Annotated in this window: 49 protein-coding genes and 1 pseudogene (1 of these 50 running past the window's edge); 17 read left to right on the top strand and 33 right to left on the bottom strand. The window is 41.5% G+C overall.

Going from position 1 to position 57,671, the window contains the following annotated elements; genetic code table 11:
• Positions 1 to 58 precede the first annotated feature (58 nt).
• Positions 59 to 742: a response regulator transcription factor gene (locus ACM0OW_RS01970; RefSeq protein WP_414548341.1), complete on the top strand. Its 684-nt coding sequence runs from the start codon at positions 59 to 61 to the stop codon at positions 740 to 742.
• Positions 743 to 834: 92 nt separating this feature from the next.
• On the opposite strand, the gene ACM0OW_RS01975 is transcribed toward ACM0OW_RS01970, so the two are convergent.
• The 4 genes from ACM0OW_RS01975 to murC form a co-directional block, all read right to left on the bottom strand.
• Entirely contained in the window at positions 835 to 1,311 is a 477-nt protein-coding gene (locus ACM0OW_RS01975; RefSeq protein WP_414548342.1) for a low molecular weight protein-tyrosine-phosphatase, read from the bottom strand.
• A gap of 78 nt (positions 1,312 to 1,389) precedes the next feature.
• Positions 1,390 to 1,737 (bottom strand): YbaB/EbfC family nucleoid-associated protein, encoded by a 348-nt coding sequence (locus ACM0OW_RS01980; protein WP_414548343.1) that lies wholly within the window; start codon positions 1,735 to 1,737, stop codon positions 1,390 to 1,392.
• 230 nt (positions 1,738 to 1,967) lie between these two features.
• Positions 1,968 to 2,990, bottom strand: coding sequence for a UDP-N-acetylmuramate dehydrogenase (gene murB / locus ACM0OW_RS01985; RefSeq protein WP_414548344.1), 1,023 nt, complete (start codon positions 2,988 to 2,990; stop codon positions 1,968 to 1,970).
• A 106-nt stretch (positions 2,991 to 3,096) separates the two neighbouring features.
• Positions 3,097 to 4,584: a UDP-N-acetylmuramate--L-alanine ligase gene (murC, locus tag ACM0OW_RS01990; protein WP_414548345.1), complete on the bottom strand. Its 1,488-nt coding sequence runs from the start codon at positions 4,582 to 4,584 to the stop codon at positions 3,097 to 3,099.
• Positions 4,585 to 4,983: 399 nt separating this feature from the next.
• On the opposite strand from murC, the gene nadD reads away from it, so the two are divergent.
• Together nadD and ACM0OW_RS02000 are read left to right on the top strand one after the other, a co-directional pair.
• Positions 4,984 to 5,610 (top strand): nicotinate (nicotinamide) nucleotide adenylyltransferase, encoded by a 627-nt coding sequence (gene nadD, locus ACM0OW_RS01995; protein ID WP_414548346.1) that lies wholly within the window; start codon positions 4,984 to 4,986, stop codon positions 5,608 to 5,610.
• A 117-nt stretch (positions 5,611 to 5,727) separates the two neighbouring features.
• Positions 5,728 to 6,741 (top strand): type I glyceraldehyde-3-phosphate dehydrogenase, encoded by a 1,014-nt coding sequence (locus ACM0OW_RS02000; protein ID WP_414548347.1) that lies wholly within the window; start codon positions 5,728 to 5,730, stop codon positions 6,739 to 6,741.
• A gap of 197 nt (positions 6,742 to 6,938) precedes the next feature.
• Here ACM0OW_RS02000 and thiL read toward each other — a convergent pair whose 3' ends face one another.
• Entirely contained in the window at positions 6,939 to 7,952 is a 1,014-nt protein-coding gene (gene thiL / locus ACM0OW_RS02005; protein WP_414548348.1) for a thiamine-phosphate kinase, read from the bottom strand.
• Between the two features lie 108 nt (positions 7,953 to 8,060).
• On the bottom strand, positions 8,061 to 9,188 hold the full coding sequence (locus ACM0OW_RS02010) for a peptidylprolyl isomerase (protein WP_414548439.1): 1,128 nt from the start codon (positions 9,186 to 9,188) through the stop codon (positions 8,061 to 8,063).
• A 229-nt stretch (positions 9,189 to 9,417) separates the two neighbouring features.
• Here ACM0OW_RS02010 and efp point away from each other — a divergent pair, with 229 nt between their 5' ends.
• From efp to ACM0OW_RS02025, 3 genes and pseudogenes are all read left to right on the top strand, one after another.
• Positions 9,418 to 9,975 (top strand): elongation factor P, encoded by a 558-nt coding sequence (efp, locus tag ACM0OW_RS02015; protein WP_414548349.1) that lies wholly within the window; start codon positions 9,418 to 9,420, stop codon positions 9,973 to 9,975.
• 108 nt (positions 9,976 to 10,083) lie between these two features.
• Positions 10,084 to 10,563, top strand: a complete 480-nt coding sequence (gene accB, locus ACM0OW_RS02020) for an acetyl-CoA carboxylase biotin carboxyl carrier protein (RefSeq protein ID WP_414548350.1) — start codon at positions 10,084 to 10,086, stop codon at positions 10,561 to 10,563.
• A gap of 67 nt (positions 10,564 to 10,630) precedes the next feature.
• Positions 10,631 to 10,825 (top strand): annotated as a pseudogene (locus tag ACM0OW_RS02025) (transcriptional regulator); the annotation flags it as partial.
• Positions 10,826 to 10,899: 74 nt separating this feature from the next.
• On the opposite strand, the gene ACM0OW_RS02030 reads toward ACM0OW_RS02025, so the two are convergent.
• Positions 10,900 to 11,505, bottom strand: coding sequence for a GerMN domain-containing protein (locus ACM0OW_RS02030; protein ID WP_414548351.1), 606 nt, complete (start codon positions 11,503 to 11,505; stop codon positions 10,900 to 10,902).
• A gap of 576 nt (positions 11,506 to 12,081) precedes the next feature.
• Here ACM0OW_RS02030 and ACM0OW_RS02035 point away from each other — a divergent pair.
• Positions 12,082 to 13,119 (top strand): hypothetical protein, encoded by a 1,038-nt coding sequence (locus ACM0OW_RS02035; RefSeq protein ID WP_414548352.1) that lies wholly within the window; start codon positions 12,082 to 12,084, stop codon positions 13,117 to 13,119.
• Between the two features lie 58 nt (positions 13,120 to 13,177).
• Here ACM0OW_RS02035 and ACM0OW_RS02040 read toward each other — a convergent pair whose 3' ends face one another.
• On the bottom strand, positions 13,178 to 13,513 hold the full coding sequence (locus tag ACM0OW_RS02040; RefSeq protein WP_414548353.1) for a XisI protein: 336 nt from the start codon (positions 13,511 to 13,513) through the stop codon (positions 13,178 to 13,180).
• Positions 13,514 to 13,615: 102 nt separating this feature from the next.
• On the bottom strand, positions 13,616 to 15,424 hold the full coding sequence (locus ACM0OW_RS02045; protein ID WP_414548354.1) for a proline--tRNA ligase: 1,809 nt from the start codon (positions 15,422 to 15,424) through the stop codon (positions 13,616 to 13,618).
• 80 nt (positions 15,425 to 15,504) lie between these two features.
• On the opposite strand from ACM0OW_RS02045, the gene ACM0OW_RS02050 reads away from it, so the two are divergent.
• Positions 15,505 to 16,896 (top strand): 1-acyl-sn-glycerol-3-phosphate acyltransferase, encoded by a 1,392-nt coding sequence (locus ACM0OW_RS02050; protein ID WP_414548355.1) that lies wholly within the window; start codon positions 15,505 to 15,507, stop codon positions 16,894 to 16,896.
• 59 nt (positions 16,897 to 16,955) lie between these two features.
• Here the strand turns inward: ACM0OW_RS02050 and ACM0OW_RS02055 are convergent, their stop codons facing one another.
• Positions 16,956 to 17,576: a hypothetical protein gene (locus ACM0OW_RS02055; RefSeq protein WP_414548356.1), complete on the bottom strand. Its 621-nt coding sequence runs from the start codon at positions 17,574 to 17,576 to the stop codon at positions 16,956 to 16,958.
• A 178-nt stretch (positions 17,577 to 17,754) separates the two neighbouring features.
• Between ACM0OW_RS02055 and ACM0OW_RS02060 the strand changes: the two genes are divergently transcribed.
• Positions 17,755 to 18,327, top strand: a complete 573-nt coding sequence (locus ACM0OW_RS02060) for a pentapeptide repeat-containing protein (RefSeq protein ID WP_414548357.1) — start codon at positions 17,755 to 17,757, stop codon at positions 18,325 to 18,327.
• Positions 18,328 to 18,487: 160 nt separating this feature from the next.
• On the opposite strand, the gene ACM0OW_RS02065 is transcribed toward ACM0OW_RS02060, so the two are convergent.
• The 5 genes from ACM0OW_RS02065 to ACM0OW_RS02085 all read right to left on the bottom strand — a co-directional run bounded on the left by ACM0OW_RS02065 (position 18,488) and on the right by ACM0OW_RS02085 (position 21,486).
• Positions 18,488 to 18,847, bottom strand: a complete 360-nt coding sequence (locus ACM0OW_RS02065) for a hypothetical protein (protein ID WP_414548358.1) — start codon at positions 18,845 to 18,847, stop codon at positions 18,488 to 18,490.
• A 72-nt stretch (positions 18,848 to 18,919) separates the two neighbouring features.
• Positions 18,920 to 19,126 carry a hypothetical protein gene (locus tag ACM0OW_RS02070; protein ID WP_414548359.1) on the bottom strand — a complete coding sequence of 69 codons (207 nt, stop codon included), beginning with the start codon at positions 19,124 to 19,126 and terminating at the stop codon, positions 18,920 to 18,922.
• Between the two features lie 98 nt (positions 19,127 to 19,224).
• Positions 19,225 to 19,476 carry a phosphoribosyl-AMP cyclohydrolase gene (locus tag ACM0OW_RS02075; protein ID WP_414548360.1) on the bottom strand — a complete coding sequence of 84 codons (252 nt, stop codon included), beginning with the start codon at positions 19,474 to 19,476 and terminating at the stop codon, positions 19,225 to 19,227.
• Between the two features lie 201 nt (positions 19,477 to 19,677).
• The gene (folE, locus tag ACM0OW_RS02080) at positions 19,678 to 20,328 is read right to left on the bottom strand and encodes a GTP cyclohydrolase I FolE (protein ID WP_414548361.1); all 651 of its coding nucleotides are present in this window, start codon (positions 20,326 to 20,328) and stop codon (positions 19,678 to 19,680) included.
• A 117-nt stretch (positions 20,329 to 20,445) separates the two neighbouring features.
• Complete coding sequence (locus tag ACM0OW_RS02085) at positions 20,446 to 21,486, bottom strand: CobW family GTP-binding protein (protein WP_414548362.1); 1,041 nt, start codon at positions 21,484 to 21,486, stop codon at positions 20,446 to 20,448.
• A gap of 602 nt (positions 21,487 to 22,088) precedes the next feature.
• On the opposite strand from ACM0OW_RS02085, the gene ACM0OW_RS02090 reads away from it, so the two are divergent.
• Together ACM0OW_RS02090 and ACM0OW_RS02095 are read left to right on the top strand one after the other, a co-directional pair.
• Positions 22,089 to 23,096, top strand: coding sequence for a mechanosensitive ion channel family protein (locus ACM0OW_RS02090; RefSeq protein WP_414548363.1), 1,008 nt, complete (start codon positions 22,089 to 22,091; stop codon positions 23,094 to 23,096).
• Positions 23,093 to 24,433: a DUF2254 domain-containing protein gene (locus tag ACM0OW_RS02095; protein ID WP_414548364.1), complete on the top strand. Its 1,341-nt coding sequence runs from the start codon at positions 23,093 to 23,095 to the stop codon at positions 24,431 to 24,433. The genes ACM0OW_RS02090 and ACM0OW_RS02095 overlap by 4 nt, the downstream gene beginning before the upstream one ends.
• 105 nt (positions 24,434 to 24,538) lie before the next feature.
• Here ACM0OW_RS02095 and bioB read toward each other — a convergent pair whose 3' ends face one another.
• Positions 24,539 to 25,549: a biotin synthase BioB gene (gene bioB, locus ACM0OW_RS02100; protein WP_414548365.1), complete on the bottom strand. Its 1,011-nt coding sequence runs from the start codon at positions 25,547 to 25,549 to the stop codon at positions 24,539 to 24,541.
• A gap of 123 nt (positions 25,550 to 25,672) precedes the next feature.
• On the opposite strand from bioB, the gene ACM0OW_RS02105 reads away from it, so the two are divergent.
• The gene (locus ACM0OW_RS02105; protein ID WP_414548366.1) at positions 25,673 to 26,248 is read left to right on the top strand and encodes a GNAT family N-acetyltransferase; all 576 of its coding nucleotides are present in this window, start codon (positions 25,673 to 25,675) and stop codon (positions 26,246 to 26,248) included.
• Between the two features lie 105 nt (positions 26,249 to 26,353).
• On the opposite strand, the gene ACM0OW_RS02110 is transcribed toward ACM0OW_RS02105, so the two are convergent.
• Positions 26,354 to 29,245, bottom strand: coding sequence for a glycerol-3-phosphate acyltransferase (locus tag ACM0OW_RS02110; RefSeq protein ID WP_414548367.1), 2,892 nt, complete (start codon positions 29,243 to 29,245; stop codon positions 26,354 to 26,356).
• A gap of 129 nt (positions 29,246 to 29,374) precedes the next feature.
• Positions 29,375 to 29,515: a hypothetical protein gene (locus ACM0OW_RS02115; protein ID WP_006198081.1), complete on the bottom strand. Its 141-nt coding sequence runs from the start codon at positions 29,513 to 29,515 to the stop codon at positions 29,375 to 29,377.
• 256 nt (positions 29,516 to 29,771) lie between these two features.
• On the opposite strand from ACM0OW_RS02115, the gene ACM0OW_RS02120 reads away from it, so the two are divergent.
• Positions 29,772 to 30,734, top strand: a complete 963-nt coding sequence (locus ACM0OW_RS02120; RefSeq protein ID WP_414548368.1) for an SGNH/GDSL hydrolase family protein — start codon at positions 29,772 to 29,774, stop codon at positions 30,732 to 30,734.
• Between the two features lie 170 nt (positions 30,735 to 30,904).
• On the opposite strand, the gene ACM0OW_RS02125 is transcribed toward ACM0OW_RS02120, so the two are convergent.
• From ACM0OW_RS02125 to der, 8 genes are all read right to left on the bottom strand, one after another.
• Entirely contained in the window at positions 30,905 to 31,927 is a 1,023-nt protein-coding gene (locus ACM0OW_RS02125; protein WP_414548369.1) for a tetratricopeptide repeat protein, read from the bottom strand.
• 441 nt (positions 31,928 to 32,368) lie between these two features.
• Positions 32,369 to 35,044, bottom strand: a complete 2,676-nt coding sequence (locus tag ACM0OW_RS02130; RefSeq protein WP_414548370.1) for a DEAD/DEAH box helicase — start codon at positions 35,042 to 35,044, stop codon at positions 32,369 to 32,371.
• Positions 35,045 to 35,209: 165 nt separating this feature from the next.
• Positions 35,210 to 36,022 carry a pyrroline-5-carboxylate reductase gene (gene proC / locus ACM0OW_RS02135; protein ID WP_414548371.1) on the bottom strand — a complete coding sequence of 271 codons (813 nt, stop codon included), beginning with the start codon at positions 36,020 to 36,022 and terminating at the stop codon, positions 35,210 to 35,212.
• Positions 36,023 to 36,196: 174 nt separating this feature from the next.
• Positions 36,197 to 36,799 carry a cell division protein SepF gene (locus tag ACM0OW_RS02140; protein WP_414548372.1) on the bottom strand — a complete coding sequence of 201 codons (603 nt, stop codon included), beginning with the start codon at positions 36,797 to 36,799 and terminating at the stop codon, positions 36,197 to 36,199.
• A 577-nt stretch (positions 36,800 to 37,376) separates the two neighbouring features.
• Positions 37,377 to 38,045, bottom strand: a complete 669-nt coding sequence (locus tag ACM0OW_RS02145; RefSeq protein ID WP_414548373.1) for a YggS family pyridoxal phosphate-dependent enzyme — start codon at positions 38,043 to 38,045, stop codon at positions 37,377 to 37,379.
• On the bottom strand, positions 38,042 to 38,320 hold the full coding sequence (gene pipX, locus ACM0OW_RS02150; RefSeq protein ID WP_414548374.1) for a transcriptional coactivator PipX: 279 nt from the start codon (positions 38,318 to 38,320) through the stop codon (positions 38,042 to 38,044). The genes ACM0OW_RS02145 and pipX overlap by 4 nt, the downstream gene beginning before the upstream one ends.
• Before the next feature lie 296 nt (positions 38,321 to 38,616).
• Positions 38,617 to 39,543 carry an energy-coupling factor transporter transmembrane component T family protein gene (locus tag ACM0OW_RS02155; protein WP_414548375.1) on the bottom strand — a complete coding sequence of 309 codons (927 nt, stop codon included), beginning with the start codon at positions 39,541 to 39,543 and terminating at the stop codon, positions 38,617 to 38,619.
• A gap of 224 nt (positions 39,544 to 39,767) precedes the next feature.
• Positions 39,768 to 41,132 carry a ribosome biogenesis GTPase Der gene (gene der / locus ACM0OW_RS02160; protein WP_414548376.1) on the bottom strand — a complete coding sequence of 455 codons (1,365 nt, stop codon included), beginning with the start codon at positions 41,130 to 41,132 and terminating at the stop codon, positions 39,768 to 39,770.
• Positions 41,133 to 41,369: 237 nt separating this feature from the next.
• On the opposite strand from der, the gene ACM0OW_RS02165 reads away from it, so the two are divergent.
• Positions 41,370 to 42,095, top strand: a complete 726-nt coding sequence (locus ACM0OW_RS02165; protein WP_414548377.1) for a cytochrome b/b6 domain-containing protein — start codon at positions 41,370 to 41,372, stop codon at positions 42,093 to 42,095.
• 105 nt (positions 42,096 to 42,200) lie between these two features.
• On the opposite strand, the gene ACM0OW_RS02170 is transcribed toward ACM0OW_RS02165, so the two are convergent.
• The 3 genes from ACM0OW_RS02170 to ACM0OW_RS02180 all read right to left on the bottom strand — a co-directional run bounded on the left by ACM0OW_RS02170 (position 42,201) and on the right by ACM0OW_RS02180 (position 49,578).
• Entirely contained in the window at positions 42,201 to 43,310 is a 1,110-nt protein-coding gene (locus tag ACM0OW_RS02170) for a hypothetical protein (RefSeq protein WP_414548378.1), read from the bottom strand.
• Between the two features lie 142 nt (positions 43,311 to 43,452).
• The gene (locus ACM0OW_RS02175; protein ID WP_414548379.1) at positions 43,453 to 46,857 is read right to left on the bottom strand and encodes a molecular chaperone; all 3,405 of its coding nucleotides are present in this window, start codon (positions 46,855 to 46,857) and stop codon (positions 43,453 to 43,455) included.
• 171 nt (positions 46,858 to 47,028) lie between these two features.
• On the bottom strand, positions 47,029 to 49,578 hold the full coding sequence (locus ACM0OW_RS02180) for a proteasome protein (RefSeq protein ID WP_414548380.1): 2,550 nt from the start codon (positions 49,576 to 49,578) through the stop codon (positions 47,029 to 47,031).
• A gap of 485 nt (positions 49,579 to 50,063) precedes the next feature.
• Between ACM0OW_RS02180 and ACM0OW_RS02185 the strand changes: the two genes are divergently transcribed.
• On the top strand, positions 50,064 to 50,555 hold the full coding sequence (locus tag ACM0OW_RS02185) for an orange carotenoid protein N-terminal domain-containing protein (RefSeq protein ID WP_414548440.1): 492 nt from the start codon (positions 50,064 to 50,066) through the stop codon (positions 50,553 to 50,555).
• 1,484 nt (positions 50,556 to 52,039) lie between these two features.
• Here the strand turns inward: ACM0OW_RS02185 and ftsH3 are convergent.
• From ftsH3 to ACM0OW_RS02205, 4 genes are all read right to left on the bottom strand, one after another.
• Positions 52,040 to 53,878: an ATP-dependent zinc metalloprotease FtsH3 gene (gene ftsH3 / locus ACM0OW_RS02190; protein WP_414548381.1), complete on the bottom strand. Its 1,839-nt coding sequence runs from the start codon at positions 53,876 to 53,878 to the stop codon at positions 52,040 to 52,042.
• Positions 53,879 to 53,995: 117 nt separating this feature from the next.
• Positions 53,996 to 54,769, bottom strand: coding sequence for an aminotransferase class IV (locus ACM0OW_RS02195; RefSeq protein ID WP_414548441.1), 774 nt, complete (start codon positions 54,767 to 54,769; stop codon positions 53,996 to 53,998).
• Positions 54,770 to 54,852: 83 nt separating this feature from the next.
• Complete coding sequence (locus ACM0OW_RS02200; RefSeq protein WP_414548382.1) at positions 54,853 to 55,638, bottom strand: hypothetical protein; 786 nt, start codon at positions 55,636 to 55,638, stop codon at positions 54,853 to 54,855.
• A gap of 167 nt (positions 55,639 to 55,805) precedes the next feature.
• Positions 55,806 to 56,105 (bottom strand): 30S ribosomal protein PSRP-3, encoded by a 300-nt coding sequence (locus ACM0OW_RS02205; protein ID WP_089092518.1) that lies wholly within the window; start codon positions 56,103 to 56,105, stop codon positions 55,806 to 55,808.
• 189 nt (positions 56,106 to 56,294) lie between these two features.
• On the opposite strand from ACM0OW_RS02205, the gene ACM0OW_RS02210 reads away from it, so the two are divergent.
• Together ACM0OW_RS02210 and ACM0OW_RS02215 are read left to right on the top strand one after the other, a co-directional pair.
• Complete coding sequence (locus ACM0OW_RS02210; protein ID WP_414548383.1) at positions 56,295 to 57,104, top strand: TIGR01548 family HAD-type hydrolase; 810 nt, start codon at positions 56,295 to 56,297, stop codon at positions 57,102 to 57,104.
• 147 nt (positions 57,105 to 57,251) lie between these two features.
• Positions 57,252 to 57,671 carry the 5' portion of an alpha-amylase gene (locus tag ACM0OW_RS02215; RefSeq protein WP_414548442.1) on the top strand. It continues 1,038 nt past the right edge of the window, so the window shows 420 of its 1,458 coding nt (coding positions 1-420); it begins with the start codon at positions 57,252 to 57,254; the stop codon falls past the right edge of the window.

Here is a 57,671-nt window from a genome sequence, read left to right on the forward strand (position 1 = left end):
CTGTTGTAGCTCGTATAAATAAATTTCTGAGTAAAAAAATGCTAGGGGTGTATTGTCCATGCCCTTGACTATTCTTGTTGTAGATGATGACCTGGGAACTCGTCTCTCTATTAGTGATTATCTGGAACTGTCTGGTTACTCTGTGGTGACAGCTAATGACGGTCAAGAAGCCTTGGTAATGGTAGATAATTACCATCCTGATTTGATCGTCACTGATATCATTATGCCACGAATGAACGGCTATGAACTGGTACGTCGAGTCCGCCAGCAACCAGCATTTAGGTTATTACCTGTAATCTTATTAACAGCACGCACCAAGACCCAGGAAAGAATTTTGGGCTACCAGTCGGGTTGCGATTTATACTTACCTAAGCCTTTTGAACTAGAGGAGTTAGCAGCAGCAATTCGTAATCTTTTAGAGCGATCGCAAATTATTCAATCTGAGTACCGCTTTTCTCATAAAGAGAATTTGGGCAGCTTCGTACCTACAAAAGAGGTAGAAAACCCAAATTCTTCATCAACTAATATTCGGCAATCCCAGTTGTTAGCATCCTTGACATCTAGAGAACAAGAAGTTTTAGAACTGTTGACTCATGGTTTTTCTAATGCTGATATGGGACATCAACTGCACTTGAGTCCAAGAACAGTAGAAAAGTATGTAAGCAGTTTATTAAGAAAAACTGCTACCAGTAACCGAGCCGAACTGGTGCGTTTTGCTATTAAACATGGGCTAGTGGAATAGCGTTTACTCCCCACTCCTGTAAGGGCGGGTTTACGAAGGATTTCGATGAACCACAGACCGACTGTTTAAACCCGTCCCTACCCACTCAGCACTCAGCACTCTCCTCTAACGTGTTGGAGTAGACCTTCACAAGCATCCAGAAGTAAATCTATAACCTGATTAAAACCCTCTACTCCACCGTAGTAAGGGTCTGGAACTTCTTTAAGAGTGTGGCGAGAGCAAAAACCACACATCAGGTGAACTTTGTGGTGATACTGCCCAGTTAAATCAAGAGCAAGGATATTATCATAATTCTCTAGATCCATCGCCAAGATCATATCAAAGTTCTGAAAGTCTAATTTTTGCAGTTGCCGAGCCTGACCAAGCAGTTTAATTCCCAACTTTGCACTAGCAGCAGCACTCATGCGTCTGTCGGGTGGGCTACCTATGTGATAACTAGATGTACCAGCAGATTCACAGAGGATGCTATCGCTCAAGCCAGCCTGCTCAATGAGATGATTCATAATGTTTTCTGCTGATGGTGAACGACAGATGTTCCCCAGACAGACAAACAGCAACTTGTAAGGCATAAATATTTTACAGGTCAAAAGTCCACAGTCATCAGTCTAATAGTTTATGACTAATGACTAATGACTAATGACTAATGACTAAAATCCAGGTAGTTCCAAACCGCTAGTCAAGTCTTCCATACGTTCCCGCATTGTTGCAGTGGACTTGGTGTAGGCATCTTTCATCGCCACGGTCACGAGGTCAGAAAGTAACTCTGCGCCTTGTGCTAGAGCTTCTGGGGCAATTTCTACCCGCTTGGGTTCTTGGTTGCCACTGACAATCACCTTAACTAATCCACCACCGGATTCTCCCTGGATTTCCATTTGCTCCAATTCTTCTTGAAGCAGTTTAGCGCCTTCTTGAACTTGCTGCGCCTTTTTAAAAGCGTCCGCGAGTTCTCTCATTTTTCCCAAACCAAAACCGAATCCCTGTCCTTTTCCTGTCATAACTGATTGTTCGCGTATGCGTTGAATAACAAATCACATTCAATTATAGATGCGCTCGGTGATTTGCCTATTTTATTCCCAATAATTAATGCTGCGTATCAAGAAGAGGAAAGGGGGCAGGGGAAAGGGTTCAGGGGAAAAAACAACGGTTGTTCAGCAGAATAAGTATAAACTAATTTCCAACTCACCCCGGCTTCCTGCTCTCCTCTTCCCTGCCTCTTCCCCCTACCTTAACCAGCCGCTAGAAACTCACCGATCATTTTTACTTCTGGCTGTAAGCAAATCGACCAATGTTCTTTGACTTGCTGCTGGATATGACGAATCAGAGCGAAAATATCGCTGGCCTTAGCCCCGCCACGATTGACAATAAAGTTGGCGTGTAGTAGTGCTACTTGCGCCCCACCAATTTGGTAGCCTTTTAAACCTGTTTGTTCAATTAACCACCCAGCCGCATAAGGTGTAGGGTTGCGGAACACGCTGCCACAGCTAGGGAAATTGTAGGGCTGGGTACTTAGTCGATGTTGTTTGTGTTGCTTGGTTACTGCCAGAACTATTGCTGGGTCAGTACCTGGTTGGAGTTGAAAGGTGGCTTGGGTAACAATGCGTTGGCTACCCTTTTCTGTGGAAGATTCGCTACTTTGGAGTGAAGAAGAGCGATAGCTGTAACCTATCTGGGCAGGGGTCAGAGTTTCTAAGGTTCCATCAGGAGAAAGTACCTCGGCGCTAACTAACATATCTGCGATACAGCTATTATGCGCCCCAGCATTCATGACTACAGCACCCCCAACAGTTCCAGGGATACCAACAGCCCATTCTAATCCTTGCCAACCTAATTTAGCTGCTTCCCATGCCAAGGTGGGAATTGATTCTCCCGCCGCTACAGTTAATTGACCTGTTTGGGGGTCAAAGTAGCTATGGCGCAGATGACGAGTAGAAATTACTAAACCTGGTAAACCGCGATCGCTTACTAACAGGTTAGAACCTGCACCTAATGTTGTTACAGGTAATCCATGTTCTTTCGCATATTCAACACTAGCTTGCAATGCTTCTAAATTCCGAGGGGCAACGTACCATTCCGCAGCTCCCCCAACTCTATAAGAAGTAAATGCAGATAAGGAGGCTTGGGCTTTGATAGCACAATCTGTACCTTTTAAGTAAATTATTTTACTATCACTTGAATCTTCTGTTTCCTGCTTCTGTGTAGTTGAAGCAAAAATTGTGCAGACATTTCCAGCTGCCTGGGAAATTTTCATCTTTACGTAAATTTGTGAAATTTTTACTTTTAACTGCCGTAAAAATACAGCAATAATATCAATCGATAGAATCGTTCCTAGAGGGAAACTGCAATATTTCCCACATCTAGGATGTAGCCGTAGCAGGTTCGCAAAGTATATTAATTACTTCAGGAATTACCTGATTTAAATTCCCAGCACCTAGAAATAGTGCTAAATCCCCAGGACGTAGGGTTTGCCGCAAGAACTCACTCATTAAAGGCAGATTAGGTTGATAAAGTACTTTGGGGTGAAATTTGGCTATTTCTGCTGCTAGTTGTTCACCGCTAATTTGCCCTAAATCGGGTTCGCCGGCACTATAAATATCAGTCAGCACCACTACATCAGCATGAGTAAATGACTCGGCAAATTCTGTCAAAAAAGTCAATGTGCGACTATAGCGATGGGGTTGGAAAATCGCTACAACTCTTTGCTCTGGTCTGGCTTGGAGACGTGCAGCAGCAAGAGTAGCGCGGATTTCACTGGGGTGGTGGGCATAGTCATCAATGAAGGTAATACCACCAACTTCTCCCCGCAACTCAAAGCGTCGTCTGGCTCCTTCAAATGTGGCAATACCTTTGGCGATCGCACCGAATTCTAAACCCAAGGCTCGACCAACAGCTACGGCTGACAGAGCATTACTCAGATTATGCCGACTGAGTAACCGCAATTTCAATACTCCCAAGGCTTTGCCTTTTTCCCAAACTAGGGCTGTAGTACCATCAGCGCGATAGTCAATATTCGTAGCGGTATAATCGGCGTTGCTTTCTGGGTTGAGGCTGTAGGTAATTGTCGGTTTGAGGCGATCGCCTCCGGCATTGTGTAGCAACTCGCGCACTGTGTCACAATCAATACAACCTATAAGAGTCTGACAACCATCGGCAAATTTTTGGAAGATGTTAACTACTTCTTCTAATGTGTCGTAGTGGTCAGGATGATCCAGTTCAATATTAGTAATAATGCCAATTTCTGGGGCGTGTTTCACCAAGGAACCATCCGATTCATCAGCCTCAGCCACCAGATACTTACTTTGCCCTAATCGAGCATTTCCTTCCCAAGCATCAACTTCACCACCAACAATAATTGTGGGGTCTAAACCAGCTGCTAACAGCATATAGCCAATCATGCTACTGGTAGTAGTTTTACCGTGAGTACCTGCAACTGCAATGCTATAGTAATCTGTAATCAAAGCAGCTAGTACATCTGAACGATGTAAAATTGGACAGCCTAATTCTAGTGCTGCTTTATATTCCAAATTATTGGCATTAATTGCTGTTGAACAAACTACTTGGGGCAAGTTTGACTTGCTAGCAGTAGCTAATATTTCTTGTGAGGTTAATAATACTCGATCACTTGATTCACTGGAGCGAAAGAATTCAAGATTACTGGCCTCTTGTCTGCCAAAAATATGGGTGCCGATGGATTCCAACTTTCGCGTAATATGACTTGGACGAAGATCAGAACCTGATACTGGTATTTGACGCTTTGCCAAAACATAAGCTAGGGCAGACATACCTATGCCACCAATACCAATGAAATGAAATGGTCTGCCATTAAAATCTACATAATTACTCATTGATTAGTCCTCTTACACCACACCATAATCACAAATGACACGCGTATCATAACAGGAATTTGATTTTTACTGTAACTGTCCTTGCATCTTGTTTATACCTAACCTTTGGATTATTTTCCTCTGTTGTTTTGCTGATTGAGAATGATTTTACCTTTGTTGGAGGTTTTTGCTATTTCTGAACTGTTATAAAGATTATTCTGCACCTTTAGGCCGCATCGGGACAGAAAATCTTGTAGTTTGAAATACATCTTTCTCAATTCCTTACTCGTGTTGGCTACAGTAATACATTGGTAGTCAAACTCCTTGAAAATGTAGCAACGTCTATGTGGCACAAATTGAGCATAATAGTATATTTGTATTAAAGTTTTGGTAAATCAAATAAACTTTAGGCATGAGTGAATGCAGCGAATAGGAATCTTTGGCGGTACATTTGATCCCATTCATTGGGGACACTTACTCGTAGCCCAAACGGCTTTGTCTCAAGTACCCCTGGAAAAGGTTATTTGGGTGCCATCATTCAACCCTCCTCATAAAACAGCAGTTTTGTTTGAACATCGTGGGGAAATGCTAAAACTAGCGACAAGAGAAAACCCAGCATTTACTGTCTCCCTAGTAGAGGCCAAACGCTCAGGGACTTCTTATGCCATCAATACCTTGATGGACTTATCTAGTTGTTATACAAATACTCACTGGTACTGGATTGTTGGTTTGGATACATTTAGAACCTTACCCCGTTGGTACCGTGGACACGAAGTAGCACAAATGTGTGATTGGTTAATCGCACCCCGACTGCTAGGTGGTGAGACTATAGCTCAAAGTGAGCAAATCTGCAAGCAAGTGGAGCAACAACTAAAAGAGCAGTCTTTTACTATTGACTGGCAATTATTGAATATACCTTTAGTAGGAATTTCGTCAAGTCTAATTCGTAAACTTTGCCGTGAATGCCAGTCAATTCGCTATTTAGTGCCAGAATTGGTCAGATCCTACATCACGACTCACAGCCTTTACTCAGGTAAATCTGAATAAAATATGTGATTTTTTTATTGATCAAACAGTTTATGGTTATTAATACCCTCCCCCTTTGCGATATGATTGGGTTCAAAGATATCAATTTATAGGCATAAATACAGAGGGTAATACACTGTGATTAGAGTCGCAATCAACGGTTTTGGGCGTATTGGACGTAACTTTGCACGCTGCTGGGTAGGCAGAGAAAATAGCAACATTGACCTGATAGCTATTAACGACACATCAGACCCTAGAACCAATGCACACCTCCTAAAGTATGACTCAATGCTTGGGAAGTTAAGGAATGCTGACATTACCGCCGATGATAATTCCATTATCGTTAACGGTAAAACCATCAAATGCGTATCGGATCGCAATCCGGAAAACTTGCCTTGGAAAGAGTGGGAAATTGACCTGATTATCGAAGCAACAGGCGTATTTACTAGTCGAGAAGGCGCACAGAAGCATATAAATGGTGGAGCCAAAAAAGTTCTGATCACTGCTCCTGGTAAAAACGAGGATGGCACTTTTGTTATGGGCGTGAATCATCACGACTATGACCACAACAAGCACCACGTCATTAGTAACGCCAGCTGTACTACCAACTGCTTGGCTCCTATAGCCAAAGTGTTGAACGATAAATTTGGGATCATCAAAGGCACGATGACCACAACTCACAGCTACACTGGCGACCAACGCTTGCTAGACGCTTCTCACCGGGATTTGCGACGGGCGCGGGCAGCAGCTATTAACATTGTCCCCACCTCCACTGGTGCGGCAAAAGCAGTAGCTCTGGTAATCCCAGACCTCAAAGGTAAGCTGAATGGTGTGGCTTTACGTGTACCTACCCCAAACGTCTCAATGGTAGATTTCGTAGTTCAAGTTGAGAAGCGTACTATTACTGAAGAAGTTAATCAAGCGCTCAAAGATGCCTCAGAAGGTTCCCTTAAAGGCATTTTGGACTACAGCGAATTACAATTGGTATCTTCCGATTATCAAGGTTCTGATGCTTCTTCCATTATCGATTCCAGCTTGACCATAGTCATGGGGAATGACATGGTGAAAGTGATGGCTTGGTATGACAATGAGTGGGGTTACAGCCAACGAGTTCTAGATTTGGCAGAACTAGTAGCTACAAAGTGGGCTTAGTTCTAGTAAAGTGCTGAGTGCCTTTCTGAGTGCTGAGTGCTGAGTATGAACCCAGTTACTTCATTACTTGGTCATTAGTCATCTCTGAAACAGAATGTAGAGACGTTGTATACAACGTCTCTACAATGGCTCACTATGGGCTATCTAAATATAGCAAGAGGACTCCCATCAACCCTACGGGTGTGATGGAGAGAGTGTCAATGCGTGAAATGTTGGAATCCCTGACCCAGAGTTAAAACTTGGTCGGGGAATTTTTGTTGTTGGTCGTGCAGTATTACTTGGGAACCTGTTGTAATAGTTCCAACTATGGCGGCGCTTTCACCGAGTTTTGTCACTAAATTCTGGGCGAGAACTTCTGGTAAGCACAGCACTAATTCAAAGTCTTCTCCGCCATAAAGGGCATATTCTAGAGATTTTTCTGCTGTTAGCCAGTGGTTAAAAGTTGCTGGTAAGGGCATTTTGCTGGCTTCTAGGACAGCGCCAACACCACTCGCACGGCAAATTTGCAAAACCGCATCTGCCAAGCCGTCGCTGCTGTCCATGCCAGCAATAGATAGATGGGGAGATGGGGGGTAGGATGCGAGAATTTCCCAGAGTATGGGTAAAACATCTAATCTTGGTTGTGGACGCTGATGGGCTGTGATGAGTGTCCTGTGTTCGGTTTCGGTGAGGTTGTGCTTTAATTCGGGATGCAAGAGCAACTGTAAGCCAGCATGGGATGCTCCATGAACACCTGTGACAGCGATCGCATTACCCACTTGAGCCGCAGAACGTCGGATAATTCTCTGAGGATCAACTTGACCAAAGGCGGTAATAGAAATAGTTGTTACAGGCGATCGCACAATGTCACCGCCCACAATTACGGTATTATATTTCTGGAGGCATTCTGTCATTCCCTCGTATAGTTTCTCAACCCAACTCACCAGAACTTCCCCAGGTAATCCCAAACCCACGGTAATTCCTAGAGGATCAGCCCCCATTGCTGCCAAATCGGATAAGTTAGCAGCCACAGCCCGCCAACCAGCATCTTCTGGCGATGTGGTGACATTGCTAAAATGCACGCCATCAACAAGGACATCTGTGGTAACTACTAAAGATTTATCTGGTGCAGTTAAAAGTACTGCTGCATCATCGCCAATCATTCCTGGGGGACAGAAACGCTGCAATTTTGCTAAAACACCTTGTTCGCCAATATCTTTAACTTTAGTCATTAGTCATTAAAAAAAAAGAGGAGTATGAATCAACCACTCCTCAAACGCTCATATCTACATTTTCTTGTACAGACCCGATTCATCGCGTCTCATTCAACAAACCATCTTTTATGCTTGTGGCTGAACTAAATTTTCTATTCCTTGAATCACAGTTGCCGATTCAATTTTGTCACCTTCTTTGAGTTTATCCAAGATTTCTTTGCCTTCGGTGAGATAACCAAAAACGGCATAGCGACCATCTAACAAGTTTCTTCCCGCCGGAGTGAGTTCTGGCTCAAACAAAAAGAAGAAAAATTGCGAGGAACCTCCATTTGCTTCCGTTTCAGGGCGAGCCATCGCCAATGCGCCAAAGGAAGAAAAAGGCAAAACCGGCATATCCAGATAACGCCCAGCTTCTTCGAGAGTAATGCCATAGGTGGGTTCTTCGTCGCCTTCAACCAAGACTTCTAAAGGAACAGCACGGTATTTTTTAGTTTTAGGATCTATAAAACCGACTTCTTTTCCCGGTGGGTCTCCGGTTTGCAGGACGTAAGATTCTTCAGAACGGGTAAATTCTAAGCCGTCATAAAAACCTCGCTGGACTAAATCTACAAAGTTGCCCGCTGTGACGGGGGCGCTATAACCATCGACTACCATAGTGAGGTCGCCTTTGTTGGTCTTCATTGCCACTGTAGCCCGACCTTTGAGTTGAGGGAGGTTAGAGAACTGAGCAGGGACTTCAAAGGGGAATTCTGTCACCATTGACTCTTCTAACTGGGTGACTATATCCAGCAGTTTGTTTCTACCTTCGAGAATTTGTTCTTTGTCTTTAATTTTGACTGCTTCTTGGAGTGAATCTACGCCGGATTTTAACTCAGCAATCCATGCTTCGGCTTGGGGTTGGCGTTCTTCAGGAACACTTGCTAGGATTTGGGTAGGTTTATCGAGAATGCGTGAGGCTGTTTTCAGGTCGCTAGACATAGCACCCCACCGTCGATTTGCCCGCAGTTGAGTAGCGATATCTTCTAAACTGGCTTGCAATCGCCGCACTGGTTTATTGTCTATGGGGAGTGCATACCTTAATAAAGCCTTGCCCTCAGTAATGGCATTTCCAGCTGGCAGGGCGGCGTTACTAGGAGGAGTCCAGCCAGCTGTACTTATGCCTAAAAATATTGTTACTAACAATATTGCCATTAGGCTGTTTTTCAGCCAGGATTTTAATATGTTAAACATGATGAAATAACTCAAATGCAACATGAAATTGTTGACTAGGCTTAACCCATCCATCATCTTCCCACAGTACGAGTGCTGAGTAATGGGGTAATTCAGAATCAGGGATGGAAAAATTAACTCAAATTCCCTGCCAGTCCCTATTCCCCAGCCCCTAGTCCTCAATCATTTAAGTTATATCTTGACGATTAATGACTAATTACGACCCTTGAAGGGTACAATAAATGCCGATTGTCTTCCCAAATTTGAAAGCTTCATGATATCTAGTAACGACTTTCGTCCCGGTGTGTCAATTGTATTAGACGGGAATGTATGGCGAGTGATCGAATTCCTCCACGTTAAGCCAGGCAAAGGATCTGCCTTTGTACGGACAAAACTCAAAAGTGTCCAAAATGGCAGCGTTGTGGAAAAAACGTTCCGAGCTGGGGAAACAGTACCTCAAGCGAATCTGGAAAAAAGCACGATGCAGCATACTTATAAAGAGGGTGAAGAGCTTGTCTTTATGGATATGGAAACCTACGAAGAGAACAGATTAAGCGTGGCGCAAATTGGCGATCGCGTCAAATACCTTAAGGAAGGTATGGAAGTCAACGTGATTCGTTGGGGTGAGCAAGTGCTAGAAGTGGAACTACCCAACTCTGTTGTGTTGGAAATTGTCCAAACAGATCCAGGGATCAAAGGTGATACGGCTACAGGTGGAACGAAACCAGCTACCCTGGAAACAGGAGCAACTGTCATGGTGCCGTTGTTTGTTGCTCAAGGCGAACGTATCAAAATTGATACTCGTGAAGATAAATATCTCGGCAGAGAATAAGTTTGTTCTTTTACTAGAACCAATTATGATTAAAATCCCTATATTAGGGATTAAATCCCTGCCAAACTTAAAATTTTGATTTACGGTTAGGTCGAGGTAATAAAAACTGTGCCATTGGAATTTAATGAAATCCGCCAACTGCTGGCAACTATCGCCCAAACAGACATTGCAGAAGTAACGCTCAAAAGCGATGACTTTGAACTCACGGTACGTAAATCGAGTCGTGATCAAGTGAGCGCACCTCCAAATCAAATCATGGAGGTGGGAACAAGTCGCGTTTTAGAGAGTGCCGTCACTACTTCTAGTGTGCAGTTGTCAGCAAATCCCCCTTCAAGCATTGATAAGAGGTTAGTAGAAGTGCCTTCGCCGATGGTAGGGACGTATTATAGCGCTCCTGCACCAGGTGAAGCACCTTTTGTGAAAGTAGGCGATCGCGTCCGTGTTGGTCAAACAGTTTGTATCATTGAAGCTATGAAGCTGATGAATGAAATTGAGGCTGAGGTATCAGGCCAGGTCATGGAAATTCTCCTGCAAAATGGCGAACCCGTCGAATATGGCCAGGCTTTGATGAGAATTAACCCTGATTAAGTATCGAAAAGTTTGACTGAATATCTCGTCTAAGGTAGACAAATATTCTCAAGTGTGCATATAAGTAGCAGATGTTTCCAAAAACCTGAAGGTAATGTGGCAAGCTGGAATCCTTAGCCGCCGCAGTGAAGGGACTTGCGCTTACTACCAGGTAAAAGATCAAATGATTTCTGAATTGTATCATCAGGTGTGCGATGATCGCCCGGCTACCAGGCTAGAAAAACCAGATCGCACCTTTCGTGTGCTGAACGGCAAAAGCTGAGTCAGTTGTCAGTTATCAGTGAACAGTAACCAGTACCTAGACTGATAACTGATAGCTGATAACTGTTAACTGTACTAAAGCTGATAGTTTTGCTCAAAACTTTCACGAGTCAATGGCTGGTCCAACTCCACACCCTCGCCACCTAAAATATCCAACTGTTCGCCGTTGACCTCAATGTATACTTTAGCCTTTGGATCTAGTGTTGTCGCAGTATAAACCACTTGTCCAACACGACCAATCATTGAGGTAGTACCGCCACCGGTAGTAAAATCGTCAGATAAATTAACGTGAACCTCATCCTTTTCCATCTTCAACCCCAGCAACTTAGTTCCTTGGGGGATAGTTGTTGAATCTGTTCCTTCTGTTGGCCCTTCTAATAAAGCTTGGAAAGCACTTTCTAAAACTTGATTGGGTTGTGTAGCTGCTATTTTAACGGGCTGGGGAACCAAATCAACACTTTGTCCTTTTGGTTGCAGCCAATAAACATTAGGTGTTTGCTCTTGTGCTGGCTGGGTAATTGCTGGCGGAGTAGGCTGTGTGATGGTTTGAGATGGGTTAGTTGGTGTAGGAGACTGGTTAGAAGTCAGCCAAGCTACACCACCACCTACTGCTACAACTGCTGCTGAGACGGCTGCAATTACACCTGAAGAAATACGCTTAGTTCCTTGTTGGTCGTTCATATTTATTTAAAACCTTCTTGACTGAGGACTGAGATAGTGTGGTTCAGAGGAGCAGCCTGCTTAAAGACGATATTGATGCGTGGGGAGTTTCTTAAAATCTCAAGATGCCTTTATAGATGAAAATTGTGCTGAGTTGATATTCTGCCTGTTTCAATACCAATTGGGAATTTAAAATGTAGGAATCCTTTTGGTGAGGCTATTGCAGCAACTTGTCATCCTGCACCCATAGTAACTTTATTTCATCTTTAATTTTAGGTTGACAGTTCTCGTCCGTCACCTGAACCTTAATGTAAATATAATCGTTTCTGGAAATACGGATACTAACAGGGACTATAAGCCAAGATTTTAGACCACGCATCCTCTCTATTGATGAAATTAAATATCCATAAGGTTGAAGTATCTAAACTTCTGTGTACTTCTACTGGGTTATGTAATCTGCTCCTTTAATATATTAATCAACTTTGCAATGGCAGTTTCCTGAAATTATCCGGAAAATATTTACATAATTTTATACTTCTATCTTCTCATGCCATAACTTAGGAATGCTACTTTCTTTTCTTTAGGTCAAATCTAAACATGAATTTACCATCAGAAGTCATTTGGAGTTTATTTTTAACAAGTCTTATAGGTTTATGGCTAATTTGGCAGAGTATCAAAATAAGCTCTAATATTGACATATTTAAAATAACAGTTAAATGGTTTATTAATAAACCTACTATTTTACCTTCTTTACTTTTTTTGCTTTCTCCTTTTTCCTCCTCTTTCTCTAAATATCTTTTGGATAATATACTACATATTTCTATAGTAGATAGTAATAATTTAATCAATGACAAAATTATTGACAAAATATTACTAATCATTGCTACAACTACAAGCTTTTTCATTGGGAATGGATTTTTAGAAAGTTTCAAAAAAAATCAGGAACAAAGGAAGGTAACAAGAATAATTATTGCAAGTATGGAAAATCACTTACATAATTTAGAAGAAATACGGAAATATCTAAATGAAGCTTTAACTAAATTACAGATGAATAAAATTTATAATCAAGTTAATCAAATTAGAAATAATTATATATATGAATCTGCTCTTAAACAAGTTGGGATATTGACAAGCAAACATATAGATATAATTTCTAAATCTTATATAGCTTTAATTTCTCTACTTGATCAAATGCCACGATTATATGAAGAACAACGTGAAGAACAACGTGAAGAACAACGTGAAGAACAACGTGAAGAACAAGATCGAGAATCCAAAAAATATGTATGTCTAGGTATTAAAGAACTAATTATCAACATAAAATTAGATATTATGCTTCTTAGTAGAGAAATACTTCAGGATGATAAAAAATTTAATGCTTATAAAAAAATAGTCCAAGATTTATACAGCCAAATGAAAGTACACATTAATAAGCAGTCTATTTTCGATGAGCATGGAGACAGAATAGGAAATGCCCATTATGAGTCTGAAAAGATGTATATAATACTAGAAAGAATCGAAATACTATTTGACGAGTATAGCTTATTGACAGAGCTTAATGATTCTTATAATAAATATAAAATTGAATTTGAAAAGAAAGAAAACATGGATTTTGATATGGACAATTTGGGTTAAGACATTGACTCATAGGTGTTGGCAAGTAATTAAGCCTAAGTAATTTTAGTGTAAAACTTTAACTGACGGCAAAATCTGTATACTTTCTTCTCATTGGTGAGTGAAAGGCTAAAACAATATCTTGTTTGGGTACACTTAAATCTAACAAATCTTGAGTAATTCCTCTCTCTGTTCCATCATGTTGCACCCAAATTTTCCCATTTTTAATATCAATATGTAATATAATCCCATGAATGCGCTTTTCACCATCCCAACCTACAGTCATTAATTGATAATGGTTATTTTCTCTATCAATAACTAACTGTAGTTCTACGTCTCCATAAGAGGGTTTATACTGACTGTATTCTTTGAGGATATTTTCAATATAATTGCGATATTTTTCTAATTTATCCATTGAGATATTGCAATCCTAATCTGATTTGCAAATACTGAGAGGGTCAGATCCCCGACTTCTTCAAGAAGTCGGGGATCTTTGTCGGTGTGCAAAAGATATTTGTTATGCTTCTAGCGCTGCTTTAATCCACTGTTGGAGTGTATTGACTACTTCCTCAATGGCTATTTCTTGAGTTTCACGGGTGGCGCGTTTTACTATTTCCACTTTGCGATTGTTAATAGCTCGACCTGTAACTATTCTGTAAGGTATACCAATTAAATCGGCATCTTTGAATTTTACCCCAGCGCGTTCGTCTCGGTCATCAAGTAATGTTTCTACACCTGCTTTGTTCAGTTCACTGTAAAGTTTTTGGGCGATTTCGAGTTGTTTTGCATCTTTGATGTTAGGAATTGTCACAATCGCATGATAAGGTGCGATCGCAACTGGCCAAATAATCCCATCTTTATCATAAGATTGCTCTACAGCCGATTGTGCCAACCTGGATACACCCACCCCATAGCAACCCATGAATAGAGGATTTTCTTCACCTTGTTCGTTTGTATACGTTGCACTCATGGCTTGGGAGTATTTTGTCCCCAATTGGAAAATATGACCGACTTCAATTCCTCTGGCTGTTTGTAGGGTTTGTTCAGGGTTATGAACGGCGCGATCGCCTGGTCTAGCTTTGCGTATATCTACTATTGCCGCAGGTAGTTTAAATTGTTCACCCCAATTAGCCCCAACAACGTGATAACCAGCTTCATTTGCACCTGTGACAAAGTTTTTTAACTCAACGGCTGTTTTATCGACTAACCGCAGAAACTGGGAATGCAACTGTTTATTAGCAGTAATATACTCATCTTGAATATCAGGCGCAATATAACCTAAAGGTAAAGATTTAGCCGCCCATGTTTGCTGCGTTTCGGCATTGGGTACATCTAAGGCAATAATAGCTTTAGCACCGTAATTAGGAGCTAATTTTGTCAATTCATTTTGTAACTTGACTTGATTAACTTCTTGATCACCCCGAATATTCACCAATACCAAAACCGTCATGCCATTATCATAAACTGCCTTATATAGGACATTTTTAACAATTTGCGTAGGAGAACATTTGAGAAAATTACAAACTTTTTCTATGGTTTCTGTTCCTGGTGTTTCCCGTTTTTCATAACTTGTAAACGGTGAAGTTTCCGCATCACTTGCTAAAGAAACAGCTTTTTCTACGTTAGCTGCATATTTGCCATCTTCAGTGTAGAGAACTTCATCTTCTCCCGCATCCGCCAACACCATAAATTCTGTAGAACCAGAACCGCCAATAGCGCCAGAATCAGCTTCTACAGCCCGGAATGCTAAACCAGAACGGCGTAACATATTGCTGTAGGCTTGATACATATCTTGGTAGGTTTCTTTAAGGCTGACTTCATCCACATGGAAAGAATAGCCGTCTTTCATAATAAATTCTCTTCCCCGCATCAAGCCAAAACGGGGGCGAATTTCATCGCGGAATTTGGTTTGAATTTGATATAAATGTAACGGTAGTTGGCGATAAGAGCGAATCATATCACGAGCAACAGTTGTGATTACTTCCTCATGAGTTGGTCCTAATCCTAATTGTTGTTCGCGACGGTCGATGAGGGAAAACATAATTCCCTCGGCTTTGGTGTAGGTATCCCAGCGTCCCGACTCTTTCCACAATTCAGCCGGTTGTAATTGGGGTAGAAGACATTCTTGTGCGCCTGTAGCGTTCATTTCTTCGCGCACAATTTGGGAAACTTTTTGTAATACCCGCCACATCAAAGGCAGGTAAGCATAAATACCGCTACCGATACGACGAATGTAACCCGCACGGAGTAAGAGTTTATGGCTGGGAATCTCCGCATCAGCCGGATCATCCCTGAGTGTGACGAATAACATTTGTGACAGTCGCATCGTTATTTTCCCTTTCCAGAATTAGTAATCTTTAAAATTGGTTAAGTCTCAAATTTTCCATCAATCAGGAGCAAATTACCTTGTCAGATATAATTTATCAAGCACAAGCACCCCTAGAATTTATTCCTCCAGCCTTCAATCCCTTGGTTCTCAAAGGCTTTCATCTGTTGCTACCGAGTTGGATTAATTGGCAAACAGCTATTACCCAAATTGAAGCAGATAATGTAGAGGTGTTGGTGGATCTTTATCGCCAGTTTCAAGAGGGTAAAGTCCGCTTTTTGTTAGCATTTCGCCATCCTAAAACAGATGATCCCTTTTGTTTGGGCTATTTGTTTTCTCAACTCGTGCCAAAAGTAGCACGAAAGCAGAACACAGCGCTACACTTACCTATTCATGCTCATTTTATCTACGATCGCGGCATTCCTCTCTGGGCTGGTTCTTACACAGGTTGGATTGCTTCGCGTTTGGGTGGGACTTCCATTCAACGGGGTAAGGCTGACTGGACGGGGTTACGTTCGGCGCGTGATTTGTTTGCTAACGGTCAATTTCCGATGGCTGCTGCGCCAGAAGGTGCTACTAATGGTTTGTCAGAATTTATCAGCCCTTTGGAACCCGGTATCGCCCAATTAGGCTTTTGGTGTGCGGAAGATTTGCACAAGCAGGAACGCTCGGAACAAGTTTTAATTGTACCAGTTGGAATTAAATATGATTATGTGGCTGCTCCTTGGAGTGCGATCGCCAATCTATTAAGCGAATTAGAAGCGGCTAGTGGGTTGGTGGTACATTCGGGACAGCAAAATCAGGTGAGCTGTCTGGAGTCACTTTATCCCCGGTTGTTGACCTTAGCAGAACACTTACTTTCGTTGATGGAAGACTTTTATAACCGATTTTATCATCAAAATTTGCCGGATGCTAAAACTGTAGCCGCCGAAACAACTGACCGCAATGCTGCTTTAGTCATCCGGTTGCAAGCCTTATTAGATACAGCTTTACGCATATCCGAGGAATATTTTAACTTACTATCCAAAGGACAGTTAAGCGATCGCTGTCGGCGGGTAGAACAAGCTGGTTGGAATTATATATTTAGAGAAGAGTTTAAGGATATCAAAGCATTATCACCTGTAGAGAAAGCATTAGGCGATCGCGTCGCGGACGAAGCCAATTCCCGAATGTGGCACATGAGATTAGTAGAAAGCTTTGTCGCAGTTTCCGGTAATTATATCAGAGAAAAACCCACAGCAGAAAGGTTTGCTGAAACAACTCTAATTTTGTGGAAGATGATTGCGCGCATTAAAGGTCATAAAATTAGCCAAATGCCACAATTGGGTCAACAACGAGTAAAAATTACCATTGGTGAGCCGATATCAGTATCAGATCGTTACCCAGCATATCAAGAAAATCGTTTGGAGGCTAGGAAAGCCGTCGCTGAGTTAACTAATGATTTACAGCACACAATGGAAAACTTAATCTAAATTTTAGTAGTGAGGACTAAAGTCCTCCCCAAAATCTTTTTAGTAGGCAAATTTTGTATTTATCCCACCGACAAGGTTTTTTCAGCTTCTTGCTGACGAATCCAAAGCGCTAACCCACCGCCACGACCACGAGCTGCAATAAAATCTTCAGTCACTAGAAAGAAAGCAAAAAAAGGTAATTTAGCGATGGACTTGTCGTAGAAATCCTCTGTTTGAGCCTGACTAGAGCGTATCTGCTTGTTGTAAACCATACGACCAAACAGATACAAAAGCAGATAGTTAAAGTCAAACGCCAATAAATTTTTCTTCCCTAAATATTGTGCTGGCCCCGTAAGCTGCAACAACACAGGCCCTAATTGCACCTGATTACCAATTTCGCCTTTGGTTGAGTCCTGGTCTAAAGTAGCACTAAAAGAAATCTGGACGGCGACAAATTTTGGCACATAGAAACCCTTTCCTAAAATAATTCCACCTCGTTTGCGAGCCTTTTTTGTGCCAGTAGCAAAGCAAAGTTGCCATGTCCCCAGCAACGATGCAAAGGGATAACTCAGCCTTTGCTGTTTAGCTGCTTTTTCAGCTTGTAATAAAGCATTTACAAGTATTTCAGCAGTAGGAAGTGCGCCCCCTTGTCCGCGATATGCAGCCACGCCTTGAGATAGGGTAGATATGAAATCAGCCATTTAGTATATTTCTATGAAGTATTTTTTAAATAGCTTGAGATTATAGCACAATAGAAGAACAAGTTTTCTAAAAATCTCGGTTGCTGGTAAATCCAAAAAATTGTCTTTGGTGTGGTTTGGATAGAGTGCAAAACTTATAAATCAACTTGCTGACCTGTAAACGTTGCGAGGTGACAATATGGATGCTAACAAAATCCTGAATCTTTATGCAGCAGGAGAACGCACATTTAATCGAGCCAATTTACATCAAATCAATCTTTGTGCTGTTAACTTGAGTGGTGCTGACTTTACTGAAGCTGATTTAAGTGGTGCTAACCTCAGCCAAGCGGATTTGAGTGGATGTAACTTGAGTCGGGCAAATTTGACTGATGCTGACCTGAGTGGGGCAAACTTGAAAGATGCAAACTTGAGTGAGGTCAACTTAATTGGTGCTGACCTAATTCGAGTCAACCTAGCGAAAACTAACTTGAGTCGTGCAGATTTGCGGAGTGCAAATTTAGAAATTGCTAATCTGGTAGATGCAAACCTCAGTGAAGCGGAAATGAGTGGGGCGAATTTAAGAAACGCTAATCTCAGACAGGCTAATTTAATTGCTTGCAATATCAATGAAGCAGAACTCAGTGGCGCAGACTTAACAGGAACAATCATCAATGAACCAGACAAAACTCCAGAAGTATTGCATATAGGAATATCTCATAAATGGGTAACTTGGGCTGGTAGTTATAGCAAAGTACTGAGTAGGGAGTGTTGAGTGCGGAGTGGGTAGGGGCGGGTTAAAGCAGTCAGTCTGTGGTTCGTTGAAATTCTTAGTAAACCCGCCCGAACACTGAGTGCTGAGTATAAATCCAGTTGCTTTAATACAAAGAAAGATAGTAGGGACACAACAGCTATTGTATCCCTACTCAGAAATTCTAATAAACTAAAGGTGCTACACCGCGCATCTTACGCAAAGCATTTATACACTGTGGACAGTCACAATTAAATAAATTTACAGCCATGTCACTTTCTTCAATATTAAAGGCTAGTAAAGTATCTACATTTTCACCAGTAAACTCGATTCCGCCAGCTTCAACTTCAGGAATTTGAGCTAAGACCGAAGCTCTAGCACAGACTGGCTTCCATATATGTTCATTCTGGACACAGGTTAATTTATCTGTATCGTTTGCTTCTGTTTCAGCCGCTTGTGCTTGGTTAGCCATTACTCCCATAGAAAGAATAGAACTAACTAGCATGGGAGTCGAAAGCAAACTAAGTATAGTTTTTTTGTTCATGAGGTTTCCTTTTAAAACAATCCTAATTGCCCAGATTATCCGATTACATCTTACGATTCAAGTAAATGTCAATCAGGAATGCCAACGAGTTGTACCATCTAATTGATCTATTAAAGTAATGCCGAGTTCCTGTAATTCATGGCGGATGCGATCGCTTTCGGTGAAATTCTTAGCTTTGCGGGCGGCTTGTCGCTGCTGAATCAAAGTTTCCATTTCCTCTTCAGTTAACCCGCTAGGTTTGACACTGGGGGCTTCTGGTTGCGCTTCCAGCCCTAACACTTGAGCTAAATTAACCAGCGTTCGCCATTACTGCTGAATTTGTGCTGGGGGACTGTCTGTTTTGCCTTCGTGAGTCAATAAATTACTTTTATCAGTTATCAGTTAATCAAGATTGTGTCGCCGTCGCCGTCGTAAAATAATTCTTTGACTTTTTGTATGTGTCCAGATGTTGCGCCTTTGTGCCACAATTCGGAACGGGAACGACTCCAGTAATGGGCTTCACCGGTGGCTAGGGTTTGTTCGATGGATTGCTGATTCATCCATGCCATCATTAATACTGTGCCATCTTTATAGTCTTGTGCGATCGCGGGAATCAAACCTGGATTATTAAACTGTAATTCTGAAATCATAATTTCGCTTCTACCTTAATTTTAAGATTAGAGCTTTTGATCAATTTAGTTCACACTCATGCAACACTAGGAAATTTTAGTATATTTTATGACTTATAGTTAATTTGTAATTTCTAGTTTATTTATTAAAGTAGAGACAAGAATTTTCCCATCTCTACACCTAAATTATGAGCTAGATAGATTTAGCTCTATGACAACGATTTAATGAAAGTTAGCATTGTGGCGGATCAAATTCATAAATTCGTCGCGAGTTTTAGAATCTTCGGCAAAAACTCCACGCATGGCACTACTAACAGTCCAAGAACCTGGTTTTTGCACACCGCGCATGACCATACACATATGGGTTGCTTCCACAACTACTGCTACACCTTGGGGTTTGAGTAAACCTTGTAATGCGTCAGCAATTTGGGTGGTGAGACGTTCTTGGACTTGTAAGCGTCGTCCATACATTTCACAAATGCGGGCGATTTTAGATAAACCGATGACTTTACCGTTAGGAATGTAGGCGACATGAGCGCGGCCAATAATTGGCAGGATATGATGCTCACAGGAACTGAAAATATCGATGTCCCGAACCAACACCATTTCATTAGCATCTTCTGTAAAAACTGCTCCATTTAACAGTTCATCCAAAGATTCAGTGTATCCCTTTGTGAGAAACTGCAAGGCCTTCATGACTCTTTTGGGAGTGTCTTTGAGTCCTTCGCGGTCTGGATCTTCTCCTAATCCAATCAACAGAGTCCGCACAGCCTGCATCATTTCTGCTTCTGTTACTTTTGGCTGCTTTTGAGCAGTTAAAGACGATAGTACCTGATCGGCAGAAGTTAGATCGGGACGAATCGATAAAGTCATTTTTTGAGTTTTGTAGGAATGTTTTGATGAATTAGTCAGTTGTTAGATTTAGGTTGCTACTCACCTCTAACTACCTCCGACTAATGAATGAGTGTAACATAACTTTACACGTTCTCATCATACCAAACATTTATGCAAATGAGTCTGAATTTCACTGGTTTTTAAGTTTCTGCCAATAAAAACTAGCTGATTTTTTGGTTGAGAACACCATTCATCGGCGTGTAAATTATAACGGGGTCCACTAAGTTGAAAGATATGACGTAGATCACTGTCATTAAACCAAAGTATGCCTTTTGCACGAAATACTCCGGCTGGCATTTCTTCAGTCAGGAAGGTTTCAAACTTGTGGACATCAAAAGGGCGATCGCTTTGGAAGGAAATAGAGATAAAGCCATCATTATCTAAGTGATCAGAGTGATGGTGATGATGTTCGTGTTCGTTGTGATGGTGTTCATGATCATGATCATGCTCCTTGTGGGCATCCGCCTCGGCAATAGAGATATACTCTTGCTGGGGTGTTAGCTGCGTGTCCAAAATCAATGGTAAAGGAACTTCTCCATATTGAGTGGGCAGAATCTTCGCACCCACTTTCACCTCCTGGATGTAAGTTTCAACTTCTTTGATTTTTTCTGGAGTAGCAAGGTCAACTTTATTCAGGAGAATTATATCTCCATAAGTGATTTGTTTTAAAGCCGATTCACTTTGAAAATGTTCCGCATCGAAGGCTTCTACATCTACCAAAGTAATAATAGAATCAAGATTGGTTAAGTCTCTGAGTTCTGTTCCTAAAAAGGTTAAGATAATTGGTAATGGGTCAGCCACACCAGTAGTCTCAATTACGAGATAATCAATGCAGTCTTCTCTTTCTAATATGCGATAAACGGCATCAACTAAACCATCATTGATAGTACAACAAATACAACCATTGCTGAGTTCCATCATGTCTTGATCTACAGAAACCAGCAATTGGCTATCTATATTAATATCGCCAAATTCATTGACTAAAACAGCAACCTTTAAATTTTCTTTATTTTTGAGTATTTGATTGAGAAGAGTAGTTTTCCCACTTCCTAAAAACCCAGTAATTAGAGTTACTGGCATTCCTCTTTTAGGAATCTCTGGGATGATTTCGATTTGTGATGGTGTGAGAGTAGTCATATTACATCCTCTAGTACAATTTTAAATGTGTGGGTTTTTTACAAAAAAAACTTTCATAATAAAAACCCGCAAAATCGCCAAACAAAACACATAACACCCTAACTAAAAAACCCTTTAAAACCCTCTTTCCTTCTTCCAAGGGGAGACGCTACGCGAACGTTCCTCTTCTTCAAACAAAGAGAAATTCTAAATTAACTCCTTAGAAGCGATCGCCTCCTGCAAGCAATGAGAATCGTTATCATCTTAGCGCAAAAAAAAACCATTACCAAAATTACCTTTCCTTAACTCTTCCTCTCCCCTCCGCGCCTCTGCTTGACACCAAATCCTCACAAATCTGCATCCTTAAGCGATCGCCTAGCCAACTTAGTGTAAGTTTTAACAGTAACTACAGGGCATTGGGAGACTTTAAACGAACGTCGAGGGATGGTAAGACTATTTCGGGAGCATCGACCCAATGAAGCGTTAAGGAATCCTCTCTCTTTCAGGAAGAGGAGGTATGTCAAAAATCTCTCTTGCAGCACACCAAAATCCAGACCTGGGAAGGTATTTAATTACCTGAGTTTTGGCTATCATCGGCAACGACTGAACAGTGAGGAATCTGGATGAATGCAGAGATATCGGCACTTTTGGACAGGGTGCAGAAAATGGCTAACGATTTCATTATTCTGCTACCCAATATTGTGCTAGGGTTGTTTGTTTTTACAATCTTTGTGATTTTCGGGAGATCAATTAAGCGACTCGTGAAACGCTTAACCAGCCACCGCACCTATGCGCGCAATTTGGGAATGGTGCTGGGGAGGTTGGCACAAGGGACTACAGTTTTGGTGGGTTTGTTTATTTCTCTATCCATTGTCTTTCCCTCTCTCAAAGCATCGGATTTGGTGCAATTGCTGGGAATCAGTGGGGTAGCAATCGGTTTTGCTTTTCGTGATATTTTACAAAACTTTTTAGCGGGAATTTTAATCCTATTAACAGAACCGTTCCAAATCAATGACCAAATTGTGTTTAAGAACTTTGAAGGTACGGTAGAAAATATTGAAACACGGGCTACTACTATTAGAACTTACGATGGTCGGCGGATTGTGATTCCCAACTCCGAACTATTCACCAATTCGGTAACTGTGAATACCGCCTTTGAGAATCGGCGCTTAGAATATGATGTCGGCGTTGGCTACGGCGATGACCTGGACTGGACAAAGCAGTTAATGCTGGAAGCTATGCATAGTGTAGATGTTGTGTTAAAAGACCCGCCGCCTGATGTTCTGGTGATGGAACTTGCGGACAATAGTGTTAATATCCGGGCGCGATGGTGGATTCAACCACCCCGATGGTCAGATGCTTTAGATTCACGGGATCAAGTCATCTCTGCAATTAAGCAAAAGCTCTATGTGGAAAATGGCATTGATTTACCATATCCTACCAGACAAATTTTATTCCATGACCAAACCGAAGAAACAGATGGCGATCGCACTCGTCAACGAGAAGGTTGGCCATCTGGTAAAAACAAAGTCCCTAAAACACGTAGCATTGGCGGTTCACTCCAAAGATTAGCCCAATTGCAAGACCGTAATGGCAAGGTAGATGCTCACGAAACAGATCATAAATCATGAATAATGTCAAGTTATCCAAGCTATGGGATGCACTTCATACTAGCTACTGGTTTTTGCCAGGAATCCTGGCACTCAGTGCAGTAATTTTGGCATTTACAACGTTGAGCCTTGACCGCACAATTGGTTTTGATGATTGGGATTGGATCTACACAGGTGGCCCCGATGGGGCTAGAGAAGTACTATCTGCGATCGCAGGTTCAATGGTGAGTGTTGCGGCGACAGCCTTTTCCATTACAATTGTCGCCCTGCAACTAGCTTCTGCCAATTTCGGACCCAGGTTGCTGCGTAACTTTATGCGCGATACAGGCAATCAAATTGTCCTGGGTACATTCATTGCCACGTTTATTTATTCCTTGCTGGTGCTGCGTGCTATTTATGGCATGGGCTATAACTTGTTTATTCCCCATCTTTCAGTCACCGTCGCGATCGTGCTAGCGATTCTCAGCATTGCCGTCCTCATTTACTTCATTCATCACGCATCAACCATTATTCAAGCATCACAAGTTATTAAAAGTGTTAGTGAAGATTTAGACAAAGCTATTGATCGGCTATTTCCCGAAAAAATCGGCGTTAATCCACCAACCGATCAACTACATCTAGGAGAAATTCCCCCCGATTTTGAGTTACAGGCTTACCCAATTAAAGCCAATAGTAATGGTTATTTACAAGCCATTAATAATCAAAAACTCATGGAAATTGCTTGTAAATATAATCTCCTGATCCACGTTAAGTCTCGACCAGGAAAGTTTGTGATTAAGGGCAGTGAACTGGTAATGGTCTGGCCTGGTGAACGAGTCAATCGCAAACTTAACCATAGACTACAAAAAACATTTATTTTAGGAAGGGAACGTACTGAACAGCAGGATGTGGAGTTTCCTCTGCAACAGTTAGTAGAAATTGCTCTGCGGGCTATTTCTCCTGGAATTAACGATCCTTTCACTGCGATTCGGTGTATTGACCGTCTGAGTGCTGCACTGTGCCATCTAGTACAAAGACAGTTTCCCTCACCCTACCGCTACGATGATCACAACCAATTGCGGGTGATTGTCAAACCAGTAACCTTTGAGGGCATAGTCGATCAAGCTTTTAACCAAATTCGGCAGTACAGCAGGTCTGATGCAGCTGTGACGATTCATTTACTCAAAGCGATCGCGTTAATTGCCACTTACACCCACAATCCCCAATATCACCAAGTTCTCAAGCGTCATGCTGACATGATCGAGCGGGGTAGCCATGAAGGGTTGCCAGAATCACAAGACCGCCAGGATGTCCAGGATAAATATCACAGCGTTATCCAAGCCTTGGAGCAAAACCATAAAATAGAAATGTTGCGGTGATGAAGCTACTAACCCCCGAATTTGATTCGGGGGATATATTTGTTTGATTGTGAACAAATATGCGGGTATTGAATAGTCGCTGGCGGGGAGGGGTTGGTTGTGGGTTTATCCTACAAAGGCCGCAGTTGTCACCTTTTCGGGTCTTTGGTGAGGAGGACGCATTTCTAAGCCCAACAAATTCAGCATTTCTTTGTCAGCATCATAATCAGGACAGGGAGTAGTGACTGTGAGCATTTTATTATCATCACTGGAAAAAATAGAATTTGCCCCAGCCATAAAACATAAAGCTTGTTCGACTTGGGATAGTTTCGCCCTCCCAGCACTCAGGCGCACGTCAGAGTTTGGCATCACGATTCTGGCTGTGGCGATCATGCGTACTATTTCCCAAATGGGTACATCTGGTTGGTTTTCTAGGGGTGTACCAGGGACTTGAGACAGAATATTAATCGGGACAGACTCTGGATGAGGTTGTAAATTTGATAGAGTTTCTAACATCCCCACACGATCTTCGACACTTTCACCTAAACCAAGAATACCGCCAGAACATACAGTGACATTTGTCTGTCGGACATTATCAATTGTATTCAGGCGATCGCCATAAGTTCTCGTGGTAATAATCGTATTATAATATTCCTGGGAAGTATCCAAGTTATGGTTATAAGCATATAGTCCAGCTGCTTCTAAGCGCTTCGCCTGATTGGTCGTCAGCATTCCCAGAGTACAGCAAACTTCTAAACCCATTTCAGTGACTTCTTTCACCATTTCTAGGACTGTCTCAAATTGAGAATTATCCCGCACTTCCCGCCAAGCCGCACCCATACAAACGCGACTTACACCCGTTGCTTTCGCTTTTTGGGCAATGTTAATTACTGTTTCCTTCTCTAACAGTGCTTGGGGCTTGACCTCTGTTTGATAACGGGAAGATTGGGCGCAGTAACCGCAATCTTCGGGACAAGCACCTGTTTTAATTGAGATTAGCTTACAAACTTGTATTTTCGTTGAATCATGATATTGGCGATGCACGCTAGCAGCTTGATAAATCAGCTCTAGGAATGGCGTGTTATATATCGCTTGAATCTCTGCTTTTTGCCAATTGTAGCGTATTCCCACCGACATCACTATCCTTCTTATAAACTGGATTGATCAAGAACCATATTTTTTTGGCTCTTTTAAATATTAGACATCAGCTTACCAAGATTTTGGTAATTTGGCAGATTCATTGTAAAAATTATTACTTTTATGAAAACAGAACTACCACTTATTACGAGCGATCGCCTGACATTAAGAATTGCTATTCAAAAAGATATACCGCAAATAGTTAAATATTTCCAGGATAATAAAAATTATTTTACACCATTTTATCCGATTTTACTTGATCAGTTGTTTACAGAAGAGTATTGGCAATATCAAATTGAAAATAATGTCTTGGAGTTCATCCATGACCAATCATTAAAGCTGTTTATTTTTCCTCAGAAAAAATCTACGAAAGTTATTGGCACAATAAATTTTACTAACTTTATCCGAGGCGCAGCAAATTTTTGCTATGTGGGGTATGCTCTGGCGGAATCTGAGCAAGGTCAAGGATATATGACAGAAGCCTTAAAAGTTGCGACTAATTATGTATTTGAAGAATTAAATTTTCATCGCATTATGGCTAATTATATGCCTCATAATCGGCGCAGTGGGAATGTCTTAAAAAGGCTTGGTTTTGTAGTGGAAGGATACGCAAGAGATTATTTATTAATTAATGGACAATGGGAAGATCATATTCTCACAAGTTTAATCAATCCTGATTGGAAACCAGAGGAATATTAAATATAGAACCTCACCCCCAACCCCTCTCCTTGTAAAGGAGAAGGGAGAACTAAGCAGCCGGGAGTCCAAAGTAATTTCCAATCCCCCTGCTCCCCTGCTTCTTTTTCAATCTGGCCTCAAGTCGTTAGATAATTCGATAATTCCCCTAGATCCATCCATTCGTACCCGTTGCCCATCTTGTAGTACCCAGGTAGCATTATGAACATCCATAATAGCGGGAATACCGTACTCACGAGCGATGATTGCACCATGAGAAAGTCGTCCACCAGCCTCAGCAATTAAGCCGCCAGCCCTGACTAACAGAGGGGCCCAGCCGGAATCTGTGTAAGGTACGACCAAAATCATCTCGCGGTTAATTTCTGGTAAATCTTGTAAATTTCTGACTATCTTGATTCGTCCTTCAGCTTGGCCGTGACTGGCGGGAATACCCTGTAATACTTGGTCTGAGTATAGAAGAGAAGGGGGTAAGGGATGAGGTGGTGTATGTCCGTAAACTAAAAGCGGGATTTGATTAAACTGACTATCTTGGTCGAATTGCGATCGCCTCAATTGTACTATTTTAGATAAATCTTTCCTGAGTTCAAAATCATCACCAGCGACTAAACGCCGCACTTCATCCAATTCTAGAAAAAAGATATCCCCAGTTTCCTTGAGTAAACCGGATTTTAACCAGATTTGTTCTAAAGCTACAAATCGCCAGCGCAATTCAGCCAATAGGCGAGAATACAGTTCGGTAACTCGTCCTTTAATATCTACCCGTCGCTGTACTACCCCTCGTTTGCGCTTGGCTGATAAAACTCGATTCACAGAATCTCCACTATCTGTATCTGGTCGATTTTGTAATAACTGCACGAACAATTGCTTAATGGGTTGGGGATTTTCCTTCCAAGTAGGAACAGCAATATTTGTCCCCACATCACTTAAATAACCGTAATCTTCCAGCAATTCGTTAAATTCATAGAGAATTTTATCTCCTTCTGGGGTTTGTGCCAATTGTTCAAAGACTTGATTCGGTTCACAATCAGGTAATATTTGTTTCGCATCTGCGGCTAAAGTAGTGAGCGATCGCAATGCTGCTACTTCTGGAGCTACACTGTTGTCAATCTCCCCATCTTTGACGCGAAAAACTGCCTGTCTCAAGGCTGCACTTAAAGGGGCTAAAATGCTGTAATATGTGCCACTGCGAAGCAATTCCAGAATCAAATCTATTCTTTCTAATAGCTGGTTCGCTGTCAGTTCTTCGATAGATTCATTTGCTAATTGTGACAAACCGGGAATAAATTTTTGACTATAGTCCCGCTTGAAATCCTTTTCTAAGCTGAGTTCTTGCTTCAGCAACCGCATTAATCCTGGCAAATTATCAAAAGTAGACTTTAATGGCGGTTTGCTCATCTTCGCGCCTCTGGTTAAAAATTCCAGACTTTCCGGTGGTAAGCCCATCCGTATAAAAATCTGTCCTAAGAGGGATGCGTTAAAATAAGCTCTGGAGTAATGCAGTGTGGCAGTCTCGGTAAAATCTAATCCCAAGGCGCGATCGCCTAAAACCAAAGTAAAAATATCTCCCCAAACACCACAAGTCAAGGGGCGATTAATTGACCATGTTAAGGGTTGAATTACGCCAGGAATCACTTCGGCAGCGATTTTCCTTGTCCAGATAGGTAACAGGGTCGTAATGGGTCGAGATTGCAAAACCCAGAGATTCTGACTGTCATAAGTCCACTCAATATCTTGGGGTAAGCCGTTATATTGTTTTTCTAGTCGCCGGACTAAGTACACTACTTGTTTAATTAATGCTTGTGGTACTTGCCCACTTCCCTCCAACTGCACCGAGGAAATATTCTCGGTTTCGACTACAAAGGCGCGATATTGTTCTGGTGTAACTTTGCCAGAAACAACTTGAGTGGGGCTACCTGGTAAAGCTTCAATCACAATTGCATCACCTTGTTGGGTAATGGGATCACGACTGAACGCTACGCCAGAATAGACACTCTGGATTTGTTGTTGTACTAGTACAGCCATTGCCGTATCTGGTAAACCGCGATCGCGTCGATATTGGACAGCCGCAGGATGATTGTAAGAAGCTTGAACTTGAGCGATCGCCGCTTGTAATTGCTCTTTGCTAGTAACATTCAGAATTGTTGTGTACTGTCCCGCCGCCGAAGCTTGTTCTGAGTCTTCCCCAATTGCCGAGGAACGCACTACTAAAGGCGATAAATCCGAAGGCTGAAGCATTGCAACCAACTCTTCAGGATCATCAACCGGGGAAATTACCCATCCTTTCGGCACTGGATAGCCCCAGCGCTTAATTTGAGATAACGTTGCAGCTTTTTGTCCGACTACAGCAGCATCTAACTCGTCATCTAAACAGAAAATCGGGCGATTACCGCGTAAATATGCAAAACTTGCTTGTGAATCCGTATCGGCTTCTTCGACTGGCAAATTTAAATCATCGGGAATTTTGGTATAAATCCATCCCAATAGTCCAGCTAGGACAACAGCTGCCATAATTTTGGGGAAATTGCCCACATTCAGAAGTAACACAAACAAAGGAAATACAAATAAAACTCCGAATTTTACCAATTGCCGAGATTGCAGAACTGTAAAAGTGATAATTGCCAACAAACTTGTGAATATTGCCACAAGGGGGTCGTGAACGATAAATCCCCAAACAACATTGGTTGTACCTGCCCCTCTACCTACCCCATATCTACCTAATACCAAGGTAATGAGGGCAATTAATTCCCAAGCCGATCCTTCGGGAAAAAACACACGCGCCAGCAATACTGCGGCAATTCCTTTGATCGCTTCTGACAAAACAGCCAGAATACCTACCCATGTGCCACCTTGATAAAAAGCGGCTGAAACACTGATGTTTTTAGTGCCAATTTGTGATAATTGCCTGCCTTTGAGGGCGTAAGTAATCCAAGCAATAATTGGTAACGCGCCCAATACTGGACAGACAATTAAAATAACTAAGACTCCCCAAAGTTCAATCATTATAAATTTTAGATTTTAGATTTATTTTCCCTCTAAAATCTCAAATCTGAAATTTTTTGCTCTTGGTTGATGGACACTTGGCTGCGGTAGGAACCGTTGTTGCAAGTGTCCTCTACAATTGCTGATTACTTAGTTTAGCGCATACGCAGCTTGCAACGCCCAAAGAATCAAGGCAGCAATCGATCCCAAAAGCAGCACAGTAGAGATGGTAACAACTTTGGGGGAATCTGCGCCCTTAAATTTCATAATTCCGCGATTTAAATCGGACATAGCTTGTAAACCTCCTTTGTTACAGTGCTAATTTGTCCGTTTTGATTGTAGTCTTTCTATTTGCTGATCAAGCTAAATTACAGATAATATTTTGTTTAAGCTTTGCAACAATATTTTTAAACGCAAAGGAGCGCGGAGGTTCACGCAAAGGTACGCAAAGGTTTTTTTAAGTTCGACACGTAAGTACCTCGGAACCGATTAAACTATGTTATACCAATTTTTTATGTGTCAAAGTTTTATCGGAGGGTGTTTATAGGTGAAGTTAGCATTAATAATATTTTTGGCGGCTGTGGGGTTATGTGTGGTGGTTGAGGTGGGATTGCGATCGCTCTTTGGTTTTGGTAATCCACTGCTTTATCTTGGTGATCCGCAAATTGGTTATTTATTAGCCCCAAATCAACGCACTCGCCGTTTTGGTAATCGCATTCAAATTAATCAATATTCTATGCGAAGTGCGCCTATAGAAGAGATACCCGCAGCTTCTACTCTCCGGGTGTTAATTATTGGTGATTCTATTGCTAATGGTGGCTGGTGGACAGACCAGGATAATACAATATCCAATTTGATTACTCGTTCTTTACAAGAAAAAAATATTAGTAATTTCCAGGGTGTAGAAGTGTTAAATGCTTCTGCGAACTCTTGGGGACCGAGAAACGAATTAGCCTATTTACAACGATTTGGTAGTTTTAAGGCTCAAGTGTTGGTGTTATTAATTAATACTGATGATTTATTTGGCACTGCACCAACTTCTCTACCTGTGGGACGCGATCGCAATTACCCAGACAAGAAACCTCCCCTAGCATTAGCGGAAGTATGGCAAAGGTATATTATTAAACCAAAACCCATTCCCGAAATGAACGCGGTGCAGAAAGAAACGGGGGATATAGTGGGGGTTAATTTAGAAGCTATTAGCCAAATCCAAGAATTCACTCGTCAAAACAATAGCGAATTTTTGCTGCTGATGACTCCTTTATTACGAGAAATTGGTGAACCAGGCCCCCGTGACTACGAAATTAAAACCCGTCAAAGACTGATGGATTTCACCCAGGCGCAGCAAATTACCTATATAGATTTTTTACCGTTACTCAACGCACATCCAGATCCAAAAGCCTTATATCAAGACCATATCCACTTCAATTTGCAGGGTAATCAGTTTATCAGTCAAGTTATAGAGCGATCGCTTCTTTTGGTATTGAATGCTGAAAATGAGACGCGATAAATCGCGTCTGTACAAGAAAGTTGCTCCGCGAAGAAAGGTAAGTATTTTTTCTTTCTTAGCACTCGGTGTCCGGGCGGGTTTACTAAAAATTTCAACGAACCACAGACTAACTCTTGAACCCGCCCCTACCTACTCAGCACTCAGCACTCCCCACTCAGCACTCAGCACTCTTAAAGAGCATCCATAAACTGCTGAACTTTTTGCAAGTGTTGCTGAGATTCGATGGCTTTGGCTAAATCTTGAGCATTGTGGTAGTAAGATAGCGCTAACTTTTTGCGTTTAGTCTTGGCGTAAAAGTTACCCATATTTAGCAGCGTGGAAATTTCTCCCAGACAATCACCAATTTCTTGATAAACAGCGATCGCTTGCTCATAATATTTCATCGCCTGACGGTTATTCCCCAAGATACCGTAGGTAAAACCAATGTTATGTAGGGTTGTACCTTCACCAGCGCGATCCTTGATCGCCCGGCGTGTCAACAAAACTTGAGAGTAAAGTAACAGTGCTTTTTTCGGCTCTCCTAAATCTCCATAGATAGAAGCAATATTATTTAAGGTAGTAGCTTCGCCCATGACGTTCTTGACAGCTTTTTGAATTGGGAGCGCTGCTTGTAGAAATTCTAAAGCTTGCTCATAATTGCCTAAAGCGCTGTAAGCATAACCAATACCATTGAGGGTAGTTGCTTCACCAGAAAAATCTCCTAATGAGCGACGCATCGCCAAAATTTGGTACTGTAGCAACAGCGCTCGCTTGGGTTTGCCCAGCTTACTATAAATTAGTGCTACATCATTGAGAGTAGAAACTTCGCCGGGAATATCTTGTAAATCCCTGAAGATTCGTAATGCTTGGTCAAAATACTCCAGCGATCGCGTCAAACGCCCCAAACGGCTGTAAGTAGAACCAAGATTGCTGAGTGCGATCGCTTCGGCTCGCTTGTTACTAAGTTCTACAGCTACCAAACGGGCTTGCTGAAAACACTCTAATGCTTGTAGAGGTTGGCAACAACTCAGATGAGCTAAACCAATATCATTCAACGTATGACCTTCTCTGGCTCGGTCTGGAATCGCTCTGGCTAACTGTAAATTCTCACTAGCAAAATTGAGATATTCTTGAAACTGCCCCTGTTTGTAGTAGCGGCTGGCTTCGTCTCGGCGTTGTTCCCACTCTTGGACTTGATTAAAAGCTTGCGTCATCTGACCCCGGTTACACTCTGCGATGAATTGGCAAGTGATTTTGAGAATCACCCTTTTGGAGGATTCCCAAGTTTGAGTTAATTGTTATATTCTACCTCTAGAGATAAAAAGTAAATAGAGTTTCAATAAAAAAATATATCTATAGATAGTTTTCGGTTAATTTTATAGCAACCGTCCAGGACGTTAGACCACAATGTAGAGACGTTCCAGGCAACTTCCCTACATTGTGGTCTAATTCACCTAAAACTCCTGTAATCTGCGAAAAAGGAAGATTTTAGCACTAGGTACTGTTTTCAAACCCAAAATTAGACGTAAATGTAGGTTGGGTTGAGGTTTTGGGAAACCCAACTTTACCCCATATTTGGTTTGCTGCGTTGGGTTGCGCTGCGCTTAACCCAACCTACTTCTAGACTTTGAAAACACGCCCTAGCTGAAAATGGTTCAATCAGCTACCTCATTAACTGGGAATCGATCAATTAATTGCATCGCCCGATAAGCATTACGCTGGAAATCTTTCGATAAATGAGGAACGTGGGGTATTTGAGACAATAAATCCAAGGTGCGGCGTAAAATTCTCACTACATCGCCTTCATCCAAGGTTGTATTTTCACAGAGTTCTGTCCACGGTGTTCCCAGCGCCCACTTTTCGACTATGGCAATTAATTCAAATTCCAACCAGATAGGCAGAGCGACATTATACCGCCGTTGCAGTTGAAAAACTTTGCGGCGAATATTCCGCAGTTTTGCCAGGGCTTCTACTACTTCGTTACTGAGTTCAAAGTGTACCCTACTATCTGGACGAGGGGTTTCGATGACTAAGGCTGCTGCTGCTGCTGCTAAATGGTGCGGATCTAAATGTTCCAATTCACCACTGGCGAAAACTAAACCCAGCCATAATTCATTTTCTCCCCGAATGGCGGCGGCAATTCGCCCTAATTGGGTGGGGACTAAATTATCTAAAGCATCAAAGTGTTGCAATATGGAAATTAAATTGACAAATTCTTCCCAATGGCGTTGTGAATGTTCCTCAACTTGTGATTGTAGTTGTTCAAGTTCGGCTTCTAATTCTACATAACGCGCCCGGCGTTTGAAAATCTTGCTAACATTGCCTGATTGATGGATAGGATTTGCGTCTAATTGCTCTTGGACGGCGGTAACGCGACTGAGTTGTTCGGCAACTTCTGGAGGCATATATAATGAGCCTTCTCCAGCTTCAGGAATGCGTTGAGCGATCGCAAATGTTTCTTCACTCCCGCGCAATGATTGACCTGGTTGTAACAGCAAGTTTGGAGGTGGTATGATATGCGCTGGCACATCTACCCGTGGCAATTCAGCATACAAATCGACAACATCCTTCGTTGTCACCACATACCACCGATTATCTTGCCCCAAGCATATCAAATACGGAGCTTCCCCATTACCAGGGATTTTTCCGACTAATACTCCTGTTATGGGTATAGATACGGCGATGTTTTTACCTTTGAGACTCAACAGAGTTCCTGCAACTGCAAAGCTCAACATCATCACAAATTCTTCTTGCCGGTTGTCCTGCGCTTGTTCTTGTAGGGTTGATAATAACTGGCGTTCTACTTTCAAGCGTTGCCGTAATTTCTCATAAACTGCTAGTTCATGTTCATTAACTGTGGCTATTTGTGCTTCCAGTTGGGCTAATTGGGTTTGCAGTTCCGTCATCTCTTCATATTCTGGTCTTAAATGCAGAGTTGCCATGTACTGCCCAAAACTGCGTTCTATTAGTTCCTTTGCTTGCTCTAAAGTATGGATTTGCAGCAGGTTCAGTACCATACCATAGCTTGGTGTAAACTGACTCACCAAGGGGTCTGGTTTAGATGTCGCTAAATATGCTGCTTCCTTCGAGCCTTCAAAGGGGGTTTGGACTGTCACCACATGACCTTGTAAATCCATCCCTCGCCGACCAGCCCGCCCAGCCATCTGGAGGAATTCCGAAGCGTTTAATAAGCGATGTCCAGAGTCAGTCCGTTTGGAAAGTGTGGAAATTACAGTTGTCCGGGCTGGCATATTAATTCCCGCCGCTAGTGTCTCAGTAGCGAAAACAACTTTAATTAGCCCTTGCTGAAATAATTCTTCTACTAGTCCTTTCCACGCAGGTAAAATGCCGGCATGGTGAGCAGCAATACCTCTGTACAGGGGCGCAATTTGCCCAGAACGTCCAGCTTCAGGATTACGAGCTAAAAAATCATCAATTTGTTCGCGTAATATTTGCGACTCATTATTATTTACCAGCCATAAATCCCCAACTTCTGCAACTGCTTTATCACATCCCCGGCGACTGAAGATAAAGTAAATTGCTGGCAGCATATCCCGTTGTTGTAGCTGGCTGAGGGTGTAAGCTATGCCAGGGGCTTCTGGTCTACCATTTCTACCTCTGTCTCCTTGCTTCCTTTTACCTCTGTTTGCCAGACGGGGATTAATTTTGGTTTTGCTTTCATTCAGCAGGGGAAACAGCCCTTTGGGATTGCAATAGTAAAATTCTAAGGGAACGGGACGAAAATCCGAATAAATCAGGTCTGTGGGACCGTGAACACGATTGAGCCAGTCGGTGAGTTGGTCGCTGTTAGCAACAGTTGCGGAAAGGGCTGCCAGTTGAACTTCACGAGGACAGTAGATAATAGATTCTTCCCAAACTGTCCCACGTTGGCGGTCATTCATGTAGTGGCACTCATCTAGCACCACTGCCTCAACGTCTACTAAGGAGATGCCGACTTGCCCAATGGGTGTGCCATAGAGCATATTCCGGAAGATTTCTGTAGTCATTACCAGAATTGGCGCATCCCTGTTAATGGAGATATCTCCAGTTAACAATCCCACCAGGTCGTACCCAAATTTCTCACGAAAATCGCGTAACTTCTGATTTGACAATGCCTTGAGGGGAGTAGTGTAAAACACACGTTTCCCTCGTGATAAGGCTCTATAGATGGCATATTCCCCAACTAAAGTTTTGCCCGAACCTGTGGGCGCACAAACGACTACGGAGCGTCCAGAATTTAGGGACGCGATCGCATCTTGTTGGAACTGATCCAATTCAAAGGGAAATATCAACCCTAAGTCAAGTTCTGGAGATGGTGCGGGATAATTCACTCAATCAAATTTGCAACCGGACTTTTTACTATATTAACGGCTATTTTGTCAACTTCGTTATTCATTAGTCATTGGTCATTGGTCATTAGTCATTGAAAGTTAAAATTTCCCCCCTGCTCCCTGCTCCCTGCTCCCCTACCTCTTCTGCTCCCTGCCCCCTGCCTCTTATTTCCCCAATTCTTGCGATCGCAGTGTCGCCGCTTTAACTGCTTCAATTAAAGCAGAGCGAAATCCTGCCTTTTCTAATTGGGCAATCCCAGCAATGGTTGTACCACCGGGACTGGTAACACGGTCTTTGAGTTCTGCCGGGTGAATTTTGTTGTCTTGTAACAGTTTCGCTGTTCCTAAGACAGTTTGCAGGGCTAGTTGATTGGCGATACCTCTGGGTAATCCTGCTGCTACTCCCCCGTCAGCCAGTGATTCTACCATCAAGGCTACATAAGCTGGTCCACTACCAGATAGTCCCGTGACTGCATCCATGAGCATTTCTGAAACTTCTACAACTTCACCCACAGCCGAAAAAACTTGATGTGCTATTTTCTGATGCTTGGGGTTGGTATATGCACCTAAACACATAGCGGTAACTCCTGCCCCCACTGTGGCTGGGGTGTTGGGCATGGCTCTAATTACTGGTATCTGGGGAAATGCTGCTTCTAGTTGGCTTAAAGATACTCCAGCTAAAATAGAAATTACTAAAGGCGATATTTGGAGCGTCAGAACGTCTGCTAATTCTTGAGCGATCGCACTGAATACTTGTGGTTTTATTGCCAAAAATACTACTTCACTGGCTTCTGTGAAAACACGACCATTATCTCTAGTTACAGTTACATTATATTTTTGCTGCAAATAGCTTTGGCGTGTCGGTAGGGGTTCACTAACTATCACTTCCGATGGAAGATAAATTTCCCGCGCCATCAGCCGGGATAACAGCGCTTCTCCCATGACTCCGCCACCAATCAAGCCAAATTTAATACTCATTAATTTATATAGTCAATAGTCAATGAGAGCAGGTTTAACCCATTAATCTATGGTACGATACCATATTTCATTAAACCCGCCCGTACAATCGTCAAAAATTTTGGCTTCTGAACTTTTGACGCGTTAAGGAATCCTCTCTCCTTTAAGAATAGGAGGTATGTCAATAATTTAAAGTTACTGCACCATGCGGTTAACGTCGTTGCCCCAGGCTTGATTGGAACTACTCGCGGGACGTGAAGGACGAACGGGTGTTTGTGGTACTTCATGAATAACTCCACCTTGGGTGCTAACCTGCACACAACTGGGCGTAAACAAAAAGATGCTTTCTCCAATTCGTTCTTGATGTCCATCGAGTGCGTAAGTCCCACCAGCGACAAAATCAACTGCTCGTTGCGCTTGATCTGGGTCCATAATGGTCAAGTTCAAAACAACTGACTTCCGCTCTCTGAGTGCTTGAATTGCCTGGGGCATTTCTTCAAATGTACGTGGCTCAAGTACTAACACTTCTGAAATCCCGTTAATTGCTCCTGGCATATTAATCACGTTTCCCATCGTAGACTTTGATCCTGCGGCCACATCATCACCCATTGTAGTCATGGGTTCCCGCCAGCGTCGATTTTGGGCAGTAGATTCTGCTGGTGCTGGTTGGGGATTTTGTTCTTGATACAGGTTTTGGTAGTTAGCAGCATCTGTATCCGCTTCTTCTTCGTAGTATTCGTATTCCACTTGCTCATTCAGACCTACAAAGTCTCGAAGTTTACTAAATATGTTGTTCATTGTTATGCTCCTGATAAAAGTTACCCTAATTGCTTTGGTTATTAGTTAATTTAACCAGACTTGATTGCTACAAAGCTGAGATAACTTAGTGATTTTATCGCTGTTTGTAGCTTGTATTACAACTAGGGTTAATGAATTGACGTTTTGGGTAACGCCTGTAGATTAACTCACACGCAATAATGAGTCAAGATTATAGCCTAATGATTGTTTGGAAGAAAGATGACTTTCTCCCTCATTTTTCTTAGTGTTTACCTAAGTACATACTGAAGCTATAGTATTATGTTACAACAATATTTTAAAAAATAGCTCTGTATTTCATGTTTGCTCACCTGACATCAGGTTTCATATATTTGAACCACATCTGTCGTAGGGGCGCAAGGCCTTGCGCCTCTACCGTGTGGTCTATTTACCTGAAAATACCTGTAATGTCAGAATTAAAAATTAGATCATACCTTGGCTAAAACACAATAAAGGTCGAGTCATTAGTACCAATGACTAATGACTAAATCGGCGGGAGATTATACCGGACACCCGCAGAAAGAAGAGGATTTCAGCCGATTTTTGGGTGTCTCATCGCCTAAGTGCGCTGACCAAATAAAATCGTTCCTAATCTTACCATCGTTGATCCAGCTGGCACTGCCAGTTGGTAGTCTCCTGACATACCCATTGAGAGTTCTTGCATTTTCAAGTGAGACCAGTTTTGCTTCTGGATTTCTTTGGCTAAGTTAGAAGTAGCATTAAATACATCAATTGTTTGGGTTTCATTTAAGCCTAAAGGTGGAATTGTCATCAAACCCTGAATTTGTAAATCTTTACACTGGTTGAGAGCAAGTAAGTCAGCTAAGAGTTCTGGGACACTCCAACCGGACTTATTGGGGTCAGGGAGAATTTTCACTTGTAGACAAACTTGAGGACTGACTCCTAGCTCTTGCGCCAATTGATTTAAGCGCTGCGCCAGTTTCAAATTGTCCACGGAGTGAATCCAATCAAATAATTCAATGGCTTTTTTAGCTTTATTGCTTTGCAACCGTCCAATAAAGTGCCAGGTAATATCCGGTAAGTCTTGTAACTCGGCTTGTTTACTGGCAGCTTCTTGGATGCGGTTCTCGCCAAAATCGCGAATTCCGGCGTTGTAAGCAGCTCGAATGTCCTCAGCCGGAAATGTTTTGCTCACAGCAATCAACCGGACTGAAGGTGGTAGTGAAGCCCAAATAGTGGTAATACGTTGGCTCAGGGAACTGGTCATTGGAATGTGCGTTGGAAAACACTCTGAAGTAGCTCGTACTCCTGGGATTGACCACTGCGGCGTAGAGTACGCAAGCGATTTTCTAACAACATTCTGGCTTCAGTGCGTCCTATGGACTGAAATTTGATCCCTTTAATGTCGTTGGCAACCAAAAAAAACAACCGTTGGGCATAAAGTGTACTAAATAGATCCTGCTGATCATCGACCATGCAGATCCGATAAAGCAAACCCCAAGTTGGATGATTTATGTAAGTTTCTGAGTTTTCTGAATTCATTTAATAGCCAAGGTAGGAGTATATATCTTTTCGCAGATCAGTACAAATGTTCAGAAGATAATACACCCCTTTTTTGCCAGAATATTTGGTTAGCTGATGGGAAAATCAATGATTCTGGCCGTTTAATGGCAGCGATCCCTTGATCTTATTTTAGATGGGCAGATGAACCAAGCAGTAGCGACGCAGAACGGCACAAGAGATCATAAAGGCAATTACTTATGTCTGTTGGCTCTGGCTTCTTTCCATATTGCCATAATTATCGCTCTGTGGAGCAAAATGGGCAAGAGGATGATGAGTTAAACCAAATTTCCTAAAACTAGTCTAGCACCCCAGAATAGTGTGAGCATAGCGATCGCTAGCCAATCTCTGGCTTGGAGGCGTAATTCGTGCCATTTGACTTGATGTTCATTGGGGCTAGTGAAGCCGCGTACCATCATCGCACTAGCCATTTGTTCAGCGCGTAAGAGGAGATTTTTTAACAGTCTCTCCGCAACTGTCATCCAAACTTTGACTGCTCCTTTTAACCCCAGTTTTTTCCAATTAATTGCCCTAGTCATCACAGAGCGAATTAAATTTTGTACTTCTTCTAGAACTAGGGGGATAAATCGCAAGGACAAAGTTAAAGTCAGAGTAATTTCAGTTACGGGGACTTTGAAGCGTTGCAGTGGCTGCATTAAGCTTTCTATAGCGGTGGTGATTTCTTCGGGTGCAGTTGTGAGCAAATACAGGTTGCTGCTGTAAATCACCGTAAATATAATCGTACTGACTCTGATGGCTAAATCAATTGAGCGACGAGTTACTTTAACTGGCCCTTTATGGAAGAGAATGTAGCTGTAGCCTTGATTGTCGCCTGTTGCTGCTGGAACAATATCAGTATTCTTGGCGTTTGCTGGCTGAGTTAATATTTGTTCATTAGTGGGTAGGCGTGGCTGATATTGTACACCCAAACCATCAGGACTGATACTGATGAGTAGGAAAACAAACAGCGCTAGTGTTAACAGCCAGCCCATTTGTTGTTTCCACACTCGCCGGGGTATTTGAGCTACTACAGTAAAAATAATTAATAATGCCACCAGTAGTATCCGCCACTCGTTATTAGCAAAGGAGTAGCTAGTTAGAAAGCTCATCAACCAAGCTATTTTGACCCGTGGATCGAGTTTGTGTAGCCAAGTTTGCGGCTGTTCTAAGTATAGTCCTAGTGGTAGCGATCGCAATAAATCCATATTTTTTCTGAGTGCTGCGTAAGGAGAAGAAACCGCAACTATATGCGTAAGCGTTGATATTTAACGATCTGCCTAAGCAAAATATTAACGTACTAATAATATAAACAAATAGTGCGTTAGCTTACTCAGCACTCCCCATTCCTGTACGGGCGGGTTTACTAAGGATTTCGATGCACCACAGACTCATTGCTTAAACCCGCCCCTACCCACTCAGCACTCAGCACTTATTTAACGCGAGTTGCTCTATTGACATTACCAACTTCCATTTCCCGCACCTTTTTACTGCGCCAAAGTAAACGCATGGGTGTGCCTTTAAACCCTAATTGTTTGCGGAATTGCCTTTCAATATAGCGACGGTAGTTGTCATTAAAGCGCTTGGCTTCGTTGACGAATAGGGCGATGGTTGGGGGTTGGATACCCACTTGAGTCCCATAGTAGATTTTGCCCTGACGACCGCCCCTAGAAGCTGGCGGTGAATGCCAACTCACAGCGTCTGTGAGAACTTCGTTAATTACAGACGTACTCACACGGCGTTTGTGTGATTCAGCTGCTTCATTCACTAAGTCTAAAATCTTGTCTACCCGTTGTCCTGTGGAGGCACTGACAAAAATGGTTTCTGCCCATTCTGTAAAGTGTAATCGGGCTTCTATTGTTTTTTCGTAGTCGTAAATGGTATAGGAGTCTTTTTCGATCGCATCCCATTTGTTGACGACGATAATACAAGCTCGACCTTCATCAATAATCCGCCCGGCTAATTTTTGGTCTTGGTCTGTGACTCCATCTAAGGCATCAATCACCATTAAAACCACATCGGCGCGGCGAATCGCTTTGAAAGCACGGTTAATACTAAAGAATTCTGTACCGTAATCTATTTGTTTTTTTCTGCGAATACCTGCGGTGTCAATTAAGCGATAAACTTGCTCGTTCCGTGAAATTACGGTATCAATAGCATCGCGTGTTGTCCCAGAAATTGGGCTAACAATTGACCTTTCTTCGCCCACAAAAGAATTTAATAAACTAGATTTGCCGACATTGGGGCGGCCGATAATCGCTACTTTGATCTCGTTATCTTCTTCTACTTCTGTAACGATGGGGATGTGACTAATTAACTCGTCGAGTAATTCGCCTGTACCACTACCATGAATTGCGGAAATGGGGTAAGGTTCGCCCAAGCCTAATCCCCAAAATTCCGAGGCTTGAATTGCGCCTTGGTCTGGGGATTCACATTTGTTTACAGCCAGTAAAACAGGTACTGGTTGTTGGCGTAACCATGTAGCAATTTCTTGATCAGACCCTGTGAGGCCAGTTTGACCGTCTACAACCAAAATAGCGGCGCTGGCTTGTGTAAGGGCTGTGAGTGCCTGTTGGCGAATCAATGGCAGGAATTCGGTATCGTCGTTAAAGACTAAACCGCCTGTGTCTACAACTAGAAAATCGCGATCGCGCCAGTAAGATGGCATATAAGTGCGATCGCGTGTCACACCCGGTTCGTCGTGGACAATCGCCGTTTGTTCCCCGGCGAGACGATTAACCAGGGTGGATTTGCCCACATTCGGGCGACCGATAATAGCAACAATTGGCAGTCCCATAAAACCAGGGTGAGTGAGAGAGATAGTATATCACCTATATCTATTTATTTTAACTACTTTAATCCTTTATTTAATTATTCAACCCTGATGCAGAATTTAATCGCGCATCTTATATTCATATTCACCGAGATAAATGAATTACTTCCCCGCATATCAGGCGGATTGTGATCACAAAGCGTTTATTTTTCAGATATTCTATAACCAAATTAGCCTGTTAAAAAATTTCTAAATCAGCTTATGAGCCGTTCAGCCCTCTATCAGCCTTTGTTGTTGCGACTTCTGCATGGCATCAGTGGAATTTTAGTAATTACGGCAATCATTACCGGATTTTTAGTTTACAACACATTCGATCAAAGATTTGGCAAAATCCCCATTCCCAAAATCGATCCAATTCAGGATATTCACGGAACTGTGGGTTTATTCTTTTTACTGTTATTACCAGCTTTCGCACTTTATAGCTTTCATGCTGGAGAAAAGCGCCTATTACAACCAGACTTTATCCAAAAACTCACACAGGTTGGTAAACCAATTTGGTGGGTGAGTCTGCAACGTATTGTTAATACTCTAATGCTGATTGCTTCGGTTTTGGCGGTGATATCTGGCAGAATGATGAAGGAAGAATGGCTACCTATAGGTGAACTTGATCACTTGTGGTATTATTTCCATCTCATCGCTTGGGTGATTATGGTTTGTTGTTTAGCCATTCATGTTTTGATGTCTGCTAAGGTGGGTGGTGCGCCATTGTTACTATCAATGTTGTCAGGGAAATTCCGCCCAGGAGATAGTCCGAAAAACTGGTATGGTCGTTTGCGTAGTTGGTTGAGTAATTTTTCCCAGAATTTTACTGGTGGAATTAATCAGTTAATACAGAGTAATTCTTCCCTGAGAATTATTGAGGTTTTTGTGTTGCTGGGAATTATCACGGCTTTTGTGTTACCACTGTTTTTCTCCGGTGGTGAATAAGTCCATAAAGATAAGAAAAGAATCTAGTTTATTTAGCGATCGCACTTATTATCACCTTTTTCATGACTAATAAACTTTTTAGCAGGCGTTACCGGATGTGATGATTTAACGTAATGAGCGAAATATCACTCTTCCTGGAGTTTCCTCTTGATTAATGCGCGCATAAACCCGCAGACAAGTTAAAACTTCCCCAGGAACACCACCACAGTTTAGTTGTAAGTCGTCTTTTGAGAAGGTACAAACATCGGCGTAGAGTCCAGATAATTGCCGTATACGCACGTCATAACCCAGATTAATCGCCGTTTGAGCCATTTTTTTCAAAATGCGTCGTGATTCTTGCTGCAAGTTACCCCACCACGAATAACGCTCAACTGGGGGGATAAATACTAGAGACTGTATGGCTTCATCCATATCTATCCAGGCGCGCAGACTTAACAATTCATCAGAATTTGACTCAGCTTGTTGTAGACGATGCCAGCGATCGCTTAAAGTATTCATGTATTGAGTGCGTTGTTCTGGCTGAGATTGTAAAGGCATAATATCGAAGCTAAACACGCTTTTTAAGGCATGATGTAAATCTGGATCTATGTCTATAAATCTTAAAAATAGATGTACAAATCCAGCTAGAGAATATAAATTGCCATAATCTTCAACTGGGTTAATTCCTGTTTTTAATAATGCTTTTTCAGACAAAGATAATCCTGGGGCTTGTACAGTACCTTTCAGTCCGGGATAGATAATTTCATTTCGGCTAAAAGGAAGTTGATGTAAATGCAAATTATCTGCTAATGCACCAATTTCGTGAGCGAATTCTAAAGCTTTTTGTCGCCAAGCTGTGGCTAAATTTTCTGGAACTCGCAGCAGTTTTCGGTGAATTTCGTGCCATAAATCAGCATCTGTTTGGCTTTGTAGTGATGAATTACCTAAATATACTTTGAGTTCAGCATCAGCAACAAAAGCTTCTCGTAAATGAGTCAGTTTTAACTCTTCTGGAGATGATATCAGGAGTAAGGTATTTTCTGGAATAGTTTCTGGCTGGGGTTGCAATAAGTTGGCGATTTCTTTTAGGATCTCGTCACATATCTCGGTTCCAGGGTCGAGGGGAATTTCTGTGCGGGCTTTATTTAAGGTAGCTTCTAGTCCGTACAGACTAAATTTTAGGAGTTTGGCTAATTCTGAGTTTTCTATTGCTAATAACTGACGTATTTGGTGCATGAATATTCATTATAAAATTGATTTTTTTTCACGCACCAGACGCTCAAAACCTTTGCGCCTTTGCGTGAATTAAAGTTAGTTAATAATTAACCCTTGTAGAGACGTTGTATACAACGTCTCTACATTATTTTTAACGAGATTTCTAATGTATGCCGCAAAAGGGATCGCGTTCTTTATCAACTTCGTTAGGTTGTAGTTCTAATTCAGCACGATAAACACATCCGGCTTGTTTGAGACATTCTTGACTGGTGGATGTCCAATAGGGAACTTCTCCAGCGTGCATTCTCAGAATACCTTTGCTATCAAGAGTTACACAATATTTGCAAGGGTAATCTGTGGTGATATCTGGTTTACTTAAGGCTCCAATTCGGATCCATTTTTTGCTATTAGTTGTGGTGTCTGTTTGATAAATGTAAAAAGTGTGTTGACTTGTTTGGGGAAAGGGTGGTAAAGGATTACTGACTAAGCCGTTTTCTGATTGATTTTCGCTATTTTGGATATAGTGAAATTCTCTGAGAAATTTGCTATCATCTTTGTCTACTTCAAATACTAAATGATAGGCATTTGGTTGATCTACTGTTGCAGATTCAATCACATTAATAGCAATATCACCATCATTTAAATTTTGATGCGGTCGTTCTACGGCAATATTCCACTTCAATTTTCCATCAGCAAATAGGGCTGAGGTTTCGGAAGCTGCTGATAGGGCTGCACCTACATCAATCCCAGGAACGTCTATTAAATAATGGGGATTTCCTTGACAAAGTAAAACGTTAAATTGCAAAGTTTGGTCAATTTCAAACTGGACTTTGACTTTTTTGAGAAATTCGGCTTCTTGCATTCCGAGTTTCTTCATCAGGTTTTTACCGTCGAAACTACCCCAGAGTCGTAAGTCTCCTTCTTCGTAGTCTTGGCGATAAATAATATTAGTTAATTGTATCCCTTGCCATTCTGTACGCACTTTAGCGGCTGTTTCTGAAGGGGTGATTTGATACAGTTCTTGTCCGGCTTTGAAGATGGGTAAAAGTTCGTTACTTTGAGTTTTGCGTTTGAAGTTGCAAGGTAGATAATAAAATAGGTTTTTGACATCTATTTCTAACTGATTTGCACCTTTTCGTAGCAATTCTTTAGATTCTTCTGGATCAAATCTCAGCCTTCGCAGTTTCTCGGCGTAACAAGCACCGGCGGAAGTGGCTAGTTTGGTAAATTCCAAAACAAAGGTAATTCTTTCTGGGTTCCAAACGAAATAAGGAGAATTGCTAAATTCTTGATAAATGTGGCGTTGGACTAAATCGAGATTACAGGTTTTGCCAGATAAAATTAACCAATCGACTTTATGTGTGTTCCAAGAATCTATATTTTGGTCTTGGAAACTTAAGCGACTTTCCATGAGTCCTTTAGCAATACCAATTGCTTCTTTGATACTGGAAGCGGCGGCGCGTTCAAATTGTTGACTATCTAGAGTTACACAGAAATTATCGGGATTTATAACTTGAAATTTTATGGAACTTTGAGTCAGAATTTCAGAGATTTGTTGTTCAGAAATAGTAAAATTTACAAGCGGATAATCTGCTGGTGGCTTTTGCCCAAGTTTAAGTTTAGCCGCTTCGGCATAATCCCAGAGAGTATAAAATGTTTGTAGCCTTTGGGGTGCTTGTTGCCATCGAGTTGGTAATACTTTATCAGCAGTATCTAGGGCATCTTTATAAGCAGCGTCACCGTCGGGATTTTCTTTATCTAAACATTTTAAGAGACTGCCACTTTTAAATTTTCCTTGTTCAATAAAACGCTCGTTCAATTCAGCATTAATTAAATCTTCTAGTTGTTCGCTGTCGATGTCACCTGTGGTTATGGCTGTTAAGAGAAAGTCTGCGATCGCTACTTTCAACAATCTAAATATTCTCAGGGTAATTAATTCACCACCTAACTGCAAATGTCCTGAAGAACCTAATAGTTTGGGAGTCAATTTATAGTAACGTCCCCCTAAACCTCTATCTTCATTTTCTGCAAAACTAGGAGTTTTATCTTCCAAAGTCAATTCAATTAAAGCTAAGTCTGTTGTTCCCCCACCGATATCCAAAACCAAGACATTTTGTGACCATTTATTTTCAACTTTGCGACAACGGGTTTTAAATGACTCAATTCCAATGTTGAGATTCCCGCCAAATTCTCGCCATAAAAAGAATATGGCGACTGAAACAGCTTCATCATAAGCCGTTTGTACGTCATCAATACCCAATTGTTCAACTAATTCCTTTACTTCCTTACGCACTAATGGCGGGGCGACAGTGGGATAGGTAACAACGGCTGTGAGAAAATCGCCCTCAGAAAATCTGCGTCTCGCGCGTTGGCGGTAATCTTCAGTTAAATCGATTAAATGCGCCCAAGCGGCTTGGATGAGTTCGTTAACATTAATTGTTTCTTCTTGATCATCCAGAATTACTGGAAAAGTGCGATCCTGTCCAAAATAGCGCTTAGGTGAATGGTGAAATCTGCTGATAATTTCTTTTAAAGAAACACTTGTTCCTTGGGCTATGGCTTTTTTTCTGTTATCTCTAGCTTCCCTACCCATCCGCAATTGTAAATCTGTCAAACTAGAAACTTCCAATTCGCTGGGAATTTCTGTATCCCGACGATTAATATCTAAGACGACGGGAATTAAATTTTGTGATTCTAAGGTAGGTACACGAAAAACTTCATGATAGATTTGGTAAAGTTTTTTGCTTGCAGCCCGGCGGAATTTGTCGCTATTACCTAAACATAATTCCACTTGGCGAATCGCTTCTAAAAATCGTTCTTTTTGATCACTTTCAAAAACTTCTCGTAGACGATGGGGTTCAATTTCCAGGTTTTTGCTAATATCAGCAATAAACTTGTCCCAGTCATGAGGATTGACATCAGGTAAAGCCAGCGATGCCGGAGAACTTAACCATTCTATCATGCGATCGCGCAACCGTGTTTCTTGTTCCTTCGGTAAAATTTCCGCAATGGGGACTTCAATGGGATCGAACAGTGTCACTGTAGAATTAGATGTACCAAAATCTAAAGCAAACCATCCAGGAAATCTTTTCTGAGGTTTATTGCTGATTTTCTTTTCTATATATTTACTGATTTCTACAGGACTGCTGACAAAATCAGTATCAATTGTTTCCTCATCAAAAATTAGTGGCGACCACAGATAGCATGAAGCCCCACTTTGTTTAGGTTCAGCTAAAATTGGATCACCTAATACATCAGAATCGAAATACTCAACAATCACTTCTAAAGTGCAGTTAATTGGTTCAATTAAAGGACTTTCTAATTTACAAGGATATTGTTCTAATTGCCCAATTTGCGAAATCTTTGGAGTTACAGAATCAAAAGGTTTATATGCTTTCTTAATTTGGATAGCCAAATCCTCTGGAGTCCCAGTCACAATACAATTAATTCTCGCAATGTGAGGGACATTATCCCCAGCCGCCACAAGTTGAATAGTGGGTAATTCCAAGTATTCGTTTTCCCTAGCACGCACTTGAAAATTGGGTGGAAGCCGAATTTCTACAGCCATTTTTTCTCCTTATTTTATCTAACCTGTAAATCAACTACTTAATTATCTTTATTCATCTTTCGTAAAACTCCCCTCTTCCCTCTTCCTTTGTGTCCTTTGCGTCCTTCTCCCAAGGGGAGACGCTACGCGAATGCAGTTCGTTTCTCATCCAGAACTAATCACCCCAACTAATCAAACCAAAAAATTATCATCCGTATAAGAACTTGTAGAAACCTTAGAAAGAACTTGCAACCAAGTAGGAACAGCAACCTTATCTGGAGAATCTCCCGCAGCAATATGTCTGAGTAAAGCTTCCTTTTTAGAAAGATTTTGCAGAGTCGGAATAACTTGATCTAAAATGCCTTCTAATTCAGCATTCACCTGTTGATTGATTTCACTCACGTATTGCACCAGATGCAGACTAGCACTAGCAATTATTTCATCTCGCAGTCGCAATACAAAAAGTTGATGATTACCTGTTCTGGGCAAATCTGAACTTTTTTCAGGAGACCAATCAAAGATTTGCCCAATATTGTGTTTTTCATCTTTACGCGCCAAGGGAAACATAATTTCCGGTGAAATTGATTGTTCTTTACTATTAATTTCTGATATAATTGCCTCTTGCCATTGATTAGGGTCGCATCCTAACAGTAATTTGTAAAATATATCAGCTTCTTCAATACCAAACTTTGTTTCAATTTCTTGTTCCATTTCTGAAGAAAGATTAGCCTGTAAATGATCGCGTTCTGCGGCTATATGATGCGATAATTGACTTAATAAATCTACCACAGCTTGATGAATGCGATCGCGTGCAAAAGTTTCTAACTCCTTGACAGTTTTGGCAAAAGGTGGATAAAAATCTTCACTTTTCGTTGGTAGACTACTATTCACTCTATTGCCTCGATCAAATAGCTTGCCGGCTGCACCTTTAAATTCGGCAATTGTGATATTACCATTGTTGGCTTTATTAAATAGTAAAGTCCATTCATTCCAATTAAGAATTTTAAATGTGAGTTCGTCTTTTACCACATCGCTAACCACATCTCCCCGACGGTCTTTGAGTGGTTCTTTCCCTAAAGTTTTTTGAAAATTCCGATAAGTTTTATCTAAGTTCTCGATAGCAGCCCGAAACTCAATTAAATCCTGACTATCTGCGGTGGGAATGCCTTGTTCATGAATTGCGGCAATAATGTTTTTGAGATGTTCTTGTTGTTGCAGTAAATTATCGGCAGCCCTTTGAGTGTCTTGATAAAGTTGCTTGAGTCCATGACTAGCAACATGATTTTGAATTAATTCTCGTAGTTTAGCAACACCACCATCTTGAGCAAAATAACTCAATTGTCTGCCTAAATGACTGCGTGGATCAGATTCTAACAGACGTGTACTTAATAGTTCCCACTTTTGTTGCAATCGCTTCGACCGTTCCAGATAATCAGGATAATCTAAGTTAGCTAAAAATTCTGGTGAACCTGCTTTGACTGCACTAGAACGTTTTGCTAACTCAGCCAGCCCTAGTAATGGCGATAATAAAACAATCCGGTCTTGTTGGGTAGTGAATGCACTAGCAGCGTCAACGGTGGTTTGCAAAACTTTCAATTTGCGGAAAACATCTTCTTCCTCCAAAAGTCTACTACTTTCAATTAAGCGGTCAAGTTCTCGTTCACAACCTTCACTATCTAAAGGTAATTGATCAAAACGACCCACCCCCACCAAAATTAAATCTTTGAGGTCTTGTCCTGGGCGCTGCTGCTGCATCATCGTGAAGATTTTATTGGCGCGATCGCTTCCCGGCGTTTTACCATTTAAGAGGATTAAAATTGTCTGTACTTCTGCTAATTCCCGCAGTGACAAAAAGGTATCTCTAGCACCAGAATTCGCCGCCCCTAATCCCGGAAAATCCAACAGCACAAATTCTGAAGCCCCCCCCAAATCCCAAATTTCTCGTGATATTTGTACCTCAATATCAACACGACGAATCAGTGGGAAACTGTTCTGTAACAGCTTAGTAGGTAGTCTCTGGGGTGGGCTAGGTAATCGAATATGTGCTGGGGGCAAATCTTCAAACCGAATACTTTGGATAGCCATTGGCTGTTCAATCAGTTGTAGCCCCTCATGGGCAGTAATAGCATCAATTTGGTAGTGTCCACCACACATAGCTTCCCCATAAGCTTGATAGGCACGCAGGAACAATACCAACTCTCGCAGTAAATAACGTAATTCTAAGTTTTTACTAATATTCCATGTGTCTTCGCACCAATTCAGAATATCTTTGCCAGTATTTAATTTTGATAGAGGCATAGGTGCAAGTCCAGCAGCCGTAGTTCGGCGGCTTGCTTCCTGTAACATGAATTGCAGGCACTCATTTACGCCTTCGTGAGAAAGATACTCTACCCGAAAATTATTTGCCTGAGTCGTAGCAAAGCCTGATTGCGGCACAAGATGAATGGCTGTAACATTACCTGTAGTTGGGTTCTCACTAATGGGCAAAGCATCAGCATAACCAATCAGGCTACCCAAAAGTAAAGTTTTGCCACTACTAAATTCTCCCATTACCCCAATTCTGACTGGAGATGTGGCGAGTTCTACAGTTTTCTCAGCAGCTTCCCGGAGGCGCACCAGACAGTCATCCAGGCTAGTAGGTATCCAATCTTCTTGTTTAGAAGGGGACTGGGGTACTGAGTCCAGTTTTTGCAGAATAAATTCGCCGTACTCTTTAAAACAATCCAATTGTTCTATTTCCATAAAATTTTTTTCCTCTGGCATCAATTTCTGTGAGTTTTATAACATAAAAAATTCTTAATAGCAGATATTCATACAACTTATTGCTATCACATTTTGCCTCATTCCTAAATTATTTATTACTAGGGATAGATTTAACTTTACTGACTTAAACAATTCTTAACCGGATGCTTATCTGGGAAAGATAAAAAATCAAAAATAAATCTTCTTGCCCAGAAGTATCATTTACTTCGTTAATGTCATTTAAACCTCAGTAGAAAAGACAAAGATCCCCGACTTCTTCAAGAAGTCGGGGATCTAAACCTTTGGTATATTACTTAAACCACAGGAATACCCCCTGAATATCTGTGAGTAACTGTTTAATGTCTGTTCTTTTTATCATTGTTCTACTCTCTGGTTTAGATACATCTGTCTTCAGTGGGGTTCAGTCGCGGATATGCTTTTGATAGGGTTATTAACGAAACTCATTAATGACCAAGCCAATTGTTATGACCTATACCCAAACCAGCGATCCCAATATTCGTGAATGTGTCCAATCATGGCGAAACTTAGATATAGATGAACAGTTAGCTTTGTTTTGGTTCATTTACCAAGAAATGGGAAGTTCCATTACACCAGCCGCCCCTGAAGCCAGCACTGTTTCCCCAGAAATCGCTGAGGGTTTATTCAATCAAGTTAAAGAATTGAGCCACGCACAACAATTGCAAGTTCAGCGTGACATAATTACCAAAAAGGACACTCAAATTAGCCGTCAATATGGCTCTTTGAGTGATACCACAAAACTTTTATTTTGGTATCGATTAGCGCAAGAGATGGAGAGTGGTAGAATTATTCCTTTACCTGCTGGTTATCAGCTTTCATCTGCATCTCAAAGACTATTGGATAAAATCAAAGCCTTACCTTTTGAACAACAGATTAACGCTTTCCGTGATTACGTTTCGCCTATGGGTGCTGAACCGAAAGCCGGAGCAGAAATTTAATTTTCCCCCTTCCCTACCAGGGAAGGGGGTTAGGTTTCGAGTTAGGTTTCGAGTTAGCTTTTCCACATAACGTGAAAAGTCCTAACCTCCTGGGCGGTTGCGATAAAATATATAGCATCTAGTAGCACCGAAAATAAAGAAGGGTACGTTAGCCTACGGCATAACACACCCTACTGGCTATTGGGTTATTTATCTAGGAAGAACACAAAAAATAGCAATAATTTTAATTAATTTAGCTTACTCACTTATATATAGCAGATACACCCTCAAGCCGTAAATAACGCTCTTTGTTTTATATTCCATAATATAAGGCGATCGCATAACTAATTGCATCTATCTTATGGCTAATTTAAATATATTGATTTTTGCAGTAGTAATTTTTATTTTGATTGAACTTGAATTAGCTAATTAGTGATATTAATAACTAGCAAATTTTGCCCAATGTAGATTTAGTTACCTGGAAATTTTGCAGCAGGTATTCAGGAAGACTTGAGTAATTTATAGCTGAACAAAATAATTATTTAGTTTTACACATGATTCATAATCTATGAAATATGTTCTTTTTGGCTTTACTAGTTGAAAAAAAGTAAAACCCCAGAACTGGGAATTCCTGGGGTTTTCAACCTGACCACACTTATAGTTTTAATAGAAAATTTGGTAAAAGTCTCAAGCCCAATGGACATAAATAGGTAAATTGAGTCTGAGAAAGATTGATCAGCAAGACTATTTTGATGCTAGTTAAAGGGAAAATTTTTATCGATATCTCAATTATACAAAAATTGTAGATGGCGACTACCACAAACATCATCTATTGGCTCTGGTATTCTTGTTTATTAGATAGATAAATAAAAAGATATAATTTCATGATTTATGTCTAAAGTTGTAGTTTTCTCAGCTTGATTTATTATTGGGAATAGAGAAAAATAAAAACATCATGATAAAACATGATTGTAGCCAATAAAGTGACAGAAAGCCTACTTAATGCCCGCGCCTGTGGGCATTTTTTCATAAATTCTCACCAATTGCTTAACTGAACTGTATTGGATTATATTTAACAAGAATTGGTAATCTTTGGGCTATGTCACAATCTAACTTGATCCAACCTAATCCTTTCAAAATGTCTCCTGGAAATTTTTCAATAAAATAAACTGTTAAATTCATTGATGAAGTTCTCATATATTTCTTCTTTCACACTTTAAAGTAGTAATTGTAATTCGGATATTTTTATTTTTTTTGTTTTGGAGTTTGTTGATTGCTCACCAATGCAGTAATATTCGTGAATGGCAACCTTTGGAGGTTGAATTAATAGTACGATTGGTGAATCAAGTAGCGCAATTCAACAGTCAGCCAGCAGTAGAAAGTATGTTTCGTTAGACTGAAGTAGAAGTATTAGGTCAGCTTAATCCTAATTTGCCCAAAAAAATAGGGTAACTCTGGAAAACCCAGAACTACCCCAAATTAAGTTAAACTGCAACCAAAGTTAATTAAGCAAAAGCAGCAGTTTTAACATCATTATTTGTCAAAATTTCTTGCAATTCGTCGGAATCTACTGTTTCTTTTTCAACCAGCATTTTCGCAATCAGATCAAGAATGTGACGATTGTTAACTAATACTTCTTTAGCTCGTATATAAGCTACATCCACCAGTTTACGCACTTCTTCATCAATCGCCGCAGCAGTTTCTTCGGAGAAATCACGCTCTGACATGATATCTCTGCCTAAGAACATATTACCTTGCTGACGACCAAGAGCGACTGGCCCTAAGCGATCGCTCATCCCAAAGCGAGTAATCATCTGACGCGCTACACGGGCTACTTGTTGCAAGTCATTAGAAGCACCAGTGGTAACTTCTTCATCACCAAAGATTAATTCTTCAGCTAAACGACCACCTAAAGCTACAGCCATTTGATTTTCCAGATAAGAACGGCTATACAAACCTGTATCCATCCGGTCTTCACTAGGAGTAAACCAAGTTAAACCACCAGCACGACCACGAGGGATAATGCTGATTTTTTGTACTGGGTCATAGTCGGGCATCAAAGCACCAACTAAGGCGTGACCAGCTTCGTGATATGCTACTAGGGTTTTGCGCTTCTCGCTCATTACCCGGTCTTTCTTCTCTGGCCCAGCTAAGACTCGATCAATGGCATCATTGATTTCATCCATTGAAATTTCGGTTAAGTTGCGCCGTGCTGCCAAAATTGCTGCTTCATTGAGCAAGTTGGATAAATCTGCACCTGTAAAACCAGGAGTCCGACGAGCAATTTTATCTAAGTCCACATCCTTGGCTAAGGTCTTACCACGGGCGTGAACTTTGAGAATTTCGCTACGTCCAGCATAATCAGGACGGTCTACAACTACTTGACGGTCAAAACGACCGGGACGCATTAAAGCTGCATCTAAAACATCAGGACGGTTGGTAGCGGCAATAATGATAATGCCTGTATTACCTTCAAAACCATCCATTTCGGTGAGCAACTGGTTGAGGGTTTGTTCCCGTTCATCGTTACCACCACCTAAACCTGCACCCCGTTGACGACCTACAGCGTCAATTTCATCGATAAATACGATACAAGGAGCGTTGGTTTTAGCTTGTTCAAACAAATCGCGGACACGGGAAGCACCCACACCAACGAACATTTCCACAAACTCAGAACCAGAGATTGAGAAGAATGGTACACCAGCTTCACCAGCTACAGCACGAGCGAGGAGGGTTTTACCTGTACCAGGAGGGCCAACTAATAAGACACCTTTAGGAATTTTGGCTCCAACTGCGGTAAAGCGGTCAGCATTTTTCAGAAAGTCTACGACTTCGTTTAATTCCAACTTGGCTTGGTCAATACCAGCGACATCGCCAAATGTTACCTGTGTTTGTGGCTCCATTTGCACTCTGGCTTTGGATTTGCCAAAGTTCATGGCTTGGTTTCCCGGACCACTTTGAGCGCGACGTAGTAAGAAGAATAAACCCACCAGAAGCAATACAGGGAAAAATAAACTGCTCAGTGCTTTAAACCAGAATCCTTCGTCAGTTTGGGGCAGAACAGCAATATCAACGCCCTTTTCAGTCAAATTATTGATTAAATCAGGATCATTAACTAAGGTTACTACCTTTTTGTCACCATCTCTGGAGGTAACAAGTGCTGTAGAACGGTCTGCACTCAGACTGACTCTATCTACACTGCCTTTGTCAACTTCTTGAATAAATTGACTGTATCGCCATGTCTCTCTAGTTTGAGGTTGTTTGTCAAAGAATGCTGTTCCTAGAGCAATGACAACTATAAATAGCAGCGCATACAGCCCCGCATTTCTCCATCTTTTATTCACTGAGGTCTATCCTCCTGTATTTTTTGTGAGTTAGCGTAGCTTCTCTGATATGAGAGGGCATTATTAAGAATTATGTTAACTTATCTTAAGGTATAACATAACGGTGCGGCTGTCATGTTAAAAAAGCTCCCTTATTTGTAAAAAACTAGAATGGTAGGGATTATATTGTAGCGACCCTGTGGGCTGCACAACGGTATGAATGGGGATAATTTCCACCACACTATTAGTGTAGGCGATCGCTTCAAATCCCCGCACTAACTCCGCACCCCAAGGTAACTCCCGAACTGTGGGCAGATTCTTGATTAATTGCGATCGCATTATTCCTGGCAAAATTCCCTCTGTTAATGGTGGAGTCCACCAACTACCATTCTGCCATCCCCAAAGGTTCCCTGTGGTAGTTTCTAGCCAATTGCCTATACCATCAATTAAAATTGCTTCCTGAGAATTTAACTGTTGGGCGTGAGTCTTAGCCAACCAAGCACTCAGATAGTTACCAGTTTTATGAGAAGGAAGACTACGATAAAAGTTGGATAATGCCAAATTTGTGGTAATGCCGTGTTTTTGTTTAGCGATTAAATCCGGTGGTAATAACCTTCCAGTTATCCACTCACGTCCATCAGCAAACAGAGTAATTCTCAGAATCGGGAAACGTTCCGCCAGAATTTCCGCACCTTGACGCACCAGATGCCAATGTGGTTCTCGCCAACCAAAAGATTTTATTGAACCAAGTAGGCGATCGCAATGTGCCACCCAATTAGTTAAACTACTATCCAGGCAATTACCATAAACGCGCACCGTTGTAAATACAGTTGCACCAAAAAGTAACCCCGGATCATTAATATCTAATTCCAGAGTTTGGGATTCTATCAGTTTGCCGTTATACCAATAAATAACACTAACCTACTATATAAAACTCTTTGTCCTTATCTGAATTATCCCCCCTGCCCCCTGCACCCTGCCCCCTTGCCTCTTATTCACTCCTGTTCCGGGAATGAAATTCTATTCCCTTCCGGGGTAATAGTTACCTTTCCGCCCAAAGCCTCAATTTCGCTAATGGCTCTAGCACGAGTCTTGTCATCAACTTGATTATTTAATACCATTACCCAGGCGGATATTTGCGCGGTTTTACTGTCAGGGTTTTGACTTAAAAATATAGAAGTTTGCCGAGAACTCGCAGCAATTGATTGACTCTCATCATCTGAAAAATTACTAGCCCATTCTGCCGCCGTGGCAAAAGATTCCTGAGCAGCTTTAGTATCTCCTAAAAACAATAACTCATCAATTCCCTTATAACGCCACACATAATAAGACCTTTGAGGAACCCAGGGAGACAGAGACTGTAAACCCTTCTCCATAATTTCTATAGAGCGTTCTGGCATCCCAGCATACATAGAAGCACTGGTAGAAAGACTCAAATAAGCTGCTAAAAAGCGTGGGTCTTGTTCTAAAACAATTTCAAAATATTCTGGACTGAGGCGATAACCTGTTTTAGCACGAGCTTCTTCATCACCAAAGTATTGTGCATAACCCAGATAAACCCAGTTGGCGATGAGATTATCATAACCAAAGCTGGGCATTCTTTTGAGAAAATTTAGCCGCACACTTTCCGCGTTAATTTCTCTTTCTAGAACATCTAAAGAGATATCTTGTTTGCTTCTTAACAAAGTCTGGAGTTGAGGAAACTGAATCAAGCTAACTCCCAACAAACACAAACAGGCTACCAAAGGTGTAATTAAAGCTCGACGAGATAAAAATAACATCTTTAGTTGACTCCAATACTCCCCTCGCCTTACTAAGGAGAGGGGTTGGGGGTGAGGTTAATAATATTTTATTCAATCCGCACTCGTAAAGGCTGATTAAAAACAGCGCCTGGGGCGCTGCTAATTTCAAAATATTATACTACTCAACACTCAGAATGTTGCAATCTTCAAGCGCTACCTGTGAAGGCAACTTCAGGGAACTTCAATTGAGCTTCTGCCATTGGTCGTCTTCTGCCTTCTTCTTGCCAGTAGTTAATTACTTCTGTGGCTTTATTCAGCAATTCGACTCGATCTACATCAGTAATCCAGTGTTTGGACTCTAATTCCTTTTTTAACTCTTCCCAAGCGTCATTTCGAGGCCAGAAAAAATACTTAGTTAAAGGACTTGTGCCTTTGCCTACGACTTGATCGACTGCTAGGGCAACGTTTTCGTCTAACCAAAGGATTTTAAGAATAAATTGGGTCAATCATACCTCCGAGGGATATCTGGGGATTAATACTAAGTTGCCAATCGCACGGGTGGAAATGATGCCCACTGTATATGCTGTGCGATCGCTTATTTTAACTCAATACTTCACCTGATGACCAAATAGTGGTTGCAAATTGTTCAACCATCACCGATTAAAATTTAAAAGTTCCTTTGTTCAACCAATTCCATGACCGAAAAATCTTCCCTAAACCCAATTGTAATTTTCGATATTGACGGCGTTGTGCGCGATGTCGGCAATTCCTATCGTCGAGCGCTGGCGGACACTGTAGAGCATTTTACCAACACAGCCTATCGTCCCACCCCAGGAGATATTGACCAGCTAAAATCTGAAGGACTTTGGAATAATGATTGGGAAGCTTCCCAAGAATTTATTTATCGTCACTTTGAATCTCTGGGACAAACTCGCCAGCAGTTGCAACTAGATTACAAAACTATTGTTGCCTTTTTTCAATCTCGTTATCGAGGCACAGACCCAGACAATTGGAATGGGTATATCTGTGATGAACCTTTATTATTACAGCCCAGCTATTTAGAAAAACTCACAGAATCAGGAATTTATTGGGGATTTTTCAGTGGTGCTACCCGTGGTTCTGCTACTTATGTTTTACACAAACGTCTGGGTTTACAGTCACCCGTGTTAATTGCGATGGAAGATGCACCAGGTAAACCAGACCCCTCCGGACTTTTTGCCACTATTCGCTTGTTAGAGACAGAAATAAATAATAACTCAGCAATTATCTATGTAGGCGATACCGTAGCTGATATGTATACCGTCAGGAAGGCGCGAGAAATGAATCCTCACCGTAATTTGATTGGTGTGGGGATTTTACCGCCTCACGTCCAGGACACAGCCGCCCATAGTGATGTTTATACTCAGACACTATTAGCAGCAGGTGCAGCCATAGTTTTAAGTAATGTCCAAGAACTCAATCCAGTCAAAATAGCCGAATTATTCCGGGAAGTTGGGAAAAATTAATTTTACATTTTTCATTCTTCATGCTGTTGCCATTGAAACATAAAAAAATTTGGGTGATGGCTGGTTGTGTGACAAAAGTCACCTATCCTAGCAACAGATATTTTTGTGATCAATCTGGAAAACCAAATCATAGAGGAAAGCGATCGCATGAGCAACGGCGTAATGATGCAGTACTTCCATTGGTACAATCCCAATGATGGTAATCTCTGGAACCAGCTAGATAAAACAGCCCACGAGCTAGTTAATGCAGGCTTTACTGCCTTATGGTTGCCGCCACCTTACAAAGGCAGTGGAGGCAGTTATGATGTCGGCTATGGTGTATATGACTTGTTTGATTTGGGTGAGTTCGATCAAAAAGGCAGTGTTCGGACAAAATACGGAACACGGGAGCAATACTTAGAAGCCATTAAAACTGCTCAAAGTTCTGGTTTGCACATCTATGGTGATGTAGTTCTCAATCATAAAGATGGTGGAGACGAAACAGAACGCATCTGGGCGCAAGAAATGGATTGGAACGACCGCAACCGCCCAGTCAGCGATTGGTATGAAATTGATGCTTATACGAAG

It is taken from the genome of Anabaena sp. CCY 0017, assembly GCF_963920885.1.
Taxonomy (GTDB): domain Bacteria; phylum Cyanobacteriota; class Cyanobacteriia; order Cyanobacteriales; family Nostocaceae; genus Nodularia.

Coding starts and splice junctions, on each gene's coding strand:
- ACM0OW_RS01970 (WP_414548341.1), top strand. CDS start 59: ATGCCCTTGACTATTCTTGTTGTAGATGATGACCTGGGAACTCGTCTC.
- ACM0OW_RS01975 (WP_414548342.1), bottom strand. CDS start 1,311: ATGCCTTACAAGTTGCTGTTTGTCTGTCTGGGGAACATCTGTCGTTCA.
- ACM0OW_RS01980 (WP_414548343.1), bottom strand. CDS start 1,737: ATGACAGGAAAAGGACAGGGATTCGGTTTTGGTTTGGGAAAAATGAGA.
- murB (WP_414548344.1), bottom strand. CDS start 2,990: ATGAAAATTTCCCAGGCAGCTGGAAATGTCTGCACAATTTTTGCTTCA.
- murC (WP_414548345.1), bottom strand. CDS start 4,584: ATGAGTAATTATGTAGATTTTAATGGCAGACCATTTCATTTCATTGGT.
- nadD (WP_414548346.1), top strand. CDS start 4,984: ATGCAGCGAATAGGAATCTTTGGCGGTACATTTGATCCCATTCATTGG.
- thiL (WP_414548348.1), bottom strand. CDS start 7,952: ATGACTAAAGTTAAAGATATTGGCGAACAAGGTGTTTTAGCAAAATTG.
- ACM0OW_RS02010 (WP_414548439.1), bottom strand. CDS start 9,188: ATGTTGCATTTGAGTTATTTCATCATGTTTAACATATTAAAATCCTGG.
- efp (WP_414548349.1), top strand. CDS start 9,418: ATGATATCTAGTAACGACTTTCGTCCCGGTGTGTCAATTGTATTAGAC.
- ACM0OW_RS02030 (WP_414548351.1), bottom strand. CDS start 11,505: ATGAACGACCAACAAGGAACTAAGCGTATTTCTTCAGGTGTAATTGCA.
- ACM0OW_RS02035 (WP_414548352.1), top strand. CDS start 12,082: ATGAATTTACCATCAGAAGTCATTTGGAGTTTATTTTTAACAAGTCTT.
- ACM0OW_RS02040 (WP_414548353.1), bottom strand. CDS start 13,513: ATGGATAAATTAGAAAAATATCGCAATTATATTGAAAATATCCTCAAA.
- ACM0OW_RS02045 (WP_414548354.1), bottom strand. CDS start 15,424: ATGCGACTGTCACAAATGTTATTCGTCACACTCAGGGATGATCCGGCT.
- ACM0OW_RS02055 (WP_414548356.1), bottom strand. CDS start 17,576: ATGGCTGATTTCATATCTACCCTATCTCAAGGCGTGGCTGCATATCGC.
- ACM0OW_RS02060 (WP_414548357.1), top strand. CDS start 17,755: ATGGATGCTAACAAAATCCTGAATCTTTATGCAGCAGGAGAACGCACA.
- ACM0OW_RS02065 (WP_414548358.1), bottom strand. CDS start 18,847: ATGAACAAAAAAACTATACTTAGTTTGCTTTCGACTCCCATGCTAGTT.
- ACM0OW_RS02075 (WP_414548360.1), bottom strand. CDS start 19,476: ATGATTTCAGAATTACAGTTTAATAATCCAGGTTTGATTCCCGCGATC.
- folE (WP_414548361.1), bottom strand. CDS start 20,328: ATGACTTTATCGATTCGTCCCGATCTAACTTCTGCCGATCAGGTACTA.
- ACM0OW_RS02085 (WP_414548362.1), bottom strand. CDS start 21,486: ATGACTACTCTCACACCATCACAAATCGAAATCATCCCAGAGATTCCT.
- ACM0OW_RS02090 (WP_414548363.1), top strand. CDS start 22,089: ATGAATGCAGAGATATCGGCACTTTTGGACAGGGTGCAGAAAATGGCT.
- ACM0OW_RS02095 (WP_414548364.1), top strand. CDS start 23,093: ATGAATAATGTCAAGTTATCCAAGCTATGGGATGCACTTCATACTAGC.
- bioB (WP_414548365.1), bottom strand. CDS start 25,549: ATGTCGGTGGGAATACGCTACAATTGGCAAAAAGCAGAGATTCAAGCG.
- ACM0OW_RS02105 (WP_414548366.1), top strand. CDS start 25,673: ATGAAAACAGAACTACCACTTATTACGAGCGATCGCCTGACATTAAGA.
- ACM0OW_RS02110 (WP_414548367.1), bottom strand. CDS start 29,245: ATGATTGAACTTTGGGGAGTCTTAGTTATTTTAATTGTCTGTCCAGTA.
- ACM0OW_RS02115 (WP_006198081.1), bottom strand. CDS start 29,515: ATGTCCGATTTAAATCGCGGAATTATGAAATTTAAGGGCGCAGATTCC.
- ACM0OW_RS02125 (WP_414548369.1), bottom strand. CDS start 31,927: ATGACGCAAGCTTTTAATCAAGTCCAAGAGTGGGAACAACGCCGAGAC.
- proC (WP_414548371.1), bottom strand. CDS start 36,022: ATGAGTATTAAATTTGGCTTGATTGGTGGCGGAGTCATGGGAGAAGCG.
- ACM0OW_RS02140 (WP_414548372.1), bottom strand. CDS start 36,799: ATGAACAACATATTTAGTAAACTTCGAGACTTTGTAGGTCTGAATGAG.
- ACM0OW_RS02145 (WP_414548373.1), bottom strand. CDS start 38,045: ATGACCAGTTCCCTGAGCCAACGTATTACCACTATTTGGGCTTCACTA.
- pipX (WP_414548374.1), bottom strand. CDS start 38,320: ATGAATTCAGAAAACTCAGAAACTTACATAAATCATCCAACTTGGGGT.
- ACM0OW_RS02155 (WP_414548375.1), bottom strand. CDS start 39,543: ATGGATTTATTGCGATCGCTACCACTAGGACTATACTTAGAACAGCCG.
- der (WP_414548376.1), bottom strand. CDS start 41,132: ATGGGACTGCCAATTGTTGCTATTATCGGTCGCCCGAATGTGGGCAAA.
- ACM0OW_RS02165 (WP_414548377.1), top strand. CDS start 41,370: ATGAGCCGTTCAGCCCTCTATCAGCCTTTGTTGTTGCGACTTCTGCAT.
- ACM0OW_RS02170 (WP_414548378.1), bottom strand. CDS start 43,310: ATGCACCAAATACGTCAGTTATTAGCAATAGAAAACTCAGAATTAGCC.
- ACM0OW_RS02175 (WP_414548379.1), bottom strand. CDS start 46,857: ATGGCTGTAGAAATTCGGCTTCCACCCAATTTTCAAGTGCGTGCTAGG.
- ACM0OW_RS02180 (WP_414548380.1), bottom strand. CDS start 49,578: ATGGAAATAGAACAATTGGATTGTTTTAAAGAGTACGGCGAATTTATT.
- ACM0OW_RS02185 (WP_414548440.1), top strand. CDS start 50,064: ATGACCTATACCCAAACCAGCGATCCCAATATTCGTGAATGTGTCCAA.
- ACM0OW_RS02200 (WP_414548382.1), bottom strand. CDS start 55,638: ATGTTATTTTTATCTCGTCGAGCTTTAATTACACCTTTGGTAGCCTGT.
- ACM0OW_RS02210 (WP_414548383.1), top strand. CDS start 56,295: ATGACCGAAAAATCTTCCCTAAACCCAATTGTAATTTTCGATATTGAC.